The organism is Aeromonas sp. R7-2 (assembly GCF_040908105.1).
Lineage (GTDB): Bacteria > Pseudomonadota > Gammaproteobacteria > Enterobacterales > Aeromonadaceae > Aeromonas > Aeromonas caviae.
The window spans coordinates 1-57671 of record NZ_JBFODC010000021.1 but is presented as its reverse complement, the minus strand read 5'-3'; the positions used below and the strand labels follow the sequence as shown (position 1 = coordinate 57671).

The following is a 57671-nucleotide window of genomic DNA, read 5'->3' as shown; positions in this document are numbered from 1 at the left end:
TACCATGGTTCATCTTCTTGTCCGCCGTGTGCGCGCCCTGGCCGGGCGGGCGGCCACCCTGGTGGCCGGACTCTGCGAGTATCAGCAGCGCATCTGGGTGGTCAGCATCGTCAAGGAGTCCTACACAGATACCTTCGTGGTCAACGAAGGGGGCTTCGAGGAGCCCTTGCAATGGATGCGCCGCAAGGGCTACAGCGCCGAGATGCTGGCCAGGGTGGAGGCCATGGCCCGATCCCAGGTGCTCCAGCTCGAGTGCGCCGGGCAGCATCACCGTCTGATGCGGGTGAAATAGGGGCGAAGCCGCCCCCGAATGGCCTGGGCGGCACCGCCGCCCGGGCATTGACCACATATCCTGCCGCCCTCTTCGTGTCAGACGGGGCAAATGGGTCGCCAGTTATGATTTTTCCGTGGTTCTCTCCGGCTTCAGACCGCCGGAGTAGACGCAAATCGCGGAGTTGTAGCTGTTGAAGGTGACCGCGTAGTTGAAATCGCAGAAATAGGCTGGGTGCTTGGTGGCGACAATGTCCCCCGCCTTGCATTTGTCCTGCATCCCCTCCACCAGGGTGTCGTTGTTTGACCCGAGACAGGCCTTGCCGGTGGTCTTGTCACCGCCGCAGGCCATCAGAAGGGCGCAGACCGAGAGACTCATCAACCATTTCGCTGTGTTGTGCATGTGTGTTCCCAAGAGATCGGAGAGATGGCGGGGAAGGGCGTGAGCGCGGCGCTGCCCGATGAAGGCGGCCAGCGGGCACGCTGCCGCCCCTGACTGTCGCTGCCACCGTGCGCCCTGCCCCTTGCCGTGAAAAAGGGGCCAACAGGCTCCTGCGCCCTATATTACGGACCCGAGGCGGTCTGCGTCACCCCTTGTCGTTGCAAGTGGCGAACATTAAACGGGTTTCGTGCGCTGGCTCAAAGGCGGGCCGGGGCCATGGCGGCCCCGGCGGGGGAAAAGGTCAGGGGGAGGGGAAGTATTTGTGCTGGAGCTGCTGGAAGTCGCTGCTGGCCAGCACCTGGGTCAGGCCGAGCTGGAACTCCCTGACCAGGGCATCGTCCACCGGGTGGCTGAAGGCGAAGCAGTACTGCTCGGAGCTCAACATCCAGCGCACCTCGAACTGGGCAGGATCCAGCTGCTGGGTCTTGATGAGATCCAGCAGGGTGGACTTGTTGCTGGAGACCAGATCGACCCGGCCCGAGGTGAGCATGCGCAGGGCCTGGGAGAGGCGGTTGGCGGTCATGATCTTCTGCTCGTCGAAGCCAGCGTTGAGCAGCAGTTGCTCCCCCACGTCGGATCGCACGGCGCCTATGGTGTAGCGCTGGGCCTCTTCCAGACGGGTCAAGGTCAGGGGGCGACTGGCGAGCCCCATCAGCACTATCTCGGCATAGCCGATGGGGCAGGCCCACTTGAACAGGGGATTGCGCGCCTCGGTGCGGGCGGTGGAGAAGAGCACCACATTGGGTTTCTGGGTCAGCAGGTAGTAGCCCCTGGCCCAGGGCAGGATGCTGACGGGCTGGACAGGGGTGCCGGTCTTTTGCCACACCAGGTGCAGCAGGTCGATGGCAAAGCCGGTCGGGGCGCCATCCTCCCCGGTGAAGTTGTAGGGTTTGTACTCTTCGGTGAGGTAGTGCAGGCTGGCGAGCGCCGGGCTGGCCTGGGTCGCGGGAGTGCCCCAGACCATGGCCGCGAGGGCGGCGCAAGCGACCAGTCTGCGAAGGGGGACTGCAATGTCTATGTTCATCCTGACCGTCCTGCTGCCGAGTGCCCAGTTTCAAGTGTTGCCAAGTCACGGCGTTTCGCCACCCGGCGAATACGTTATCCGTCGGGGGTTGTCATCATTTCGCCACTCTCAACCGGATCGGCGCCCTCTTTTTATTACCAGGCCGGGCGGGTGTGACCCAGGGGGGTGAACGCCTCATCCCTCAGCCCCACCAGCAGGGTGCTGCCATCCTCTTGCAGACGAAACTCGCCGTAGCGGGCCGACTCATACTGATCTCCCGTGCCCTCTTCGAAGAAGAAGGCGTCAGGCCCGATAAACCACTGGCCGTCGCGCTGGCGCACCTTGAGCAGACGCTCCCCCGGGCCCGGGGCCTCGGGCTTGCCCCCTTCCACCCAGTGCACCACCTGATGTTCATCCAGGCGAACGACCAGGGTGTGGGGGCCGGCGGCGGCCTGGCGGCCCGCCAGCTGGCGGGCGAGGGCGTAGTTCAGGCGCATGTAGTCCCCCTGCATCAGGGAGCGGGGGTCGACCGGTGCCAGCTCGATCAGCACCACCTCCCCCTGGCTCATGGCGTGCTCGAAGCGCCAGACGGTGGCGTTGATGCCGGCGAGCAGGGCAAGACCGGTCAGCAAAAAGGCGAGGCGTCTCATGAGGGGCTCCCGTTGTGAAGGTGCTTGAGCCACTGACGGGTACCGAGCAGCAGGGCCCCCGAGGCGAGCAGCAGCCAGGACTTAGTCATCAGGGTCAGCCCCAGATCGTAGTAATAGAGGGAGCCAAAGCCGAGCAGCAGGAGGCCTGCCAGGGTCATCAGGGCCAGGCTGCCGGCGTAGAAGCCGAGCACCAGCACCAGGGCGCCAGCCCCCATGCCGGGAATGATGGCGCTGATCACCACCAGCGGCAGCCCGTAGCGCAGCGGCAGCCTGAGGCGAACCATGACCGCGAGCAGCAGGGCGGCGCAGAGCAGGGGATTGAGCCAGAGGGGCAGGCGGGAGCTGCCGAGCTCATTGAGCACGCTGGTGCCTCCCTCCCACAGGGGGTGGTGCAGCCGTCCCAGCACCAGCAGGGAGAGTGCCAGCCCCAGGGTGAGGGATTCATAGAGCAGATGGCGGGCGGGATCGCGCTCCGCCTGCAGCCAGCACAGGGCGACGGCGCCCATCACCAGCGGCAGGGCCAGCAGGTGCAGGCCGAGGCAGGCGAGGGCGAGGGTGAGCAGGATGGCGGCGGCGAAGCTGTGGAACAGCCTGATCAGCCAGTGCTCGAACAGGGCGGCCACCCCGAGGGAGAAGGCGGTCAGACCGAACCAGAGCCACGCGACGTTCAGATCCAGCCTGTCCAGCAGGCCGTAGAGCAGCCAGGCATCTGCCGCCAGCGCCAGCGCCAGCACGAACTGATCCCAGAGATCGCTGCGGGTCGCCATGCGGTTGAGACCGAGGGCGGCGGCCATCAGCACCATCCCCATGGTGAGGGCGTTGTTGGGGTCGCGGGTCAGCTGCTCGAAGGCCATGAAGAGGAAGAAGAGCAGGAAGAGGGCGGCTATCCAGCCCACCATGCCGAGCAGAAAACGGCCCGACCAGTGGGGCTGTTCATCCCGGGGAGCATCCCCTTCCACAAGTTGGGCAGCACGCAGGCGCTCCCAGGGGGTGAGATCAGACATGCTGCCTCCGTTGTTGTTGCAGCCAGCGGCTGGCCATCACCGACAGGCCGATGGCGATGAGGGCCAGCAGCAAAAAGCCGTTCATGTCCGGTTCCATCCACTTGCCAAGGGCCGCGAGGATGACGGCGATGAGGCTCAGGCACCCCATGGCGAGCCCGGCGATGAACCTGTGGTGCCAGCGCAGGTAGGCGGCGCCGAGCCAGGCGAGCCAGGCAGGCCAGACCCAGGGAGAGGCTGCATCGAACAGGGCCAGCAGGGTGAGCAGGGTGATGCCGAGCCCCGCAGCCAGCCCCGCGAGCCAGGAGGGCATCAGGGCGTAGCGGGCGGGCACCAGGATGAGCAGACCCCAGAGGGCGGCGTTGAGCAGGGTCAGGCACCAGCCGAGGGCCTCCTCGTTGAAGGAGAAGAAGAGATCGAGAAGGCCGAGCCGCCAGTAGAGCACCAGGGCGAGCTGACCGAGCAGCCAGGCCAGGGTCCAGAGCAGCGGGCTTCTGCCAAAGGCCGCCAGCGGCAGCAGCATCAAGGCCCAGGTGGCGAAGAGCTGCCAGGGGTCGGCGCCGGTCTGGTAGGTCTGGCCCACCAGGGCGAGCAGGGCGCCGAGGTTGAGGGCCAGGGCGAGCAGCAGGGCCTGGCGCGGGGTGTCACTCATGGGTTTGCGCCAGAGCACCAGGAGCATGGCGAGCAACGGCAGCTCCAGCAGTGCGAGACGTGAGAGGCGCCCCAGGGCCTGCCAGTTGAAGGCGACGAAGAAGACGAGGCCGGCGCCAAGGCAGAGGCAGCCGAGCCAGAGCAGCAGCCTGTCGAACAGCCACTGCCAGCGGGCAGGGCCGGGGGGCAGATCGCACAGGGCCAGGGCGGCAGGCAGCGAGGCCCGTGGCAGGCGGCCGCGCCTGACCCAGTCGAGCAGGGTCTGTCTTGAGGTGAGGTGCATGGGGGCTCCTGAAGCCGTGATGCCTGAAAGATAAGGCATTATGGCACGGCGCCGCGTCTCGGGGCAGGGGCGCCGTTGGCGCTGCGACACAGGTCGCGGCACGGGGCCATGTCTTTGCACTAAAAAGGCCCCCGCCGTGAGGAGGGGGCCTGAAGGACGTCCGGGGCGGCGGTGGCGATCAGTGCTCACGCTGATCCCCCGTCGGCTTCTATGGAGGTCAGGCGAAGATCAGGGTGGAGATGCCAAGCCCCGCAAAGAGGATGGCGCAGGCAATGCGGATCCCCTTGAGGGGGAGCTTGTCGGCCCCGAGCTTGCCGAGTAGCACCACGGGCACGTTGGCCAGCATCATGCCGAGGGTGGTACCGGTGATCACCTGGATCAGGGAGTCGTACTTGGCTGCCAGCAGCACGGTGGCTATCTGGGTCTTGTCACCGATCTCGGCGATGAAGAAGAGCACGAAGGTGGCCATGAAGGGGCCGTACTTGTCCAGGGAACTCTCTTCATCATCCATCTTGTCCGGCACCAGGATCCAGGCGGCCATGGCGATGAAGGCGCCAGCGACCAGCCAGGTCATCACCTTGGGATCCATCCAGCGACTGATGAATTCCCCTATCCAGGCGGCACCCGCGTGGTTGAGCAGGGTGGCAGCCAGCATGCCGGCGATGATGGGCCAGGGTTTGCGAAAACGACAGATGAGCAACAGGGCCAGCAGCTGTGTCTTGTCGCCGATCTCGGCGATGGCAACGCTGATGGTGGAGGTTAACAAGGCTTCCATAAAAATGACCGGGGGACGGAATTGTTATAAACCAAAGACAAGCCTGCGCCATCCGTCCCCGGTTTTGGCACTGGCCCGTCAAAGGTCTTGTCAAATCCGGCATTGCCCGGATCACCCTGACCATGGTGAGTTGGCACCAAGTATGTTGATCAGGATCGCGCACGAAACGGGTCCGTGGCGAGACTACTCCCCCTCGATGGGAGCGGGCATTCTAGGGAAAAACCCCCGGTGAGGCAAGGCGCGGGATGGGGAATTATCCCCCCACCAGCTTGACCTGAAAGCCGGCCTTCTCCAGTTCGGCCTTGATAAGGTCCCGTTTGTCCCCCTGGATCTCGATGATCCCCTCCTTGAGACCGCCGCCGGTACCGCACTTCTTCTTGAGCAGGGTGGCGAGGGCCTTCTGCTGGTCGACGGGAACGCCGTGGATGCTGATGACCCCGGCCCCCTTGCGTCCCTTGGTCTCGCGGCGGATGCGCACGACCCCGTCGGCGGGGAAGGGGGAGGCGTGCTGGGCGGGGGCGGATTCCTTGATCATGCCGCCGTCCGTGCTATAGACCAGGCGGCTGTTGTTGTCGTGACTCATGGCAATACTTTGTCGGTTAGCTAAGCGGAGTTTGATTTTACGCAAATAAATGTTGAGGGCACAGCTTATAATCCCCCCATTAAAAGCGAATTATTCTTGTTTAACTTCAGGAGCCCGTCATGGTACTCACAGAGCTGTCGCCGGGACAGAGCGCTCGCATCACGCACATGAACCACCTTGGCCGCGCCTTGCGGCGCAAGCTGATGGTGATGGGGCTGCTGCCCCAGACCGAGATCCTCTATCTGCGGGCCGCCCCCCTGGGGGACCCGCTCCAGATCCAGTGCCAGGGCATCTGCCTCTCCATGCAGCGGAGTCTGGCCCAGCAAATCGAGGTGGAGCCGGTATGAGCTACAACCTGGTCACAGTGGGCAATCCCAACAGCGGCAAGACCTCCCTGTTCAACGCCCTGACCGGCTCCCGCCAGCAGGTGGGGAACTGGAGCGGGGTCACCGTCGACAAGAAGATGGGGGCCTTTGCTGCCCGCGGGCAGGAATACACCCTGGTGGACCTGCCCGGCATCTATGCCCTGGCCAACCAGGAGGCGAGCCTGGACGAGCAGATCGCCAGTCGCTTCGTCCAGCGCCAGCAGCCGGATCTGCTGCTCAACGTCATCGATGCCGCCAACCTAGAGCGCTCCCTCTACCTCACCCTGCAACTGCGGGAGCTGGGGCTGCCCATGGTGGTGGTGCTCAACAAGATGGATCTGCTGCAAAAGCGGCGCATCACCATCGACGAGGCCTTGCTCGCCAAGGCGCTGGGGTGCCCCGTGGTGTCGCTCTCGGCCCACAATCGCCAGCAGGTAGCGGTCTTCAAAGAGGGGATCCACCAGTTTATCGGCCAGTCCCAGCCCGCCCTGATGCTCGACTACGGTCAGCCCCTCGAGGGGGACATCGCCGAGCTGGAGACCCTGCTTGCCCCCCATCATCTGCATCGCCGTGGCCGCGCCCTGCGCCTGCTGGAGGAAGACATCGCCATGCAGGAGACCCTGGCGGCGGGGCAGCAGGCGGCGGCCGACAACGTGGTGAGCCGCGCCCACCACGCCCAGGACATCGACCTGCAACTCGCTGATTTGCGCTACGGCCATATCCACCACTGGTGCCAGCAGGCGTGCCGTCATCAGGACAAGCTCACCGTCGCCCAGAGCGAACGGCTGGATAGGGTGCTGCTCAACCGCTGGGTGGGCATCCCCTTCTTCCTGCTGGTGATGTACCTGATGTTCATGTTCGCCATCAAGGTGGGCAGCGCCTTCATCGACTTTTTCGACATCCTCGGGGGGGCCCTGTTCGTGGACGGAGTGCACCACCTGCTGGGGCTGATGAGTGCCCCCGATTGGCTGGGAGCCGTGCTCGCGGACGGCGTGGGTGCCGGTTTGCAGACGGTGGCGACCTTCATCCCCGTGGTGGGCTGCCTCTTTCTCTTCCTCGCGGTGCTGGAGAGCTCCGGCTATCTGGCTCGTGCCGCCTTCGTGGTGGATGCCCTGATGCGTCGCCTCGGCCTGCCCGGCAAGGCCTTCGTCCCCATGCTGATGGGCTTTGGCTGCACCGTGCCCGCGGTGATGGCGACTCGCACCCTGGGGTCGGAGCGCGAGCGGCTGATGACCTCGGCCATGGCGCCCTTCATGTCCTGCGGCGCCCGTCTGCCGGTCTACGCCCTGTTCGCGGTGGCCTTCTTCCCCGAGTCGGGGCAGAACCTGGTGTTCGGTCTCTATCTGTTCGGCATCCTGGTGGCGGTGCTCACCGGCCTCTTCCTGCGCAGCACCCTGCTGCCGGGCAAGAGCGACTCCATGGTGATGGAGATGCCCGATTACGAGTGGCCCCGTCCGGTGGACGTGGGGCTGCGCACCTGGCAGAAACTCAAGGGCTTCATCTTCGGCGCGGGTAAGACCATCGTCCTGATGGTGGCGGTGCTGAGCGTGCTCAACTCCCTCGGCACCGACGGCAGCTTCGGCAACCAGGATCAGGAGAACTCGGTGCTGAGCAAGCTGAGCCAGTCCGTGACCCCGGTGCTGCATCCCATAGGCGTGCGGGACGACAACTGGCAGGCCACGGTGGGCATCCTCACCGGCATCTTTGCCAAGGAGGCGGTGGTCGCTACCCTCAACAGCCTCTACGCCGGCGGCGCCGGTGATGAGGAGGAGAGTGAATACTCCCTGCTGGGCAGCCTGAAAGCGGCGCTGGCCACCATTCCCGCCAACCTGGCGGACATCGACCCCGCCGATCCCATGGGGCTCAAGGTGGGGGATCTGGAGGACAAGCAGGCGGCCGCCGAGGCCCAGGAGGTGGACACCTCCACCTACGGCAACATGCAGACCCACTTCGACGGTGTGGCCGGGGCCTTTGCCTACCTGCTGTTCGTGCTGCTCTACATGCCCTGCGCCGCCGCCATGGGGGCTCTGGTGCGAGAGACCGGTCGTCAGTGGGCCCTGTTCACCGCCGCCTGGTGCAACTACGTCGCCTTCCTGTGCGCCACCCTCTTCTATCAACTGGCGACCTTCGCCGCCCACCCGGCGCAGAGCCTGGTCTGGAGCCTGAGCTATCTGTTCTCCCTGGTGCTGCTCTGGTGGCTGGGGCGTCGTCACGGCGACATCGTCGCCCGCAAGGTGGTGACCCTGTGAAGGGGCTCATGGTCAGGGGCGAGTGCGCCGAGAGGGAGGGTATTCTGTGATCCTGCGTGAACTGGGGGACTATCTGGCCCTTCACAAGAAGGTGAGCCGGCGGGCGCTGGCCCGCCACTTTCACACCTCCGAGGATGCGGTAGAGGCCATGCTCGGGGTCTGGATGCGCAAGGGGCGCGTCGCCAAGCGGGAGAGCCGCCTGTGTGGCGGCTCCTGCTGCGGCAAGCACGAAGAGGTGACGTTCGAGTGGTGCGAGCCCGGCCAGATAGGGCTGATCCAGAAGGGCTGATGCCTGCCCATATGCAAAAGGGAACCCGAGGGTTCCCTTTTTCGTGGCCGCCGGGCCCGTCTCAGAAGAGGTCGCCCTCGTCCTTGGTGGGCTCCAGGCTCCAGCCGCTCGCCGCCGCGCTGTTGCCAATCTGGCCCTTCTCCCGCCAGAGTTTGATCTTGAGGCGCAGGTTGTTCTGGGAGTCCGCGTTCTTCACCGCCTCCTCCTCGTCGATCACCCCCTCGACCACCAGATCGAACAGGGTGCTGTCGAAGGTCACCATGCCAAGGGCCCTGGATTTTTCCATGATCTCCTTGAGGCCGCCAAACTCGCCGCGCTTGATGAGATCGCGCACCGTGTGGGTTCCTAGCATTACCTCCACCGCCGCCCGGCGCCCGCCGTCCGTGGTCTTCACCAGCCGCTGGGAGACAAAGGCCTTGAGGTTGTTGCCAAGGTCGTTGAGCAGTTGGGGTCTGCGCTCTTCCGGGAAGAAGTTGATGATGCGATCCAGCGCCTGGTTGGCGTTGTTGGCGTGCAGGGTGGAGATGGCCAGATGCCCGGTTTCCGAGAAGGCGAGGGCATGCTCCATGGTCTCCCGATCGCGGATTTCACCGATGAGGATGACGTCCGGCGCCTGGCGCAGGGTGTTCTTCAGGGCCGCGTGGAAGCTGCGGGTATCCACCCCCACCTCCCGCTGGTTGATGATGCTCTTCTGGTGGCGATGGACGAACTCCACCGGATCCTCGATGGTGATGATGTGGCCGCCGCTGTTGCGGTTGCGATGATCGATGAGGGCCGCGAGCGATGTGGATTTGCCGGACCCCGTGCCGCCGACGAAGAGCACCAGACCCCGCTTCTCCATGATGGTGTCGAGGAGCACCGGAGGGAGTTTGAGATCCTCGAAGCGGGGGATCTCGGTCTTGATGTTGCGCGCCACCAGGGAGACTTCATTGCGCTGCTTGAAGATGTTGACCCGAAAACGGCCTATCTGGGGCAGGGAGATGGCGAGGTTCATCTCCAGCTCTTTCTCGAACTGCTGTTTCTGCTCGAGATCCATGATGTCGTAGGCGATGCGGGCCACCTCGCCCGGCCCCAGGGGCTCCTGGGTGAGGGGGCGCAAGGCGCCGTTGAACTTGGCGCAGGGGGGGGCGCCGGTGGAGAGATAGAGATCGGAACCGTCCTGTTTGGCCAGGATCTGCAGCATGTCTCTCAATTCCATGAGGGGCCTCGTCGCTCAAAGGGCTGGGGGATGATGAATGGCTTGAGTGTACAGCCTCAGGCGCCGGTCAGTTTTTCGCGGAACACAAAAAAGACCGCGCCCAGGATGCACAGACCCGCCCAGAGGTAGTCCCACTTCAGATCTTCTTTCAGATAGAAGATGGAGAAGGGAACGAACACGGTGAGGGTGATCACCTCCTGCAGGATCTTGAGCTGGCCGACGGAGAGCACGGTGTGGCCGATGCGGTTGGCGGGCACCTGCAACAGGTATTCGAACAGGGCTATCCCCCAGCTCACCAGGGCGGCGATGATCCAGGGTTTGTGATTCATGCTCTTGAGATGGGCGTACCAGGCAAACGTCATGAAGACGTTGCTGCAGATGAGCAGGCCGATACTGGTCATGATGGGGTTCATTAGGTTCTCCTTTTAAATCAATGCATTTTATCTCGACTCCATGGGTTTTCATAAGTGGTGCTTGAGGGTATTTTTAGCTCACAAGGATGTAACAAAAGAAGGCGAAAGCTGGATGGGCAAGACAAGCTGGGGTGCGCTTTGTCTGTTGTTTGCCTGCTGGGCGCAAGGTGCGCCGACCCTGACGGTGGCCACCGATGTCTGGCCGCCGTTTCGCATGCTGGCAGAGAACGACGACTTCCAGGGGCTGGATATCGACATTCTGCGCCAGTTGCAGGCACGCAGCGGCATTGTGCTCACCCTCAAACGGGTGCCCTGGGGACGGGCACTCAAACAGATGCAGACCGGTCAGGTGGATCTGATGATAGGGCTGGCTCACACCGAGGAGCGGGCCGCCTTCATCGACTACCTGCAGCCGTCCTATTACCAGTGCCGGCCTGCCTTCTATGGCAAGCCCGCCGCCGTGGCCGGCCTCAGGCGCTACGAGGATCTGCGGGGCCGCGAGATTGGCTATGTGCTCAACTCCGCCTACTTCCCCCCCTTCGATGGCGACGCCGGGCTCGACAAGCACGGGGTCCCCACCGAAGACCAGTTGCAGCGCATGGTGGAGCGGGGCCACCTGCCCCTGATGATAGGGACCGACTGCCAGGTGGATTACGCCCTGAGCCAGCACAACGACGCCGGCCTCGTCAAGGCGCCCTTCCAGCCCCCCAACCCGGTGGTGCTCTACCTCGGGATGAGCAAGCACTCACCCCACCACGAGCTGGGCCCCAAGCTGGCGCAGGCGTTGCAAGCCATGGTGGAGAGCGGCGAGATAGCGGCGCTGGCCAAGCCCTACCAGCCTTGACCTTGGGTGGTAACGCGCTGTTATCATGCAGCTTTCCTGCCTGCCCCCCGGCGGGCCTCGCTTCTTGGGGATCCCGTGTATCTCGCTCTCATCCGTCGCCAGCAGCGCTGGCAGCGCCGCTGGCTGCTCCTGCTGTCGCTGCTGACCCTGGCCCTGTTCCTGCTCTCCCTCGCCCTCGGGGAGTTCGTGCTGCTGCCCTGGCAGCCGCTGGGGGATCTGGAGCTGCGCATCCTGCTGGAGCTGCGCCTGCCGCGCGCCCTGCTGGCCCTGCTGGCGGGGGCCTCCCTTGCCTGCGGTGGTGCCGTGCTCCAGGTGATGCTGCACAACCCGGTGGCGGAACCCGGCCTGCTTGGCGTCTCGAGCGGCGCTGGGCTGGCCGCCATGGTGGCGATGGCGGTGGCCAAGGGGCTCGGGCTCTATCTGCCAGGTTGGGGGTTGTCGCTGGCGGCCTTTGGCGGCGCCCTGGTGGTGACCATGCTGCTCATCCGTCTCGCACGCCGGGCACGGCTCGGCCATGGGCGGCTGCTGCTGTTCGGGGTCGCCATCGGCATCCTTACCAATGCGGCCATGACCTGGCTGATGTATTTCGCCGACGACGGCTCCTTGCGGGAATTCATGTTCTGGATGATGGGCAGCCTCGCCTACGGCAGCCAGCAGCTTGCCTGGTGGTGGCTGGTGCTGCCCCTCACCCTCGGCTGGCTCTGCTGGCAGGGGCGGGCACTGCAACAACTGCTGCTGGGGGAGACCCAGGCCCGCCTTATGGGGTTGAACGTGGACAGCATGCGGGTACGCCTGGTGCTGGCGGTCTGCCTGCTGACCGGGGTGGCGGTCTCCCTGTGCGGCGTCATCGGTTTCGTCGGCCTGGTGGTGCCTCACCTGCTGCGCCTGTGCGGTGGCAGCGATCAGCGCTTCCTGCTGCCCGCCTCGGCGCTTGGGGGTGGCGCCCTGCTGCTCGGGGCCGATCTGGTGGCCCGCTCGGCGCTGCACGCCGGTGAGTTGCCCATCGGGGTCATCACCGCCTCGGTGGGCGCCCCGCTCTTTATCTATCTGCTGCTGAGGCAAGATGCCGATGTGTCCCGCTGATCCCGCCCCCTGGCGGCTGGAGGCCCGCGCCCTGGCCATCCCCCATCGCCTCGCTCCCCTGGATCTCACCTGGTCCGGCGGTCAGCTGGTGGCCCTGCTCGGCCCCAACGGCAGCGGCAAGTCCTCCCTGCTCGGGGCACTGGCGGGCCTGCTGCCCGCCGATGGCGCCGTCTTGCTGGGGGGAGAGGCCATCACGACCCTGAGCTGGCCCGAGCTTGCAACGCGGCGCGCCATGCTGCCCCAGCGCCAGCCCCAGCTGTTCCACATCCCGGTGTTCCAGGTGCTGAGCCTGGGGCTGGAGGAGGGGGGCCCCGATGCCCAGGCGCAGGCGGTGGCGGATGTGTGCGACGCCCTGGAACTGGCGCCTCTGCTGGCACGGGACTTCAGCCGATTGTCCGGGGGGGAGCAGCAGCGGGTGCTGATCGCCCGCACCCTGCTGCAACTGTGGCCAAGCCTCAATCCGACCGGGCGGGTGCTGCTGCTGGATGAACCCCTGGCGGGGCTGGATCTGCATCACCAGATGGCGCTGCTGCGGCTGCTCAAGCAACTGGCCGCGCAGGGATTGCTGGTGGTGGTGGCCATCCACGACATCAATCTGGCCATCGATTGGGCGGATCGCGTGCTCTGCCTGCAACAGGGCCGCGTGGTGGGGGAAGGGGACGTCGGGATCATCGACGAGGCGCTGCTGGAGCGGGTGTTCCAGATCCGCACCGATCGCATCGAGGCGGCCGGCCGCATCTGGTTTATGCCGAGTCTTTGAGGCGGTCTTCCCCCTCATCCCCAGCCCTTCTCCCATTCTTTTGAAACAAGTGGGAGAAGGGAGCCGTTCCGTCGACTACGGATACAGCATTGAAAACCTGCAGAGGCTGAGTGAAGCCAAGGGGGCGAGTGAATCACTGTGGAAATGAAAAGAGCCAGGCATCCGTGATGCCTGGCTCTTTGAATTGGTAGAGAGAGCGTTGAGCGGTTGCTCAGGCTTTCTGCTTGTCCAGCCGCACCTGGGCGGCTTCTGCCAGCATGGCCAGCAGGGTTTCGGTGTCACTCCACGACAGACAGGCATCGGTGATGCTCTGGCCGAAGGTGGCGGCACAGCCGTTCTCCACGTCCTGACGCCCTTCCACCAGGAAGCTCTCGGCCATGATGCCGGCGATGCCGGTGCGGCCGCGGCGCAGCTGATCGCAGATATCCTGGGCCACCAGCAGTTGGCGGCGATGATCCTTCATGCTGTTGCCGTGGCTGAAGTCCACCACCAGGCGCTCCGGCAGGCCCACCTGGGCCAGAGCCTCGCACGCCTCGTCGATGCTGGCGGTGTCGTAGTTGGGCCTGTGGCCGCCGCGCAGGATCACGTGGCCGTAGGGGTTGCCGGCGGTGCGGTAGATGGTCATCTTGCCGTCCTTGTCCGGGGAGTAGAAGATGTGGCTGTGACGGGCGGCGCGCACCGCATCGATGGCGATGCGGGTGTTGCCGTCGGTGCCGTTCTTGAACCCCACCGGGCAGGAGAGGGCGGAGGCCATCTCCCGGTGAACCTGGGACTCGGTGGTGCGCGCCCCGATGGCGCCCCAGGTGATGAGATCGCTGATGTACTGGCCGGTCACCATGTCGAGGAACTCGGTGGCGGTGGGCATGCCGGTCTCGTTGATGTCCACCAGCAGCTTGCGGGCCAGTTTCAGCCCTTCATTGACGTCGAAACTGCCGTCCAGGCGCGGATCATTGATGAGCCCCTTCCAGCCGACGATGGTGCGCGGCTTCTCGAAGTAGGTGCGCATCACGATGCACAGGCTCTCTTTGTACTCTTCACGCAGGGTGTTCAGACGCAGGGCGTATTCGTGGGCGGCGGCGGGATCGTGGATGGAGCAGGGGCCGACGATGACTAGCAGGCGCTGATCCTCACCGGACAGAATGGCTTCCACTTGGCGGCGGGCATCCAGCAGGTTCTGGGCGATGGTGTCGGTTAACGGGAAGGCGTGCGCCAGCTCGCTGGGGGTGATCAGGGCCTCCAGGCGACGGGTGCGCAATTCATCGGTGTGAATGGACATACGACTCAATTCTCGAGTGGATAAGGTGGGCGGGATGCCAAAATGCAAGGGAATAAAATAAAGCAAAAGTCACCCGATGGAAACCTTGGGCGGCTCTGATAGGATGTGAACCCAAAAGCCATTTCAAATGAGGTAGTTATCGTGGCAAAGCCAGGCGCGACCGGGATCACCCGCATCATCAACGCAACCGGTTACAGCATGAAAGGTCTCAAATCGGCCTGGATCAACGAGGCCGCCTTCCGTCAGGAGCTGCTGCTCATCCTGCTGCTGATGCCGCTGGCATTCTGGATAGGTGACTCCCTCAACGAGATCCTGCTGCTCGTCTGCATCAGCTGGCTGGTGGTGATCATCGAGGTGCTCAACTCCGCCGTGGAGGCGGTGGTGGATCGCATCGGCTCCGAGCATCACGAACTCTCGGGCCGCGCCAAGGATCTGGGCTCCGCCGCCGTCTTCATCGCTCTGGCCCTCAATGCCCTGGTGTGGGGCGCCCTGGTGGGCCGCAACCTGCTGGGCTGGTGGTAGGTTACGAGAGCAACCTTTCTCCTGACATAAAAAAGCCCGTCATCACGACGGGCTTTTTGCTGCGCAGATAAGGGCTTATCAGTGCAGGATCCGGGCACGGATGGTGCCATTGATTTCTTTGAGACGGGCCAAGGCCTTCTCGCTGTGCTCGGTTTCGACGTCGATGACCACGTAACCGATCTCGCTGCTGGTCTGCAGGTACTGACCGGCGATGTTGATCCCCTCGTCGGCGAAGATCTGGTTGATCTGGTTCATCACGCCGGGCTGGTTGCGGTGAATGTGCAGCAGGCGGCTGGAGCCCTTGTGGCCGGGCAGGGAGACTTCCGGGAAGTTGACCGCGGAGAGGGTGGAGCCGTTGTCGGAGTATTTGACCAGCTTGTTGGCCACTTCCAGACCGATGTTCTCCTGGGCTTCCTGGGTGGAGCCGCCGATGTGGGGGGTCAGGATCACGTTGTCCAGGCCGCGCAGCGGGGTGAGGAACTCCTCGTCGTTGGACTTGGGCTCCACCGGGAAGACGTCGATGGCGGCGCCGGAGAGGTGGCCGCTCTTGATGACGTCGGCCAGGGCGTCGATGTCCACCACGGTGCCGCGGGAGGCGTTGATGAAGATGGCGCCCGGTTTCATCATGCGAAGTTGCTCTGCACCGATGAGATCCTTGGTGGAGGCGGTTTCCGGTACGTGCAGGCTGATGACGTCAGACATGTTGAGCAGTTCCACCAGGTTCGGCACCTGGATGGCGTTGCCAAGGGAGAGCTTGTTCTCGATGTCGTAGTAATAGACCTTCATGCCGATCATCTCGGCGATGATGCCAAGCTGGGTGCCGATGTGGCCGTAGCCGATGATGCCGAGCTTCTTGCCGCGGGCTTCGACGCTGCGGTTGGCCAGCTTCTCCCAAACGCCGCGATGGCACTTGGCGTTCTTCTCGGGAATGCCGCGCAGCAGCAGCAGGATCTCCCCCAGTACCAGTTCGGCCACGGAGCGGGTGTTGGAGAAGGGGGCGTTGAAGACGGGGATGCCGCGCACGTGGGCGGCGTCGAGGGAGACCTGGTTGGTGCCGATGCAGAAGCAGCCGATGGCCACCAGCTTGGTGGCGGCATCCAGCACCTTGTCGGTGATCTGGGTGCGTGAACGCAGGCCCACGAAATGCACGTCACGAATGCGCTCGATCAACTCCTCTTCCGACAGGGACGTCTTCAGATATTCCACATTGGTGTAGCCGGCTGCCCGAAAGGTCTCCACCGTGTTGGGATGGACTCCCTCCAGCAGCAGTACCTTGATCTTATCCTTGTCCAGCGAAAACTTGGCTGTCATGACGTTCCCTCTATTGTTTTGAAAAATGCGTTCAGGCTTGCAGTGTGAAGAAAACCGTAAAGTAGCAAAAACGTTTGGGAGAGGGAATATTTGTGACGAAAGTCAAATTCTTTGAAGTTATCAACGATTGTTGCAGATGTGCTGCTACAACCCATTGAGGGATAACCAGAAACGGCGCCATGAGGCGCCGTTGTCCATTTGGGGCAGTCAGATTGACTGACCCGGGCGGGGGCTTGCCCGGAGGGAGAGGTCCGGGGAGCGGGCCTTAGTTGGTGATCACACCCTCGGGGGTGCCGATCAGCACAACGTCGGCGCCACGGTGGGCGAACAGGCCGTTGGTGACCACGCCCACGATGCTGTTGAGGCGGGTTTCCAGAGCCTTGGCATCGGTGATGACCATGCCCTTGACGTCCAGGATGATGTTGCCGTTGTCGGTCACCACCCCTTCACGCCACACCGGGTTGCCGCCAAGGGCGCGGATCTCGCGGGCCACGTATTCGCGGGCCATGGGGATCACTTCCACCGGCAGGGGGAAGGTGCCCAGCACGTCGACGGTCTTGGTGTTGTCGATGATGCAGATGAACTGGTCGGCCACGGCGGCGACGATCTTCTCGCGGGTCAGGGCGGCGCCGCCCCCCTTGATCATGTCGCGGCTGGCGTTGATCTCGTCGGCACCATCCACGTAGACGGAGAGGGCATCGATGTCGTTGAGGTCAAACACCGGGATGCCGAGACCCTTGAGGCGTTCGGTGGAGGCGATGGAGCTCGACACCGCGCCCTTGATCTGGTCTTTCATGGTCGCCAGTGCGTCGATGAAGTGATTGACGGTAGAGCCGGTGCCCACCCCGACGATGGTGCCGGGTACCACGTATTTGAGCGCAGCCCAACCGGCCGCCTTCTTCATTTCATCTTGAGTCATGATGGATCCTTATGGAAAAAGCGGGCGCATTATATCCAAGCATCCCCCCCAGAGCGACCATGGTGCTCACGTTCCGGCGCAAAAATCCCCAAGATGTAAATCGTTTGCCTGTTTATTGAACCGAAGGGGGCGCCCCCGCCTGATCAGGCAAAGTGCCAGCTGCGGCTGGGGGTGATGATCTGGGGGAGCGGCACGTCCCACTGCTCCCGGGGGACGGCATCCACCTGCTGGCAGTCGTGGGCGAGCCCCAGGGGTCTTGGGCCGAGCTGGTGCTCGTGCCAGCAGGCGAGGGTGCGATCGTAGTAGCCGCCCCCCATGCCGAGGCGGTTGCCAGCCTCATCGAAGGCCACCAGCGGGGTGCAGATGATGTCCAGCATGCTGTGGGGCAGCACCTGCTGCACGTCGAGCTCGGGCTCGGCGATGCCGTAGCGGTTGCGGGTCATGGGGGTGGTGGCGGTGTAGCGCAAGAAGAGCAGGTGACCCGGGGTGAAGGGGTGTAGCACCGGCAGGTAGACCTCCTTTTGCAGGGCCCACAGCCAGTGGATGGCGGGCAGGGGATCGAGCTCCCCGTCGTTGGCCAGATAGAGGGCGATGCGCCTGGCCGCGAGGATGCCGGGGTGTTCCTGGAAGCGTTCGACCAGCTGTTGGGCCGCCGCCTGCTGCTCGGCCTGGCTCAGGCTTTTTCTGCGCTGGCGAATGAGCTGGCGCAGGTTCTGGCGTTCGGGTTGGGTATCCGGCATGGGGACTCCTGGGCAAAGGTGGGCTGGCGCTACCTTAGCAAGGGGCCGACGGGATGAAAAGCCGATGGCGGGGCCGCCAGCCGGGCGGCCCCTGAGGTCGGGTGTCAGGAACGGTGGGGGGCGGGAGCCACTGCGCCCATCTGGTGCTTGAGGAAGACGGCCACGATGGCGGCCAGTGCCAGCGCCATGGGGTAGAAGCTCATGCTCACGACCAGGATCGGCGAGAGGGCGAAGATGGAACCCAGCAGCAGCGCCTGGGCGCCCCAGGGGATCAGCCCCTGTACCACGCAGGAGAAGATGTCCAGCATGGAGGCGGCGCGGCGCGGGGTGACACCGTGATGATCCGCCAGATCCCTGGCCACCTTGCTCGCGACTATGATGGCGACAGTGTTGTTGGCGGTGCACAGGTTGGTGAGGCTCACCACGCCGGCGATGCCGAGCTCGGCCGCCTTTTCGTTCTGCTCGCCATCGTGGTGGCGGGTGAAGCGGGCAATCAGGGCGGCGATGCGCTCACTTATCCATGCGAGCCCCCCTTGGCGTTCCATCAGGGCACCCAGACCGCCGATGAGCATGGAGAGCAGGAAGATCTCCTGCATGCTGGTAAAGCCCTGATAGATGTCCTTGCTGAACTGGCCGAGAGAGTAGCTGCCAAGCAGCCCCACGCCACCGGCCGCCAGGATGCCGAGCCCCAGTACCATGAAGACGTTCATGCCAGAGAGGGCAAGCACCAGGATCAGCAGATAGGGGGCGACCTTGAGCAAGTCCGCCCCGGCGGTGGGGGCCGGCGCTTCACCGGTGGAGCCCAGCACCAGATAGAGCAGGATCACCAGCACGGCGGCGGGGGCGGCAATCTTGATGTTCTCGCGAAACTTGTCCTTCATCTCGCAGCCCTGGCTGCGGGTGGCGGCGATGGTGGTGTCTGAGATGATGGAGAGGTTGTCCCCGAACATGGCGCCGGAGAGGATGGTCCCCGCCATCAGCATCGGATCGATGCCGGCGGCCTGGGCGACGCCCAGCGCCACCGGTGCCACGGCGCCGATGGTGCCCATGGAGGTACCCATGGCGGTGGCAATGAAGGCAGAGATGAGGAAGAGCCCCGGCAGCAGGCACCAGCCCGGAATGAGGGAGAGGCCGAGGGCGACCGTGGCATCCACCCCGCCGGTGGCCTTGGCCACGGTGGCGAAGGCGCCCGCCAGCAAATAGATGAGGCACATGGCCATGATGTTGCTCTCGCCCACCCCCTTGAAGAAGGTCTCGAGGTTCTTGTTGAACCCCTCGCGTCCCATCAGCAGGGCCAGCATGACGGCGGGCAGGGCGGCAACGGGGGCGGGGAGCTGGTAGAAGGCGAACTCGACCCCCTGCAGGGTCAGCCAGGTACCGGTACCGATGAAGAGGGCAAGAAAGACCAGAAGGGGCAGCAGGGCTCTGGCACGGGGTTGGGTCTGGATCATGTGTTCCTCGAAACTTGAACAATGACCTCCTGTCGTTGCCTGTGGCGCCTCCAAGGCGGGCACAGGGCGGGCATCCTGCCACCATGGGGGGCCAACAGTAGTGAGTCGGCCCGCCCGGGTCAAGATAGCCGTCCAGATGGATAGGGCTTTTTACTTCGTGATTCTGACTTGTCTGGTAATTCCGTTATTTATTCTGTTTTTAATGAATTTATCGTTTAAATGTCGGGGTGGTTTGGCGGGCCAGATCGGGCTTTTCAAAGGGGACGCGGGCTGGTAAAACGGTCTCTTTCCATAATAAAGAGATGAGAGGGTGGAGATGGACAATCCGATCCGTGTGGCCGTGATGGGCTGTAATGGTCGTATGGGCAAGGTGCTGCTGGAGGCTATCGCCAACGCCGAGGGCGTGGTGGTGGGAGCGGCGCTGGAACGACCGGGCTCTGCCGTGATAGGTCTGGATGCGGGTGAACTCAACGGCCTGGGGCGCCTTGGCGTCATCATCAGCGACAGTCTGGAGAAGGTGAAGGACGAGTTCGATCTCATCATCGACTTCACCCGCCCCGAGGTGACCCTGGCGAACCTCGCCTTTGCACTGGCGCATGGCAAGCAGATGGTGATCGGCACCACCGGCTTTGACGAGGCGGGCAAGGCGGCCCTGCACGAGGCGGGCAAGCAGATCGGCATCGTCTTCGCCTCCAACTACTCGGTCGGGGTCAACCTGGTGTTCAAGCTGCTGGAGCAGGCGGCCAGGGTGATGGGGGAGTACACCGACATCGAGATCATCGAGGGGCACCACAGACACAAGGTGGATGCTCCGTCCGGCACTGCGCTCTCCATGGGGGAAGTGGTGGCGAAAACCCTGGGCCGGGATCTCAAAGAGTGCGCCGTCTATGGCCGTGAGGGGATCACCGGTGAACGGGATCGCAACACCATCGGCTTTGCCACCATCCGCGCCGGAGATCTGGTGGGGGAGCACACCGTCATGTTCGCCGACATCGGCGAGCGGGTCGAGATCAGCCACAAGGCTTCCAGCCGTCTGACCTTCGCCAACGGTGCAGTGCGGGCGGGCAAGTGGCTCGGCCAGCAAGGGGCCGGTCTCTATGACATGCAGGATGTGCTCGGTCTGAAATAAACCGTCTTCAGGGGGAGTGCAGACTCCCGTACTGGTTGCCAAACCCCGGTCCGCCGGGGTTTTTTGTCACTTTTTTGTAGAAATGAGCCTTAATCATCACTTTTTGAGTGAACCTCGCTAAATCCTGCCATTCTTACAAGCCTGCCACCCTCTTACGACAAAAATGTCATCAAGGGGTAACGGGTTTGGGTCTCAATATTCCCCTGCGGGGGGCATTTCGCCTTGATGTGAAATAGACTAAAAATGCAATCCAAGAAAAACGTTTTCCATTCTTGGCGTTCACTTTTCTGGCTTCAAATGGTGTTTTTGCTGTTGTGTTGTTTATTTTTTAATTTTCTATCTTGCTGTTTATTAAGTGGTAAATTTGGTTTTTTGTACGTTGCGTGGCATCGGGCGCCGCTTTGTGGTCTGTGTTTGGCTTTTCTTTTTGAAGAGGGGGTTGCAAAGCGAGTGAGTGCATAGATAATGGGTAATGTTGCTTGTTTATTGAATTTAGATGCATTTCAAACGAGAAAAGACGTTGAAATGAGATCGTTTTTAAGTAGAATGCGCCCAATTTGCCAGAAATCTGCCGGGTTCGAGTCCTGTCAAAGACCGGAACCGAGCCCGCAACACCCAGGTAAATTGCTGAATTTAAAGCTAAATAACTGGAGGTTGTCTTGAATCACACTGCATTGCTAGTGCTGGAAGATGGAACTGTGTTCAAAGGCGTGTCGATAGGCGCCGAGGGATGTTCCGTTGGTGAAGTGGTTTTCAACACGTCGATGACGGGTTATCAGGAAATCCTCACAGATCCCTCCTATTCCCGTCAGATCGTTACCCTCACTTACCCCCATATAGGCAACACCGGCACCAACAGCGAAGATGAAGAGTCCAGTCAGGTCCATGCTCAGGGCCTCATCATCCGGGACCTTCCGATACTGGCCTCCAACTTCCGCAATCAGCAATCCCTCTCCGATTACCTCAAGTCCCACAACATCGTTGGCATCGCCGACATCGACACCCGCAAGCTGACCCGCATCCTGCGTGAAAAAGGCGCCCAGGCCGGTTGCATCCTGGCCGGCAAGCAGCTCGATGAAGCCCATGCCCTCGAACAGGCCCGCGCCTTCCCCGGTTTGAAGGGGATGGACCTGGCCAAGGAAGTGACCGTGAGCGAATCCTACAGCTGGACTGAAGGCAGCTGGCAGCTCGGCAAGGGTCACGTCACCCCGGCGGCCGATGAGCTGAAATACCACGTGGTGGCCTACGACTTCGGCGTGAAGCGCAACATCCTGCGCATGCTGGTGGACCGTGGCTGCCGCCTGACCGTGGTGCCGGCCAAGACCCCGGCCGCCGAGGTACTGGCGATGAACCCGGATGGCATCTTCCTCTCCAACGGCCCCGGCGACCCCGAGCCGTGCGACTACGCCATCGAAGCTATCAAGGCTTTCCTTGATACCAGCACCCCTGTGTTCGGTATCTGCCTGGGCCACCAGTTGCTGGGCCTGGCCTCCGGCGCCAAGACCATCAAGATGAAGTTCGGCCACCACGGTGCCAATCACCCGGTGAAGAGTCTGGACGACAACACCGTGATGATCACCGCCCAGAACCACGGCTTTGCGGTGGACGAGCAGACCCTGCCCGAGTGCCTGCGTGCCACCCACGTCTCCCTGTTCGATGGGTCGCTCCAGGGCATCCATCGCACCGACCGTCCGGCCTTCAGCTTCCAGGGTCACCCCGAAGCGAGCCCGGGCCCGCACGATTGTGCCGGTCTGTTCGACCACTTTATTGAATTGATTAAGCAGTATCGCGCCTAAGAGGATAAAGAGAGCCATGCCAAAACGTAACGACCTACAGAGCATCCTGATCCTCGGCGCCGGCCCCATCGTCATCGGCCAGGCCTGCGAATTCGACTACTCCGGCGCCCAGGCGTGCAAGGCCCTGAAAGAAGAGGGCTACCGCGTCATCCTGGTGAACTCCAACCCGGCCACCATCATGACCGACCCGGAGATGGCCGACGCCACCTACATCGAGCCCATCACCTGGGAAGTGGTGCGCGAGATCATCAAGAAAGAGCGCCCGGACGCCATCCTGCCCACCATGGGTGGTCAGACTGCGCTGAACTGCGCCCTGGCGCTGGAGCAGCATGGCGTGCTCAAGGAGTTCGGTGTCGAGATGATCGGCGCCACCGCCGACGCCATCGACAAGGCCGAGGATCGCTCCCGCTTTGACAAGGCGATGCGCAGCATTGGCCTGGAGTGCCCGCGCGCCGGCATCGCCCACAACATGGAAGAGGCCTGGGGCGTGCAGCAGATGGTCGGCTTCCCCTGCATCATCCGTCCTTCCTTTACCATGGGTGGCTCGGGCGGCGGCATCGCCTACAACACCGAAGAGTTCGTGGAGATCTGCGAGCGCGGTCTGGATCTCTCCCCGACCAAGGAGCTGCTCATCGACGAGTCGCTCATCGGCTGGAAAGAGTACGAGATGGAAGTGGTGCGGGATCGCAACGACAACTGCATCATCGTCTGCGCCATCGAGAACTTCGACCCCATGGGCATCCACACCGGTGACTCCATCACGGTCGCGCCAGCCCAGACGCTGACCGACAAGGAGTACCAGATCATGCGCAACGCCTCCATGGCGGTGCTGCGCGAGATCGGCGTCGAGACCGGCGGTTCCAACGTCCAGTTCGGCATCAACCCCAAAGACGGCCGCATGGTCATCATCGAGATGAACCCGCGGGTGTCGCGCTCCTCTGCGCTGGCCTCCAAGGCGACCGGCTTCCCCATCGCCAAGATCGCCGCCAAGCTCGCCATCGGTTACACCCTGGACGAGCTGATGAACGACATCACCGGTGGTCGCACTCCGGCCTCCTTCGAGCCGGCCATCGACTACGTGGTCACCAAGGTACCGCGCTTCAACTTCGAGAAGTTTGCCGGCGCCAACGACCGTCTGACCACCCAGATGAAGTCCGTGGGTGAAGTGATGGCCATCGGCCGCAACTTCCAGGAGTCCCTGCACAAGGCCCTGCGTGGTCTCGAGACCGGCAAGACCGGCTTCGACCCCATGGTTGACCTGAACGCCCCCGACTCCCTGACCCGCATCCGTCACGAGCTGCAGGATGCCGGTGCCGAGCGCATCTTCTACATCGCCGACGCCTTCCGCGCCGGCCTCTCCATGGACGGCGTGTTCAAGCTGACCAAGATTGACCCCTGGTTCCTGGTGCAGATTGAAGAGCTGGTCAAGCTCGAAGAGCAGGTGAAAGAGCGCGGCATGGCCGGTCTTGACGCCGACTTCCTGCGCGCCCTCAAGCGCAAAGGCTTTGCCGACGCCCGTCTGGCCAAGATCCTCGGCGTGGCCGAAGGTGAAGTGCGTAAATTGCGTGCCCGCCACAACATCTTCCCGGTCTACAAGCGGGTCGATACCTGCGCGGCCGAGTTCGCCACCAACACCGCCTACATGTACTCCAGCTATGACGAGGAGTGCGAGGCCAACCCCACCAACCGCGACAAGATCATGGTCATCGGTGGCGGCCCGAACCGTATCGGTCAGGGCATCGAGTTCGACTACTGCTGCGTACACGCGGCGCTGGCCCTGCGCGAAGACGGTTACGAGACCATCATGGTCAACTGCAACCCGGAAACCGTCTCCACCGACTACGACACTTCCGACCGTCTCTACTTCGAGCCAGTCACCCTGGAAGACGTGCTGGAAATCGTGCGGGTCGAGCAGCCCAAGGGCGTCATCGTCCAGTACGGCGGCCAGACTCCGCTGAAACTGGCGCGGGCATTGGAAGCCAACGGCGTGCCGGTCATCGGGACCAGCCCGGATGCCATCGACCGCGCGGAAGATCGCGAGCGCTTCCAGTCCGCCGTCGAGCGCCTGGGGCTCAAGCAGCCGGAAAACGGCACCGTCACCGCCCTGGAGCAGGCCGTGCAACTGGCCACGCGCATCACCTACCCGCTGGTGGTTCGTCCCTCCTACGTGCTGGGTGGCCGCGCCATGGAAATCGTCTATGACGAGCAGGACCTGCGCCGCTACTTCGCCGAGGCAGTGAGCGTCTCCAACGAGTCTCCGGTGCTGCTGGACCGCTTCCTGGACGACGCCACCGAGGTGGACGTGGACGCCATCTGCGACGGTGTTGACGTGGTCATCGGCGGCATCATGGAGCACATCGAACAGGCCGGTATCCACTCCGGTGACTCCGCCTGCTCCCTGCCGCCCTACACCCTGTCCAAGGCCATCCAGGACGAGATGCGCGAGCAGGTACGCAAGCTGGCGCTGGAACTCGGCGTGGTCGGTCTGATGAACGTGCAGTTCGCGGTGAAAGACAACGAGATTTACCTCATCGAGGTGAACCCCCGTGCCGCCCGTACCGTGCCGTTTGTCTCCAAGGCCACCGGTGCCCCGCTGGCGAAGATCGCCGCCCGCGTCATGGCCGGTCAGAGCCTGAAAGAACAGGGCTTCACCACCGAGATCATCCCGCCCTACTACTCGGTGAAGGAAGTGGTACTGCCGTTCGCCAAGTTCCCGGGTGTGGACCCGCTGCTGGGGCCGGAAATGCGCTCCACCGGTGAAGTCATGGGAGTGGGCAGCAGCTTCGCCGAGGCCTATGCCAAGGCGCAGCTGGGTGCCGGTCACCAGGTACCGAGCGAAGGTCGCGCCCTCTTGTCCGTGCGTCACGGCGACAAGGAGCGGGTGGTGAACCTGGCCGCCAAGCTGCTGGAACTGGGCTATGACCTCGACGCCACCCACGGCACCGCCGTGACCTTGGGCGAGGCGAGCATCAACCCGCGTCTGGTCAACAAGGTGCACGAGGGGCGTCCGCACATTCTGGATCGCATCAAGAATGGCGAGTACACCTACATCGTCAACACCGCCGAGGGTCGTCAGGCCATCGAGGACTCCAAGCAGCTGCGCCGTGGCGCCCTGCAGCACAAGGTGGCCTACACCACCACGCTGCACGCGGCCTTCGCCACCTGCATGGCCATCAGTGTCGATGCCACCGCCAATGTGAATTCGGTGCAGGAGCTGCACGAGAAGGTGAACAACCGCTAAGAGCTCCGGCAGCACGCTGCCCGCTCGATGCACGCAAACCCCGCCAGCAATGGCGGGGTTTTTTATTGCCTGCGCCCTGCCACTTCCGGGGAAACGCCTTCAAGGAAGATGGGTGAGATGGCGGATAATGCATCATGGGTGGTGATACTCACCCCATGAATGAACTTTCACTGCATCAATATTGCTGAATTGGCATGATGGGGTGCAATCTTCGCAATCTCTCGCCCCCACAACCTCCCTATACTGGGTGCTCATACAAACAAGGTCGTCTGCGCCGACACACCAAAAGGTGGCGTGCGAGAGGATCAGCGCCCGCAGCCCGATCCGGCTGCCGTGGCCGGCCCCGGTGACCGACGGGGGCCGCAGGAAAACCGGTCGCGGGGTTACCGCCGCGCGACTCGTCAGGGACGGTGTTACCGCACCAACCCGCTTCCCCTCCTTGCCCCACCCGCCTGTCGGCCCGGTCGTCCGGCGCCTCGCCCATCCGTCAAGGGAATCTGAATATGAGCTTCGATCATCGCAAATACCGCCGTGCCCCCGTGATCAACCTGGCGGATCGCCAGTGGCCCAACCGGGTACTGGAGCGGGCACCGCTCTGGTGCGCCGTGGACCTGCGCGATGGCAACCAGGCGCTGGTCGAGCCCATGACGGTGGCCCAGAAGCTGCAAATGTGGGCGCTGATGACCCACATCGGTTTCAAGCACATCGAGGTGGGCTTCCCGGCGGCCTCCCAGCCCGACTTCGATTTTGTGCGCGAACTCATCGAGCGCAACCTCATCCCCGATGACGTCACCATCCAGGTGCTGGTGCAGGCACGCGAAGATCTGATCGCCCGCACCTTCGAGGCGCTCAAGGGGGCGAAGCGGGCCATCGTTCACGTCTACAACTCGGTCAACCCGACCCAGCGCAACTATGTGTTCAACTCAGGCAAGGACGGGGTCAAGGCCATCGCCGTGCAGGGGGCGCGCTGGGTGCGGGAGTATGCGGCCCGCAATCCGGGCACCGAGTGGAGTTTCCAGTATTCTCCGGAGAGCTTCAGCAGCACCGAGGTGGAGTTCGCCGTCGAGGTGTGTGACGCCGTCATCGACGAGTGGCGCGCCGCTGCCCGCCCGATGATCCTGAACCTCCCCGCCACGGTGGAGGTGAGCACCCCCAACGTGTTTGCGGATCAGGTGGAGTGGTTCTGCCGCAATTTGAAGGCGCGATCCGAGGTGAGCATCTCCATCCACACCCACAACGACAGAGGCTGCGGGGTGGCCGCCGCCGAGCTGGCGGTGCTGGCGGGGGCGGATCGCATCGAGGGCACCCTGCTCGGCAACGGGGAGCGTACCGGCAACATGGACATCGTCACCATGGCCATGAACCTCTACAGCCAGGGGATTGACCCCGAGCTGGACCTGTCCGACATGGATGCCATCGTCGCCACCGTGGGGGCCTGCACCCAGATTGCCCTGCACCCGCGCCACCCCTATGCCGGCGAGCTGGTCTACACGGCGTTTTCCGGCAGCCACCAGGATGCCATCCGCAAGTCTCTCGCGGCAGAAAAACCGGATCACTACTGGGACGTGGCTTACCTGCCCATCGATCCTGCCGATCTCGGTCGCAGCTACGAGGCGGTGATCCGCATCAACAGCCAGTCCGGCAAGGGAGGGGTGACCTATCTGCTGGAGCGTGACCTCGGTCTGCAACTGCCGCGCTGGCTGCAAATCGACTTCAGCCGCCGGGTGCAGGCCGAGGCTGAGGCGAGCAGCAGCGAAATCAGCCCGGAGCAGATCCGTACCCTGTTCGAGCAGCACTATCTCGAGCCTGCCCACGGCTATCGCATCGGGCGCTTCCAGCTCGGTCATGACAGTCAGGAGAGCCTGCGCCTGGAGTTGCAGACCCCCCACGGCACCCTGCAACTGTGCGGTGAAGGGGAGGGCGCCATCACCGCCCTGGTCAACGGCTGGCAGCGTCAGACCGGCATGCACATCGATGTGCTGGATTACTCCGAGCATGCGCTCACCGCCGGCACCGAATCCCGCGCCGCCGCCTATGTGCTGCTGAGCGTCGAGGGCACCCGGATGTGTGGCGTCGCCGTCGGTCGCGACGTGGTCAACGCCTCCCTGCAGGCGGTGATCAACGGCGCCGCCCAGCATCAGGCCCTGCGCCAGAGCGCCTGAGGCGGCACTGCCCGTTTGCCGTGAGGGCGAGCAGGGAAGGGCCGCCCACCCCGATGTCACGGCAGATCGCGCCGTCCCCGTTGCAACAATCCCCTGACCCATATGGTGAGGGGATTGTTTTTTATGGAAAAATCGGCCCACAATATCAGTGATTTGCCACCAGGAATGCCGTCGGGGTTCGCTGGCGATGGCAGCCAACGGCTGCCATTCGGGATAGAAGACATGCGCGCTTGGAGCCCAAAACATGATGAAGACTCCCCTCAGGTTATCCGTTCACCCCGCCCGGTTCTTCTCGCTTCCTCCCTGCCGTCGTCTCGCGCTGGTGAGCCTGCCCTGTCTGCTGCTGCTGACGGGGATCCTGGCCGGGGTCAGCTTTGATCCCCTGGCAGAGCACAACCTCTATACCGTCGGGGCTCTGGCCGAAGCGCTCAACGTGCTGACCCTGCTGTTCATGTTCTGGGTGGTGCAGTGTGCCCAGATCACCTTGAGAACCTATCTCTCCCTCACCGGCGGGCTGACCCTCTGGCTCGTTTCCGGCGTCATCGATCTGATGGATGAGGCCTATTTCCAGCCCTGGTGGCTCTCCACGGTGGAAGACAGCCTGCGCACGATCGGCATGCTGGCCTCGGCCTGGGGTGTGCTGCTGATGGTGCAGCAGATGTATGGCACCCAGATGCGGCTCTCCTCTCTCGCCATGTCAGACGAGCTGACCGGGCTCTCCAATCGCCGCGCGTTTCGCGCCGTGCTGGAGGCGCACGGAGAGGAGGGGACGCCGCTCCTGCTGCTGGATCTCGATCACTTCAAGCTGATCAACGATCGCTATGGCCACGCGATTGGCGACAATGTACTGCGTGAATTCAGCACCCTGCTGCGCCAGCTCTGCCCATTGGATGGGGTGGTGGCACGCCTTGGGGGAGAGGAGTTTGCCATCTGGCTGCCCGGCATGACGGGTGACAAGGCCCGTGCGCTGGCGGAGCAGATAAGGTGCGCGACCGAAGAACTGGTCTCAGGTGACGGGGTAAGATTCACCGTGAGCCTTGCCCTGGGTATCAGCCAGAGCGGGGAGGGGGTGGATGCCCTGCTCCAGCGCACCGATCTCGCCCTCTATCAGGCCAAGCACCTGGGACGCAACCGGGTGGAGCTGGCGTGATGACGCCAGGGGATGCCGCAGCCAGCGGGCCAGCAGGTTCATCCGCCTTCATCTTGTCAGACTTGTTCCCTACAATGTCCGCCTCCATGCATTCGAGCCCTCTCATTCGCGATGAGGGGCAGGTCCCTCTCTTCAGGAAGCCTTCATGATCCCCTCTCACTCCTTGTTTGATGCCCATTGGCGCTGGCTGTCACTGCTTTCCCTTGCCCTGCTGTCGGGTTGTGCCAGCGAGCCTCCCGCCCCGACCAGCCCGGCGACGCCGGCGGGGCGCCCCATTCCCAAGGCGATGCAGCCGCAAAAACCGGCCGACATGAAGAGCCGTATCGTGCGCTTCCTGCCGCGCAACGTGGTGGACAAGCCGGGCTGGGCCAATGACGTGGTGACGGCGCTCACCACTCAGGGGCTGACGGTGAGCGATCACAACGTCTGCAGCGTGCTAGCGGTGGCGGAGCAGGAGGCGACCTATCAGGCGGACCCCGTGGTGCCCAACCTCAACAAGATTGCCTGGAAGGAGATCAATGCCCGGGCCGGCAAGCTGCTCATCCCCGAGTTCATGGTGCGCACGGCCCTCTCCATCCAATCCCCCACTGGCAAGAGCTATGCCGAGCGCATCGACAAGCTTCGCACCGAGCGGGAGATGAGCGAGATCTTCGAAGACATGATAGGCAGCGTCCCCATGGGCAAGCAGCTCTTTGACAACCTCAACCCGGTGCGCACCGGCGGCCCCATGCAGGTGAGCGTCGCCTTTGCCGAAGCCAACGCCCGTGGCTACCCCTATCCCGTGAAGGAGTCCATTCGCCACGAGGTGTTCACTCGTCGGGGCGGCATCTGGTTTGGCACCAAACACATCTTCGGCTATCCCGCCGACTACCCGGATACCCTCTATCGCTTCGCCGACTTCAATGCGGGCTGGTACGCGAGCCGCAATGCGGCCTTCCAGGCGGCGGTAAGCCGGGTGAGTGGCAAGCCCCTGGCCTTGGACGGGGATCTCATCCGCTACGACTCGGATCTGCCCGGCAAGACCGAACTCGCGGTCCACAGCATCGCCAGCCGCGTCAACATGAGCAAGCAGGCCATTCACCAGAGCCTGAAGCTCGGGGACAGCAGCGACTTTGCCAAAAGCGATCTCTACCACAGGGTCTTCGCCCTGGCCGACAAACAGGCCGGGACACGGCAGCCCCGCGCCATGCTGCCCGGCATCCAGCTAAAGAGCCCCAAGATCACCCGCAACCTCACCACCGCCTGGTTTGCCAAGCGGGTGGATGACAGGGAGCAGGCCTGCGTACGGAAGATGGCGACAATTAAGTGATAAGGCGTTTGGTTAGTAAGAAATATAACAGCCGGTTGCCATGATTAATGACAACCGGCTGAAGTCATTAATAGGCTCTCCAGCGATACCCCTTGGCCTGCATACAATCGGTGATGACTTCGTTTTTTTCCTCATCAGAGATATTGTTCAGACGGATCTCATATTTGCATTGAGACAATGCAGTGAGAGAGTCATCGTGTGACACGCCCTCTTTTCTCCATGTTGGCTGCGGGTCAGATGCGCAGGATGTCAGCAATATACTCATGCTGGCGATCACCATTGTTACCGATATTTTTTTTATGCTCATTCATCAATTCCTTTGAATAGAGGTTATCTGGGTTTGTGATTATGGCCCCATGGTTGCCAGGTCTGTACCGCGGTTATTTTTCTAGCGTGTAATTTTGAATGATGTCATCCCCCTGCATTTTGGATATCCGCTGCATCCCCAAAACTGGGTGCCTTTATGCTCCCCTCGGCTGGCGGTACGCAATACCATAGGGTTGCCACATCGGGGGCATGCAGGACTCTGCTCCGTGGGAGCAGGCAGGATGCGAGAGGAGGCAGTCGTGTTGTCAGCCAGAAGGGTAGCAGAGGGCGATTTTTGTGAGGGCGCCAGGTGGCGCGCCTTTAGTTGTGCAACATGTTGTCTGTGGGTCTGCCAGTTGGGAGTCAATCGTGTTTGCTGGATGGTCTTGACCACCTGGATGATGTCGGCAGGGGTCAATACCTGTGTGGTCTTCCCCTTGATATATCGGATCAATCCACGGTTCATGACGTTGTCCGGCATTGGCGTCTTGAAAGTACAGTCGCCAATAAAGTAAATCACTGAGTGCAGTTGCTGATCCGCTAGGCCCAACAGGGCCTTCAGGGTCATGACGTGCAGATGATTTTGATGCAGCGGGTTTTGAAAACGATGCTTGCGGCGATATATCTGCTGAGTCCAGCTTTTATGGGCCGGATTGCCAAATATCCATCCTTTCATGTTTTTTGTTTCGATCACGAACAGGCCAAACCGCGAAACAATCACATGATCTATCTGGGTAGTGCCCTGAGAAATCGGCAGGGTCACATCCTTGAGCAGGCGATATTCCCGTTTGTCGAGAAAGAGCCCGAGGCAGAGATTGAGAAACCACTCCCCGACCATCCCTTTGAACCAGGGGCTTTTGACTATAGCGACCAGCAACAGCAAGGGGAGCACAAACCAGAGTTTGGTCAGCAAGAGTGCCAGCAGACTGGTCACATCCATCTCATTCCTCCTCGGCTGTCGAAGCCATATCCGGCGCTACTAGCCAGTCCTGTTGGCTGGCAATGAACATGGGGCCCACTGGTGCCAGATGGAGTTGAGTGGGCGACAAAGCATGACTGTAGTGAGTGGTGTGCAGGAACGAAGAACAATCTTTATCAACTGGGCGGTACATCACGCAATTTTGGCTCCAGAGGGGCATCCGCCATGGCGTACAGGCAGAGAAGGCCAATGGCGGGAGAGAGATTGAATGGAGACTAGAAACTCATCGCCAGTCCGATGGAGTAGCCGCTGGTACTGTTGCTGAACATATAGCGGGCCACCAGCCGGGTGCGGGTGATGAAGATGTCGTACTTGCTGCTGTCGAGTTCGAGGCCAAGTCCCAGGGAGTTGAGGCTGTTGAAACCGAGCAGCCCTCGTTGCTCTCCCAGGTACTCGGTTCTGGCGCCCTCCAGCACGTAGCGAAGGGGCCTGTCCAGCAGGGTCCAGTGCCACAGGGGGGCGCGGCGGCGCAGGTAAAGCCCGAGGTTTTCCGCATCGGCCTGACCGCTGACGCTCTCGGCGGTGCCGGTGAAGCTTTGCAGATGCTGGTAGGAGTAGCGCAGCTCGGCATCGATGTCCTGGGCGGCGGAGAAGAGTTCATAGTCCAGCATCAATGAGCCGCCGAGGCCATAGACATTGAGGGTGCCGCCGTCGAGGAAGTCCAGATTCTTGTCGCTCCTGTGCTTGAGCAGGGCGGCCCCGATGCGAAGGTCGCTGGCCACCGTGCCCAGGGTGACATTGGCGATGGGCCGCAGCACCAGATTGCCACCAAAGCGATCCCGGTGGACGCCGACATCCCAGCCGATGCCGCCGGTGGCGCTCAGGCTGTTCCATTTGGTGGGAATGGTGCGGGTCTCATTGCCATCGGTGAACACGAACTGGGGATCGTAGCGGCTGTAGCCCAGGGTGCCCTCCAGATAGAGGGGAACATCCTCGCTCAGGGTGGCGCCACCCCCGAGCTGGGTGATGGTGAGGGCGGAGGTGTCGTTGGTGCCGCTGCCGATATTCAGGTTGCTGGCGGTGATATCCGGCACCACGGCGTAGCTCATCAGGGAGACGACGGCGTTGGCGCGCTGTTGAACCAGGCTCTCGTCGCTGGCACGGGCCTTTGTCACAAGACCGGCAGAGACGCCGGCAATAACCGCCAGCAAGGAAAGTGTGTGAGAAGAGAGCTGTCTTGCCATACCTGGCTCCATGAGTACCCCGTCCATCGGGGCATGTTCACACTGTAACGGGTTTCATCTGGCTTGGCAGCCTGGCAAGGGCCGACCCGTCCTGTTTTGCGGCGTGCGCATTGGCCTGATGGGCCAAGCTGCCCTTGCTTTGGCGGGGGCAGGGGGCCGCGAGAAGGGCGAACCGCTGGACAGAAATCACAGACATTAATTTATTGTTCAGTTCCCCGGGTGTATAAGAGGCCTCCCATACGAACATTGGGGTGGTAGCAGGGATGGATTACCAGACGGGGCCTTCGGGTCATCATGACGAATGCGCATTACGTTGATGGGAGTCACACCAGATGCAGGACATGCTGCTTGCCATATGGCATCAGGATTTTGATCAGCTTATACAAATGCAGGCAATCGGTCTGCTCGTCACCTGTCTGGTGGTGATCCTCTTCCTTGAATCGAGCTTCGTCTTTCTGCCCCTGCCCGGTGACAGCCTGGTGCTGCTGGCGGGCGGTCTGGTGGGCATGGGGGTGCTGGGGCCCGAGGTGACCTTGCTCTATCTGCCGCTCGCGGCCGGGATAGGGAGCGTGCTCGCCTACTGGCAGGGGCAGGCACTGCATGGCACCCGTTTCATGGGCCATGTGGAGCGAATGATCCCGGAAGGGAGCCTGCCCAGGGCCTCCCGACTGCTGGATCGTTACGGTTTCTGGGCCATGTTCGTGTCCCGTTTCATCCCCTTCGTGAGAGTGTTGACCCCCATGTTGATGGGAGTCTCCCGCCTGCACCTGCTGCGGGTGGCCGTGGCGAGTTTTGCCAGCGCCTTCCTCTGGTCCCTGGTATTGAGCATGGTGGGCAAGATGGTGATGGCGACCCCGGTCTTTGCCCATCATCAGGAGCTGCTGACCAAGTGCCTGCTTGTCACCTCTTTCGGGTTGTTCGTCATCGCGGTGGCGGCCATCGGCATGCGGCTGCTCAAGCGTCCGAGCAAGCGGGTGCGCTGATCTCACTGCCCGGGCTGCGCCTGCTGCCGCGTCTGGCGGGCGCAGCTCCCGGAAAAATACAGGCCATTTGAGGCGGCATTCCTGTCGCCTATCTGTTACACTTCGCGCCCGCCATTTTCCGGCTCATCTTCTGATCTGATGTCAGACCCAGCCGTCCTTGGCTCCACGCCTCGCCGATGCCAGGCCACACGCCGGCCCAGGCCACCCACGCCAACTACAGCTCCGCTGGAACACAGGAACCCAACATGAGATTTGAATCGTTCGATTTTGCCCCCGAGATTTTGCGCGCCATCTCAGATTGCGGTTATCAGGAGATGACCCCTGTGCAGAGCCAGGCCATCCCGGCCATTCGCCGTGGCCGCGATGTGCTGGCCAGTGCCCAGACCGGTACCGGCAAGACAGCCGCCTTTGCGTTGCCCATCCTGCAACGCCTGGTAGACAACCCGGCGCCGGTGCAGCCTTCCAATGCCCGCGTGCTGATCCTGACCCCGACCCGCGAGCTGGCGGCCCAGGTGGCGAGCAATATCAACGATTTCGCCAAGTATCTTGATATCACTACCCTCACCATCGTGGGTGGCGGCAAACAGGATGTGCAGGCCAAGAAGCTCAAAGCGGGCGCACACATCATAGTGGCCACCCCTGGCCGTCTGCTCGAGCACCTCACCGCCTGCAACCTGAGCCTCTCCGGGGTCGAGACCCTGGTGCTGGACGAGGCGGATCGCATCCTCGACATGGGCTTTAGCGCCGATGTGCAGCAGATCCTGCAGGCGGTCAACAAGACCCGCCAGAACCTGCTCTTCTCCGCCACCTTCTCCGAGGCGGTGAAAAAGCTGGCCAACCTCATGCTGGACAAACCCCAGGTGGTGGCCGTCGACAAGCAGAACTCCACTGCCGACACCGTGAGCCACACCGTTTATCCGGTGGAACAGAAGCGCAAGCGCGAGCTGCTCTCCGAGCTTATCGGCAAGCAGAACTGGCAGCAGGTGCTGGTGTTTGCCAGCACCCGCGAGAGCTGCGATGAACTGGTGGAGGAGCTCAACCTCGACGGCATCAAGTCTGCCGTGGTGCACGGTGACAAGGCCCAGGGGAGCCGTCGCCGCGCCTTGCGTGAATTCACCGAAGGCAAGCTGCGGGTGCTGGTGGCCACCGAGGTGGCCGCCCGCGGCCTGGACATTCCGAGCCTGGAATACGTGGTCAACTATGATCTGCCGTTCCTCGCGGAAGATTACGTGCACCGTATCGGCCGAACCGGTCGCGCTGGCAAGAGCGGCATGGCCATCTCCTTCGTCAGTCGCGAGGAGGAGCGCACCCTGCTGGAGATCGAAGCCCTCATCGGCCAGAAGATCCGCCGCATCATGGTGCCGGGTTACGAGGTGAGCAGCCGTGACGACCTCATCAAGCAGTTGCAGGAGCGCCGCCGCTTCGGCAAACGCCCGCAGCGTGAAGACAATGCCGCCGCCCAGGCCATGGCCGAGGCGAAACTGCAAGGTCAGCGCCTCAAGCGTCTGGCGGCGGCCAAGAAGCCCCGTCAGCCGAAATAAGGCAACGTCGCACCCTCCCGGTCGGGGAGGGGCGTTTACTTTCCAAAGGCGCCACTGGCGCCTTTGTGCTGTCGATGACGCGGCCCCTTGGCCGCCCCGTTTCAGAGGATCCGAGATGACCCTTCCTGCTTACAATCAGGCCCTGCTCGAGATGGCCCGCCAGAGCCTGGCGGAGCTGGAGCGCACCGCCGCCCAGAAAATGAGCAAGCGCACCCCCGCCCAGGAGAGCCACTTTCTCTGTACCTGGATGGCGGATTCTCTCAAGGAGAAACGCTTCTCCCGGCTGGTGATGGAGGATCTCAAGACCTGGGTGCAACTGGGGCGGACGCTGGGGGCGGGGGCCGATCTCAAGGGGCTGCTTGAGCGGGTGCAGCGCCAGTATGAGCGTGCCATGCATGAGCCGGTACAGCTGGGGGCGCGCCTGGCCGATCTGCTTTTGGCGCTGGAGGGGGCGGGCTGGCTGGTGTTCACCGACAGCGAACTGAACACCCGGCAGCGGCTGCTGAGCCAGGGGCAATCCAGCCTGATCATCTCGGCCAGCGAGTATCAGGGCCATATCGAGGGGGGTGAGCTGGTCAAGCCCCTCACCCTCTATGTGCGCGGGGACGAGCAGGTACTGGCCGAGGCGGCATTTGCCCGGGGCCTGCTGCTGAGCCAGGGCAACAAGAAAACCACCCTGGTCAAGCACCACAAGGCCTATCGGCTGATGCCGGGCAACGCGCAGCCGGCCCTGGCGCTGCTGTCCTCCTGATCCCGCCTTCTCATCCCGTCACCCGGCCCTGCGCCGGGTTTTTTTATGGCAAATGCACCCCACGGGGTTGCCTGCACGCTCGGGCCGGGCGGGCAATCTTTGTCGTAGCCAAGGGACTCCCCCTCTGATGGGGGGCGTCCCCCATATGGAGGGATGGTGGGGTGGTGCTTCTGCTCTAGGGTGGATGGGCCCCAAAGAGGGCCTTAAAGGAAGCAGACCGCCTGACAAGGCGACACTCAATGAATGAGGAAACATGATGAAAGCGACTCCAATTGCCCTGTTGCTGGCCGGCGTGCTGGCGTCCCCGCTCTGCGCCGCCGGACTCGATGCCCGGCTCACCCTGGTGGAGGGCAGCACAGACGATGTGCGCGTCAACCTGACCCTGACCAACACCGGGGAGAAGCCGGTTCGTCTGCTCAAATGGCAACTGCCAGGCAGCGAGGATGCTCCCCTGTTCCAGGTGGAGCGTGACGGCCAGCCGGTGGATTATGAAGGGGCCCTGATCAAGCGGGCCGCACCGAGTGACAAGGACTACCAACTGCTCAAGGCAGGCCAGAGCCTGACAGTGCAGGCGGAGGTCTCCGGTCTCTACGACATGAGTGCCCAGGGCCAGTACAGCATCCGTTACCTGCTGCCGACCTTGGCGCAGGAGGGGAAAGCGGCCAAGGCCAAACAGGCCCAGGCGAGCGAGTCCAATGCCGTGACCCTCTGGGTGGACGGGGTGAGCGACGATCGGGTGCTGGCCAAGGCGGCGGTGGCCGAGCCCCAGGCGGTGAGCGCCTCGGTCAGCTTCAGCGGCCGTTGCACCAACACCCAGAAGAGCGACATCCTGGCGGCGCTCGATGCTGCGAGTGGCATCGCCAACAACTCCAGCAGCTACCTCGCGGTGGACAAGCCGAATGGACAGCGCTACCGCAGCTGGTTTGGCGCCTATGACGCCACCCGCTGGAACCAGGCCGAGACCAACTTCAGCAAGATCAAGGATGCCATCGACAACAAGCCGCTCACCTTCGACTGCGGTTGCAAGCAGAGCTACTTTGCCTATGTCTATCCGGACCAGCCCTACAAGGTCTATCTGTGCAAGAGCTTCTGGACAGCGCCGGTCACCGGGACCGATTCCCGCGCCGGCACCATTGTCCACGAGCTGAGCCACTTCAACGTGGTGGCGGGCACCGACGATCTGGGATACGGTCAGGCCAATGCGCGCAATCTGGCGAGCACGGATCCCCAGAAGGCCCTGAACAATGCCGACAACCATGAATATTTCGCCGAGAATACCCCGAGCGAAAATTGAGTTGCAAACAGGGGCCGAATGGCCCCTTTTTTGACGGAGGCACCATGATGACACTCTTGCTCACCACCTTGGCACTGGCGCCCTTGCAGTGCGAGCTGTCGGTCAGCGCAGAGAGCGGGGTGAACGAACCCCTGCCCCTGGTGATGACCCTGACCAACCGGGGGGAGACGCCCCTCGAGGTATTGACCTGGTTCACCCCCTTCGAGGGGTGGTTTGCCGATGCCATCGACCTGACCCGCGATGGGCAGCCGCTGGACTATCGAGGGCCGCTTGCCAAGCGAGGTACCCCCGGGGACGGCGACTTCCTGCACCTGGGGGCGGGGGAGCAGAGCCAGGCCGATGCGGACCTGGCGCAGGCCTACGATCTGTCCCAACCGGGCCGCTACCGGCTCAGCTATCGTGCCCAGCCCCTGACGCTGACCAAGGGCGTGGCGCCCAGCTGCCCCGCCATCGACTTTACCCGGGTGGCCCCCTAGGCGATCTGCTGCTTGCCCTTGGTATCCAGCAGCCCGACGGCGCGGGGGGCCACCGCCAGACCGCGTGACGATTGGCTTTCCCGCCAGCAGCAGTGCACCAGCGTGGTCACATGGTCATCCAGGGTATCGTCTTTATCCGGATGGCACAGGCGGGGCAGGATCCGGCGTTTGCGACCTCGCTGGTACCGGTGGGTAAGTGGGGGGCGGAGCGAGGGGCGGGTCAACTTCGTCGAGATCCATCGGCGCTACCCGGCGACCGGGCCTTGGAATGTCGACATCGTCCGCCTGCTGGAGCAGGGCGGGAGGTGGTGACCGAAGGGGTGATCACCGACGGTGACGTCAAGGCGCGCGCCATCCCGCCATTACCTTCCACGTGGTGCGTGGCAATCCCATTTGTCATCAGACTGAATTTTGGCCCGATTGATACGTTATGTCGTGATTGGGCAACTGCCATCCCGCGGGAGCTGCAACCCGCCTGATATGGTTTCCGCTGGCTGAGTGCCGCCAGCGGGGCAATTCCTCGGCCAGTCCGGCCATTATTTATTCGTTATCCATTATTTCGCTAAATATCCTCGTATTTCATGGTTGGGTCATGCCATGAGCCACGTTATGTTTCATCCATACCGCCAGCAAGCACTATGAAGGTTATCTCTGCCGATAATTAATTTAAATTAAACATGATAACTGGCTGGTTTTATTTTGTGGTGGTTGGCAAACGCTCTGGATGTTCATAAATATAACGAGGTGAATAATGAAAAAACGGCACTCCCTGTTTTTAATGGCGGCACTTCCGCTGGCACTCATGACATCGGTACAGGCACAGTCAAGCCTGGCCGAGATCCAGCGGGCCGGAGTGATCAAGATCGGCACCGAAGGGACCTATCCTCCCTTCACCTACCACGACAAGAGCGGCAAGCTGGTGGGCTTTGACGTGGAGATCGGCGAGCTGATTGCAAGCGGTCTGGGCGTGAAGCCGCAGTTCGTCGAGGGCAAGTGGGACGGGCTCATCGCCGGGGTGGACGCCAAGCGCTACGACCTGGTGCTCAACGAAGTGGCCATCACCCCTGAACGGCTGAAAAAATATGATTTTTCAGACCCCTACATCACCTCCAAGGCGGTGATTGTGGTGCACAGCGACAACCAAAGCATCAAGAGTTTTGCCGATCTGAAGGGCAAGAAATCCTCCCAGTCCCTGACCAGCAACTTCGCCCAGCTGGCGACAGCATCGGGCGCCGAGGTGGTGGCCACTGAGGGATTCAACCAGTCACTTGAACTGGTGCTGACCGGGCGGGTGGATGCCACCATCAACGACAGCCTCTCTTTCCTCGACTTCAAGAAACAGAAGCCGGACGCCAAATTGAAGGTGGCGGCCAGCGAGGCCAAGGGGGATCAATCTGCCGCCCTGCTCGCCAAGGGGCAACCCGAGTTGCTGGCTGCCATCAATCAGGCGCTGCGCAATGCCAAGCAGGATGGGGCATATCAGAAAATATCGCAGAAATATTTCGGCACCGACGTCTCGCAATAATATCGCGGCAACATAATAACAACTGAGGATATTAACGTGCCGGCCTGGTTGCAGTTAATGATCGACTCTTTTTGGCCCCTGCTCAGTGCGGGGCTTATTTTTACCGTGCCACTCACTCTGATTACCTTCGTGCTGGGAATCGTGCTCGGCTTGTCGGTGGCGCTGGCCAGATTATATGGTCCGGCCCCGCTGGTGATGCTGGTCCGCTTCTATGTCTGGCTTATTCGGGGCACGCCGCTGCTGGTGCAGCTGTTTCTGATCTTTTACGGTCTGCCGAGCGCCGGCATCGTGCTGGACGCCTTCACCGCCGCCGTCATCGGTTTCACCCTCAACATCGGTGCCTACAGCTCGGAGATCATTCGTGCCACCCTGGCGGCCATCCCCAAGGGGCAGTGGGAGGCAGCCTACTCCATCGGCATGAACTGGCCCCAGGTCATGTGGCGGGTGATCCTGCCGCAGGCGGCGCGCATCGCGGTGCCACCGCTCTCCAACACCTTCATTTCCCTGGTCAAAGACACGTCGCTGGCGGCGGCGGTGACCGTGCCCGAGCTGTTTCAGGCGGCCCAGCGCCTCGCCTCCGTCACCTATGAGCCGCTCATCCTCTATATCGAGACGGCCCTCATCTACCTGATGTTCAGCTCGGTGCTCTCCACCCTGCAAGACAGGCTGGAGCAGCGACTGGCTCACAAAGAGACCCGGGAGGTTGCCCTATGATCCGCTTGAGTGGCATCGAGAAACAGTTTGCGGGGCAGCGCGTGTTGAAAGGGGTGGGGCTGGCGATGGCCGCGGGCAGCGTCACCGCCCTGATCGGTCCCTCCGGCAGCGGCAAGAGTACCTTGCTGCGCTGCGTGAACCTGCTGGAGCGACCCGATGCAGGCCAGCTGGTGCTGGGGGGCAGCGAGCTCGACTTTACCCGGCATCTGTCACGGCAAAGCGTGCTGGCCCTGCGCCAGCAGACCGGTATGGTGTTCCAGAATTTTCAGCTGTTCCCGCACATGACGGTGCTGGAGAACGTGATGGAAGGGTTGGTGACCGTGTTGAAGTGGCCCAGGGAGAGGGCAGTGGCGCGCGCCCTGCAACTGCTCGACAAGGTGGGGCTCAGGCACAAGGCCGAGGCGGTGCCTGCCACCCTCTCCGGCGGTCAGCAGCAGCGGGTCGCCATTGCCCGGGCGCTGGCGCCATCCCCCAAGGTGCTGCTCTGTGACGAGCCCACCTCGGCACTGGATCCCGAGCTTGCCCAGGAGGTGGTGGCCGTGCTGCGCCAGCTGGCCAGTGAGGGGACCACCATGCTGATCGCCACCCATGACTTGCGCCTGGCGGCCCAGATTGCGCAGCAGGTGATCTTCCTGGAGGCCGGGGAGGTGGTGGAGGCGGGCAGTGCGCGCCAGATGTTCACCACCCCCAAGCGGGCGCGTACCTTCGAATACATCTCCACCCTCACCGAACGGCTGCCGGAGAGCTGGAGCATCTAGCCGGTTCTGGCGGATTGAGAGCGAGATAAAAAACAGCCCCGCACGAGCGGGGCTGTTTGCATGGCTGCTTGGTTATGGCGGCAGATCACACGGCCAGGTAGTCCATGATCCCTTCGGCCGCCTTGCGACCCTCATAAATGGCGGTCACCACCAGATCCGAGCCGCGCACCGCGTCACCACCGGCGAACACCTTGGGGTTGCTGGTCTGGAAGGCGTACTCGGCCTTCTCGGGCGCCTTGATGCGATCCCGGCCGTCGAGCTCGACGCCGTGCTCTGCCATCCAGGGCTGGGGGTTGGGCTGGAAGCCGAACGCCATCACCACCGCATCGGCGGGCAGCACCTGCTCGGAGCCTTCAATGACCACAGGATTGCGGCGGCCATTGGCATCGGGGGCGCCGAGCTCGGTGCTCACCACCTTGATGCCGCAGGTGCGGCCGTGGGCGTCCAGCTCCACGCCGATGGGCTGGAGGTTGAACATGAATTCCACCCCTTCCTCCTGGGCGTTTTTCACCTCCCGCTTGGAGCCTGGCATGTTCTCGGCATCCCGGCGGTAGGCACAGATCACCCGATCGGCCCCCTGGCGGATGGCGGTGCGCACGCAGTCCATGGCGGTGTCGCCGCCCCCCAGCACCACTACCTGCTTGCCGGCGAAGTCGATGTAATCGGCTTGCGCCTTCTCAAAGCCCAGCAGCCGGTTGGCGTTGGAGATGAGGTAGGGCAGGGCGTCGTAGACCCCCGGCGCCTCTTCGTTGGCAAAGCCGCCCTTCATGTACTTGTAGGTGCCGACCCCGAGGAAGACCGCATCGAACTCGCCGAGCAGATCGGCGAAGGTGACGTCACGGCCCACTTCGGTCTCGAGACGAAACTCCACTCCCATCCCCTCGAAGATCTCGCGGCGGCGCTGCATCACCTCTTTCTCCAGCTTGAAGGAGGGGATACCGAAGGTGAGCAGACCACCTATCTCCGGGTACTTGTCGAACACCACAGGGGTGACGCCATTGCGTGCCAGCACGTCGGCACAGGCAAGGCCCGCTGGGCCCGCGCCAATGACGGCGACCCGCTTGTCGGTCTTGACCACCTTGGAGAGATCCGGGCGCCAGCCCATCTCGAACGCCTTGTCGGTGATGTATTTTTCGATGTTGCCGATGGTCACGGCGCCGAATCTGTCGTTGAGGGTGCAGGCACCCTCACACAGTCTGTCTTGCGGGCAAACGCGGCCACATACCTCCGGCAGGCTGTTGGTCTGGTGGGAGAGCTCCACCGCCTCCAGAATGCGTCCCTCGTTGGCCAGCTTCAGCCAGTTGGGGATGTAGTTGTGTACCGGGCACTTCCACTCGCAATAGGGGTTGCCGCAGTCGAGGCAGCGATCCGCCTGCATGCCGACCTGGGCCTGGTTGAAGGGCTCGTAGATCTCCACGAACTGGATCTTGCGGATCTTGAGCGGCTTCTTGGGCGGGTCGACCCGCTGGACATCGATAAACTGGAATACGTTCTGGCTCATAGGGTTCCCTCCTTATTGCGCCTGGATTCTGAGTTCTGCACTGGAACGGCTGGTGTGGCCAAGCAGCGATTTGACGTCGCTGGACTTGGGTTTGATCAGCCTGAACTTGGGCACATAGGAGTCGAAGTTGGCCAGGATCTCCTCGGCACGCGAGCTGCCTGTCTCGTTGAGGTGCGCCGTGATGATACCGCGCAGGTGCTCCTGGTGGATGGCCAGATCCGCCACCTCCAGCAGTTCGACCAGCTCGGGGTTGGTGCGCTTGGCAAAGTTGCCGCACTCGTCGAGCACGTAGGCGAAACCGCCTGTCATGCCCGCCGCGAAGTTGACACCGGTCTTGCCGAGCACGGTGACGATGCCGCCTGTCATGTATTCACAGCCGTTGTCGCCAATCCCCTCGACCACCGCCAAGGCCCCTGAGTTGCGCACCGCGAACCGCTCGCCGGCGGTCCCTGCGGCATAGAGCTTGCCGCCGGTGGCGCCATAGAGGCAGGTGTTGCCGATGATGGCCGCCTCGTGGGATTTGAACGCCACGCCGACGTGGGGTTTGATCACCAGCTTGCCGCCGGTCATCCCCTTGCCCACGTAGTCGTTGGCATCCCCGGTGAGGATCATCTCAAGGCCACCGGCGTTCCAGACGCCGAAGCTCTGGCCGGCGGTGCCGTTGAAGTGCACCTTGACCGGATCGGCCGCCATGCCCTGGTTGCCGTGGCGTTTGACGATTTCGCCGGACAGACGCGCACCCACGGAGCGGTCGGTGTTGCGGATGTCGTAGCGGAACTCGCCGCCACTCATGTTTTCCACCGCATCCAGCAGGTCTTCCACCATCTTGAGGTTCAAGGGCCCCTTGTCGAAGGTGGGGTTGTGCTGCTGGCTGAACAGACTGGAGCCTGCCGGTGCAACCGGGGCCGCCAGGATGCCGGACAAGTCCAGCTTGGCCTGACGGGCGGTGAGGCCGGGCAGGGCTTCCAGCAGGTCGGTACGACCGATGAGGTCGGTGAGCTGGGTGACGCCCAGCTCGGCCATCAGCTCGCGCGTCTCCTCGGCGATGAACTTGAAGTAGTTCATCACCATCTCCGGCAGGCCGGTGAAGTGTTCGCGGCGCAGCTTCTCATCCTGGGTGGCGACGCCGGTGGCGCAGTTGTTCAGGTGGCAGATACGCAGGTATTTGCAACCGAGCGCCACCATGGGGCCGGTACCGAAGCCAAAGCTCTCAGCGCCGAGGATGGCCGCCTTGATGATGTCGAGACCGGTCTTGAGGCCGCCATCCACCTGCAGGCGCACCTTGTGGCGCAGGCCATTGGCCACCAGCGCCTGCTGGGTTTCGGCCAGGCCCAGCTCCCAGGGGGAGCCGGCGTATTTGACCGAGGTGAGCGGGCTTGCGCCGGTGCCGCCGTCGTAGCCAGAGACGGTGATGAAGTCCGCATAGGCCTTGGCCACGCCACAGGCGATGGTGCCGACGCCGGGCTCGGACACCAGTTTCACCGACACCAGGCAGTTCGGGTTGATCTGCTTGATGTCGAAGATGAGCTGGGCCAGATCCTCGATGGAGTAGATGTCGTGGTGCGGCGGCGGGGAGATAAGGGTCACGCCGGGCACGGAGTAGCGCAGCTGGGCGATTTGCGCGGTGACCTTGTCACCGGGCAGCTGGCCCCCTTCGCCGGGCTTGGCGCCCTGGGCGACTTTTATCTGCACCACGTCCGCGTTCATCAGGTAGTGCGGGGTGACGCCAAAGCGACCGGAAGCCACCTGTTTGATGCGAGAGTTCTTCTCGGTACCAAAACGCTTGGGATCTTCACCGCCTTCGCCGGAGTTGCTCTGACCGCCGAGGCGGTTCATGGCGATGGCCAGGGCCTCGTGGGCTTCAGGGCCGAGGGCGCCGATGGACATGGCCGCGGAGTCGAAGCGGGGGAACAGCCTGGCGGCTGGCTCCACCTGATCCAGCGCAACCGGGGTGGTGCCCTGTTTGAGCGACAGCAGATCCCGCAAGGTGGCGACCGGCCGCTCGTTCACGAGACGGGCATACTCTTTGTAATCGGCATAGTTGCCGGAGCGCACCGCCACTTGCAGGGTCTGCACCACGTCCGGGTTGTAGGTGTGGTACTCGCCACCGTGGACGAATTTCAGGAGGCCGCCCTGGGTCAGCGGCTTGCGGCCGAGCCAGGCCAGACGGGACAGATTGATCTGATCCTGCTGGATGTCGGCAAAGTCGGCACCCTGGATGCGGCTCGATACGCCGCGGAAGCAGAGTTCGACCACGGCCCTGGAGAGGCCGACGGCTTCGAACAGCTGGGAGCAGCGGTAGCTTGCCACCGTGCTGATGCCCATCTTGGACATCACCTTGTAGAGGCCCTTGTTGATGCCGTTGCGGTAGTTGAGCATGGCCTGGCGCAGGCTCATCTTGAGCACGCCCTCTTCTACCTGCTTGGCGAGGGTCTCGTAGGCGAGATAGGGGTAGATGGCGGTGGCGCCAAAGCCCAGCAGCACGGCGAAGTGGTGCGGGTCGCGCACGCTCGCGGTCTCCACCAGGATATTGGCGTCGCAGCGCAGGTTGTTGTCCACCAGGGTACGCTGCACCGCACCCACCGCCATGGCGGCCGGGATGGGCAGGGTATCCGGGCTGATGTCCCGGTCTGACAGTACCAGCAGCACGGCGCCGCTGCGGGCCGCTTCAGCTGCCTCGTGGCAGAGACGCTCAAGGGCAGCCTGCAGCCCCTCTTCGGGCAGGTAGTTGAGGCTCAGCACCGCATGGCGGTAGTGCTCCCCCTCCAGGGCCAGCAATTGATGGAAGTCGGAGTAGAGCAGGATCGGCGACTGGAACAGCACCCGGTGGGCGTGGCCGAAGGTCTCGTTGAACACGTTCTGTTCGCGGCCGATACAGGTGGCCAGGGACATGACGTGATTTTCCCGCAGGGGATCGATGGGCGGGTTGGTCACCTGGGCGAACATCTGGCGGAAGTAGTCGTACAGGGTTCGCTGGCTGGAGGAGAGCACCGCCATCGGGGTGTCATCCCCCATGGAGCCCACCGCCTCCTGGCCATTCTCGCCGAGCACGCGGATCACCTGATCCAGCTCTTCAAAGGAGTAGCCGAACAGCTTCTGGTAAGTCTTGAGCCGGTCATCCGGGAATTCCCGCGATCCCGTGCTGGCATCGTCCATCTGCTCGAAGGGCACCAGGCGCTTGCAGTGCTTGTCCATCCACTGCTTGTAGGTGTGACGGCTCTTGAGATCGTCATCAATTTCGAAGCTGGTCCAGATCTTGCCGTTGCTGGTATCGACCACGAACAGCTCCCCTGGGCCGACACGGCCCTTCTCCAGCACTTCGTCCGGGGTGTAGTCCCAGGTGCCCACTTCGGAGGCCAGCGTGATGAACTTGTCCTTGGTGATGACGTAACGTGCCGGACGCAGACCGTTTCTGTCGAGTGCGCAGGTGGCGTAGCGACCGTCGGTCATGACGATGCCGGCCGGGCCGTCCCAGGGCTCCATGTGCATGGAGTTGAAGTCGTAGAAGGCGCGCAGGTCGTCATCCATGTTCGGGTGCTTCTGCCACGCAGGCGGGATCAGCAGGCGCATGGCACGGAACAGGTCCATGCCGCCGGCCAGGAAGAGATCCAGCATGTTGTCGAGGCTGGAGGAGTCCGATCCCGTGGTGTTGACGAAGGGGGCGGCCTCTTGCAGATCCGGGATCAGCGGGGTGGCGAACTTGTAGCTGCGCGCCTTGGCCCACTGGCGGTTGCCGGCAATGGTGTTGATCTCGCCGTTGTGGGCGAGGTAGCGGAACGGCTGCGCCAGCGGCCAGCGCGGGCTGGTGTTGGTGGAGAAACGCTGGTGGAACACGCAGATGGCGGCCTGCATGCGGATGTCGGCCAGATCCAGATAGAAGCGCGGCAAATCCACCGGCATGCACAGTCCCTTGTAGACGGTGACCAGGTTGGAAAGGCTGACCACGTAGAAGTAGTCGTCGCTGATACGCTTCTCGATGCGGCGGCGCACGATATAGAGGCGGCGCTCGAGATCCTTGTCGACCCAGCCCGGGGGCGCGTTGACAAAGACCTGTTCAATGCTTGGCAGGGACGCCTTGGCGATGGAGCCGAGTACGTTGGTATCAATGGGCACCTTGCGCCAGCCGACCAGACTCAGGGTCTCTCTTTCCAGCTCCTCGTCGATGATGTCGCGAGTGGCCTGGGCCAGGATGGGATCGGGGTTGAGGAACAGCATGCCGACCGCGTAGTTGCGGCCCAGGTGCCATCCCTTCTCTTCGGCGACCGCTCTAAAGAAGCTGTCGGGTTTTTGCAGCAACAGGCCGCAGCCGTCGCCGGTCTTGCCATCGGCGGAGATACCGCCGCGGTGCTGCATGCGAGCCAAGGCTGACATCGCGAGACGGACAAGCTTGTGGCTGGCTTCCCCTTCCATGTGGGCCAACAGGCCGAAGCCACAGTTATCCCTCTCCAGCTTTGGATCATATAGTGACATTGCATTTCTCCCTTGCTCGGCCTTCCATCGCACTGTCATCAACAGACTGCATAAATTGCGATTGGCTCTTGTGGTTCCGTCCGCCTGAGGTGGCGAATCTCCAAACTAATGGGATTTTCGGGCAAGGTCAATTGGACATCCCGCTTGTTTGCAATGTTACATCGCCATAACAAAATGTGGGTTTTTGAGACTCAATCAGCATTTTTGTGTATTTATAACTGCTTTTTATTTATTTGTTGGATTTATATTCTGGTTATGGACGGTTTAGTGGTTGACTGCATGGTGGCGGGAAACTGTAGTAATTTTACAAAGTCATCTCTGGTGTGCTTGGCGGGGATCACATTTCAGGATCCTGCGTCTTGCATTTGTCCATAAGCAGACTAAACAGGATTTTTTCAGTAGTTACAGCCGGTTATGGGCGAGAGGTTATGACACTTTTCTCCAGGTTGCAGGAGTGACAGGTTGTCAAAAGTGACCGTGAATGCCGACTGTTGGGTATTTATCACATCTAACGTGAATATTTATATGATTTTTGGGTAGAGAGCGGGATTGATCCAGCGCAGCCTGCCCGCCGGGCTGCGTCGCTAGAATGACACCTCATTTCGGAGGTGTCATGCAGTTACACGAACTCATCAATACATTTGGCCAGGATCTCAAGCAGCGCCACGGCCAGAAGATCCACAAGCTCTCCATCCACGGGGCCTTTACCTGCCCCAACCGGGACGGCACCCTGGGCCGGGGTGGCTGCACTTTCTGCAATGTCTCCTCCTTTGCCGACGAGTCGGCCCAGCAACTCTCCGTGGTGCAGCAACTGCTGGCACGCCGGGACGAGGTGACCCGGGCCAGGCGTTATCTGGCCTACTTTCAGGCCTATACCAGTACTTATGCCGAAGTGGAGTACCTTCAGCGCATGTATGAAGAAGCCTTGTCGGTGAGCGACATGGTGGGGCTCTGCGTCGGAACTCGCCCTGATTGTGTACCCGATGCGGTGCTGGATCTGCTGGCAGGTTATCAGGCCAGAGGTTACGAGGTGTGGCTGGAGCTGGGGCTGCAGAGCGCCAACGACAAGACGTTGCAACGGATCAACCGCGGCCATGGCTATGGCGCCTATGAAGACGCGGTACGCCGGGCCCACGCAAGGGGCATCAAGGTCTGTGCCCATCTGATTGTCGGTTTGCCCGGCGAGGTGCCGATGGACAGTCTCGATACCCTGCATCGCATCGTGGCGACCGGGGTCGAGGGGATCAAGCTGCACCCGCTCCATGTGGTGGAAGGGAGCACCCTTGGCAAGGCGTGGCAGGCGGGGCGGCTGGAGGTGCTGTCGCTGGCGCAATATGTGGAGGCGGCGGTGGCCATGATCCAGCACACGCCCCCCGAGGTGGTCTATCACAGGGTCTCGGCGTCGGCGCGCCGCCCGACCCTGCTGGCCCCCACCTGGTGCGAGAATCGCTGGAGCGCCATGACCGCCATTGCCGCGGCGCTGGCACGCTCAGGCCCTCAGGGACACTGCCTGGGACGCCCTTTTTCTCTCCCTTCCACAGGCGAGTGCCAACTCTAATTTCGTCAAAAAAACAGTGGGTTATTAGATGAAATTCAGTCTTTGGAGTATAGTTTCGTTCAAGTCACCTTGATAAGATGGTTGGCTTGAAAAAAGATATAGTTATCAATAACTCTTTGCAGTTTGTATACCGGGCGGGCTTTCTTCGTACCGGGTGGCATATTTCTTGGCAACATCAGGTGCCCGGCATGTCCCCTCCGTTTCCGGCATGAAAATCTGTGAGGGAGGCGAGACATGCAGTGTCCCGGCTCTGTGCGCTAATCGGGTTGTGGGTCTGGGTGGCGAGGTCTGTTCTGTTTTTCCGGATCGCCGCCGGGCTTTTGGATATTCGGCCCCGAGACAACCTTCTGAATCATGTTTGATGGGATGCTATGCAAGCAGAAACCAGCCATATAGATGAACTGTTGGAGTGCCTGGTCTTTTTGACCCGCTTTTACGGGGTGCCCAACAGTCAGGATGCTCTCACCACCGGCTTGCCACTGGTCTCCGGGCGTCTCAGCACGGCGCTCTTCAGTCGTGCCGCCGAGCGGGGCGGTCTCTCTGCCCGCGAAGTGATCCAGCCCCTTGAACAGATCTCTTCCCTGCTGCTGCCCTGCGTCTTGCAGACGCGCAATGGCGGCGCCTGCATCTTGCTTGAATGGAATGAAGAACGGACCCAGGCGAGGGTCATCTTTCCCCAGGCCGGAGACGCGGCCCAATGGGTCAGTCTTGCCCAGCTTGGTGACGAGTACAATGGTCGTCTGTTCTACGTCAAGCGGCAGTTCAAGTTTGATGAGCGCTCGCCCAAAGTGCTGGAGACCCGTGATGGTCACTGGTTCTGGAGCACCTTGTTCGAGTCCCGTGGTATCTATCGGGATGTGCTGGTGGCCTCGATCCTCATCAACCTGTTTGCCATCGCCAGCCCCCTGTTCACCATGAACGTCTATGACAAGATTGTGCCCAACCTGGCATTCGACTCCCTCTGGGTGCTGGCGGTTGGAGCCATGGTGGTGTTCACCTTCGACTTCGTGATGCGCCAGCTGCGCAGCTACTTCATCGATATTGCAGGCAAGAAATCCGACGTGCTGTTGTCGGCCAAAATCTTTGCCAAGGTGATGGGCATGAAGATGGAGTCCAGGCCTGCGTCGACCGGTGCCTTTGCCAAGCACTTGCAGGAGTTTGAATCGGTGCGCGAGTTTTTCACGTCGGCCACCGTCTCCACCCTGATCGATCTGCCGTTTGCCATCTTCTTCCTCTTCATCATCTGGATTTTCGCCGGTGTCATGGTGGTGGTGCCCATCATCGCCATCCTGATCCTAGTGGCCTACAGCTTCTACATTCAGGCACCGCTGAAGCAATCCATCGAGGAGGGCTCCCGGCTCGCCTCCCAGAAGAACGCCAATCTGATCGAAAGCATCTCGGGCCTTGAGACCGTGAAGATTTTCGGGGCCGAGAGCATGTTCCAGCACCGCTGGGAGCAGGCGGTGTCCCACATCTCGACCTGGGGCGTGCAAACCCGGCGCATCACCAACTCCATGTCTTCTCTGGCGAGCTACATCCAGCAGGTGGTGACAGTGGGACTGGTGATCGTCGGTGTTTACCAGATCTCGGAAGGGTTGGTGACCATGGGGGGCATGATAGCGGCCGTGATGCTGTCGAGCCGGGCCATCGCCCCCATGGTGCAGCTGTCGGTGCTCTCCACCCGCTACAACCAGGCCAAGTCGGCGCTCGAGATCCTGGAGAAGATCATGATGACGCCGGGTGAGCAGGAGGAGGGCAGGCAGTACATCCACCATCCGGTCATCCAGGGGCGCATCGAGTTTGAAAATGTCTCCTTCAAGTATCCGGGCATGGAGAGCAGTACCCTGCACAACATCAACCTGCGCATCGAGCCGGGTGAGAAGGTGGCCATCATCGGGCGGATCGGTGCGGGTAAAACCACGCTGGAGAAATTGCTGATGGGCCTCTATCGCCCGACTGACGGCTTGGTGCGTCTGGACGGCTTTGAGCTGGACCAACTGCCGCCGACCATCATTCGCCGCAACATCGGCTGTGTGCCGCAAGATGTGACCCTCTTCTTTGGTTCCGTGCGGGACAACATCATGCTGGGTAATCCCCTGGTGGACGATGCCCGTGTCTTGCGCGCCGCCAAGCGGGCCGGGGTCACCAACTTTACCAACCGGGATCCCAACGGTCTCGACAGACAGATAGGTGAAGGGGGACGTCAGCTCTCCGGTGGCCAGCGTCAGTCCATCCTGCTGGCTCGCGCCTTGCTCAACGATCCCCCCATTCTGGTGATGGACGAGCCGACCTCCAACATGGACAACCAGTCAGAGATGCACGTGAAGCAGGAGCTGGCACGGCTCGGCCCCGAAACCACCCTTATCCTCATCACTCACAAGACCTCCATGCTGGATGTCGCTTCCCGGGTCATCGTCGTGGAGCAGGGGAAGATAGTGGCGGACGGTCCCAAAGAGGTGGTGTTGCAGCAATTGAAGGAAGGCAAGGTGCGGGTGCAGGAGACGGCGAATGGCTAACCACTGGTTCAAGAAAACGCCCTCAGATACGGTCTTGCCTGCACCCGAGCATCTCGAGTACGTGGATGACGGCGCCGCCGCCGTGCTGCTGACGACACCCACCCGTGCCAGAGTCCTGCTGTGGGCCTGCTTCCTGTTTTTTGTCAGCGCCATCGTCTGGGCCGCCTGGGCAGAGCTGGATGAAGTGACAGTCGGCCAGGGCAAGGTGATACCGTCGCGCCAGTTGCAGGTGATCCAGAACCTAGAAGGGGGGATCGTCAAGGAGATCTTCGTCAAGGAGGGGGACATCGTCGAGAAGGGACAGCCACTGCTGCGCATCGACGATACCCGCTTCAAGTCGGATTTTCGCGAACGGGAGCAGGAGCTGGTCACCCTCAAGGGGGATATCGCCCGCCTGCGCGCCGAAATTCGCAGCGTGGTGGTCAAGAACGAGCCCAATCTGGGCTGGCGTGAACAGGTAGCTATCGACAAACAGGCCATCGAGTTCCCCGAAGGGTACGAGAATGTGTTTGCCGAATATGCCGCCCGTGAAAGATCGGTGCAGGAGGCGCGGTTAAACAACCTCAAGAACCAGCTCTACATTCTGGGACAGCAGATCGAGCAGAAAGAGCAGGAGACCATAGAGCTCAATGCCAAGATCCGGACCGTGGGCCGCAGCGTTGATCTGGCTCGTCAGGAGCTGAACATCAGCCGTCCTCTCGCAAAAGAGGGTATAGTTCCTCAAGTGGAGCTAATTAAACTGGAGCGGCAGGTCAACGAAATGCAAGGGGAGCTGGAGGCGAACCGCCTGCTGGTGCCCAAGCTCAACTCGGTACTGCGGGAGACCATCTCGAAGCGAAATGATATCGCCCTGAAATTCCGGGCGGACTCCCAGACCGAGCTGAACGAACGTCAAGGCAAGTTGAGCCAGTTGTCGGAGGGTCAGGTCGGCCTCAGGGACAGAGTCGATCGTACCAGTGTGATCGCGCCTCTCAAGGGGACCATCAAGAAGCTCAAGATTAATACGCTGGGTGGGGTCGTTCAGCCGGGCATGGACCTGATGGAGATAGTGCCGCTGGAAGACACCCTGCTGGTTGAAGCCAAGGTGTCGCCCAAGGACATCGCGTTCCTCAGACCCGGACTGGAGGCCGTGGTCAAGATAACTGCCTATGATTTCACTATTTATGGAGGTTTACATGGCAAGGTTGAACAGATAAGTGCCGACTCAATCCAGGATGAGGAGGGCAATTCCTTCTATCTGGTGCGAGTACGAACCGAGAAGAGTTATCTGGGCGATGAGCTTAACGCACTTCCCATCATCCCCGGTATGTTAGCCAGTGCAGATATTATTACTGGTAAAAAAAGTGTCCTAGACTACTTGCTGAAACCCATCTTGAGGGCTAAGCAGTCGGCACTGAGAGAACGATAAGCCAACAATCTAAAAACAACATGACTGGAGATACCATGAAGAAGACGATTGTTGCCATGCTGGTTAGTGGCACCATACTGTTCCCGGGCCTGAGCCAGGCACAGACGCTGGAACAGTCAGTGGCGCAGTCACTGGCTACCCATCCGAAAATCAAGGAAGCTTTTGATCTCTATCAGGCACGACTGTATCAGCATGATGGAGCCAAGGGCGGCTATTACCCCACCATTGATCTGCGTGGTGGCGTCGGTTACGAGAAGACTGACAGTCCCTCGACCCGTGCCGCAGGTCCCAATTCACAGACGATCGATGACTCCATGACGCGCAAGGAGGCCGGGATCAGCCTTCGCCAGATGCTGTTTGACGGCTTTGATGTCAGCAGCAACGTGGCACGGACCGATGCCGCCGCCCAGGCCCAGCGCCTGGCGATGATCTCCGAGGCGGAGAACACGGCCCTGCGCGTGGCCGAGGTCTATCTCAACATGCTGCGTCAGCAGGAGATCCTGGAGCTGTCCAAGCAGAACCTTGAAACCCACGAGCAGATCCGCAGTGACATCCAGAAACGGACCGACTCCGGTCTTGGGTCGACCGCTGACCAGACCCAGATCGACGGTCGTGTGGCTCGGGCTTACTCCAATCAGGCGGCGGCGGAGAACAACTATCGGGATGCCGAGAGCGAGTTCATCCGTGTCGTCAATGAAGTGCCCAAGGATCTCGTTCAGCCAGTACCGAACACCCAACTCCTGCCCGCAACACTGGAAGATGCGCTGAAGACGGCAACAGAGGTTCACCCGACCCTGCTGTCATCCCTGCAGGACATCGAAGAGGCGAAGTACCAGCATGAAGGCTCCAAGTCAGGGTTCTACCCGAACGTAGCCTTTGAAGTGGATCAGAACTGGAACGAGGACATCGATGCGGTCAAAGGCCGTAACGACGATCTCACCGCCATGGTCCGGATGCGTTACAACCTGTTCCGCGGTGGGTCCGATCTGGCAGAAAGCAAGGCAACCTCTGCGCTCTATTCCCAGGCCAAAGACATTCACATGAATGCCTTCCGTCAGGTGGAAGAGGGGACCCGCCTCGCCTGGAACGCCAAAGAGTCGCTGGCCAAGCAAAAAGTCTTCCTCAAAGAGCACGTGGACGCCAGCTATGACACCGTACAGGCGTACAAGAAGCAATTCGGCCTGGGCCAACGGACCTTGCTGGACGTGCTGAACACGGAGAACGAACTGTTCGAGGCTCGCCGCAGCTACATCACGGCCGAGTACGACTCCCTGTTGGCGGATTATCGTATCCTCAATGCCACCGGTGGTCTGCTCAATGCCCTGAATGTGCAGCAACCGGCTGAATGGCAGGCCAACAACAACTGATGGCCCTGCCACTGATGTCATATCAGGCAAGGGGAATGGCTGCAGCGTGCTGCAGTCATTCTTTTATGCGTCCGGCGGTCAGGGGATGATGGCGGCGTCATGACACAGAAAGAAGTGGCATCGACAGGCTGGAGCCGACGTGATGTGTATCGAGCCCTCGCAGGTGCACGTGCGCCCTGGCGGGTTCGCCTGCTATGGCTGGCCCTGCTGGCGATCCCCCTGCTGCTCAGCGCCAGCCAGCCTCTCTCACCGGAGGATATGAAACTGGTCAAGCGCGCGGAGGAGACCTATGGCCCCAGGGCCGGCAAACGGATCACCAGCTGGCGCACTTTGGCAATGCAGAACAAGGCGGCGGGGCTGACGGATCGGCAGAAGCTGGAGAAGGTGAACCAGTTCTTCAACCAGATGCGTTTCATCGATGACATCAAGTTGTGGCACAAGAAGGATTATTGGGCGACACCGCTGGAATTTCTGGGCGCAGCGGGGGGAGATTGTGAAGACTTCAGCATTTCCAAGTATTTTACCTTGCTGGAACTTGGCATCCCTGATGAAAAAATGCGAATGGTATATGTCAAGGCATTGGATTATAACCAGTTTCATATGGTCGTTGCCTACTATGAGACGCCTGCGGCAGTACCCCTGATTCTGGACAATCTTGTCGGCTCAATTCGCCCGGCGACCCAACGGGCGGATTTGTTGCCAATTTACAGTTTTAACGGTAGTCACTTGTGGCTGATGAAAGCGCGTGGTCAAGGGGAACTGGCCGGGCAATCATCCCGCTTGGGATTATGGACGGACTTACGCAATCGCATGACATCGGGGCGATTGGCTCGGCCTGCGGTCAATTTGGATGATTAACCTATGACGCTCTACAGACAACTATTGGCAACCATGCTGCTGCTGTTCGGATTGCTGTTTGCCGCCACCTATTGGGTGCAATTCAATTCGACCCGCAACTACCTGGCGCAGCAGCAGGAGACCACCGTCATCAATACGTCCACCGCACTGGGTCTGGCGCTGACCCCCTATCTGGAGAACGGCGACAAGGTCAGTGCCGAATCCGTGATCAAGGCGGTGTTCGACGGGGGTTACTACAAGCTGGTCCGTCTCGATCTGCTGGCCTCCAAGGATGTCATCGAGCTGGAGAACAGCAGCCATATCGAAGGGGTCCCACAGTGGTTCATTGGGCTGGAGCTGTTCCCTGAAGTGGCCAATGAATCGATTTTGACGTCGGGTTGGCTGCAACTGGGCAAGCTGAAGGTCGTCGGCCACCCTGGACAAGCCTACTACGAGCTTTGGAAAGGAATGAGCGAACTGGCCACCTGGTTCCTGGTCGGCTTTCTCGTCACCACTCTCTTGCTGATGCGGGCGCTCAATTATCTGCTCAAACCGCTCAAGCTGATTTGCGATCAGGCGGTTGAAATCGAGCTGCACCATTTCGGCCACGCCATTCCCGAGCCCAAGACCCGCGAGCTGCGGCAAGTGGTACAGGCCATCAATACCCTTTCCAGCAAGCTTGCCGTGCAGTTCAAAGAGCAGGCCGACGAGGCCGAGAATCTGCGAGCCCGCGTCTATGTGGATGCCGTCTCCGGGCTTGGCAACCGCTCTTACTTCGTCGGGCAGGTCAATGCCTGGATTGCGGAGGCCGGGCAGGGCGGGGTCATGCTGGTGGCCGTCGACATGCTGGACGATCTCTATCGGGAAGAGGGCTTTGCTGCAAGGGACAACATGGTCAAATCCATTGCACAGGTGCTCAGGGAACTGCTGGATGGCTGGGATGGCGCGGCGCTGGCCCGGATCTCGGCGACGGAGTATGCCTTGCTCTGCCCCACCGATGATCTGTCTCAGCTCAAGGAGCTGGCGGAGCTCATCAACAGCCGTATCGCCGATCTGGTTGTCAATCCCATGGGAGAAAGCGGAGCGCTGTCCGTCGTCGGCATCGCTGGCCGTGATGGCAATGACGATCTCTCGGCCCTGCTGACGAAGGCGGATAACGCCCTTGGCAAAGCGCGCAATGAGCGGCGCGGTGCCGTCGTGATGGAAGGCGGCAATGAGCAGGGACTGATGGGACGCCTTGCCTGGCGAGACCTGGTGCAGGATGCCATTGCCAGACATCTCTGGCGCTTCAAGGCACAGCCTGCATGCCGCTTCGATGATGGTACCCGCCTGCATGCCGAGTTGTTCGCGGCCATCTCGCGAGATGGAACGGATTACTTCGCAGGGCAGTTCTTGCCTGCGATCGAGCAGTTCAAGATGGGGGCCGAGTTTGACAAGGCGGTGCTTGAAGCCTGCGTCCCCTTGTTCAAGCAGCAACCGGAATTGGTGTTGGCAGTCAATATCACGGCGGGTTCTCTCTGTTCGGATGAGTTCCTGACATGGCTCAGAGGCTATCTGTCGCTGAACGTGGAGCTGAAGGAGCGACTGCTGTTCGAGATCCCGGAAGTGGCCATCATGAAACACAAAGAGTATGTGACTCATCTGGTTGAGCTGTTGCGAGAGCACGGCTTCTTGTGGGGGGTCGATCACTATGGCCGGCACTTCCAGTCCCTCGGCTATCTGGAAGAGCTGACCCCCGCCTATGTCAAGGTAGACCACGGGTATACCAGCCAGGTCATGGAACCAGGCGCCGATACCTCCTTCCTGGCGGCTGTCTGTCGGGCTGCCCACAACGCGGGTGTCACGACCATCGCCACCCGGGTGGAAGATCAACGGCAGGTTGAATTGTTGTCCAGTTTGCATATCGATGGTTATCAGGGGTTCGTTCACCCTGCATTTCCACTGGCATAAGTGGTACAACTCGATAGAAAGGGGCCCATTAAGGGCCCTTTTTTATATCTGTTTAGAATATGTACATCATTTTTACGCGACAAACAGGTAATATCACTAAAACTCATGCTGTTACTTAATTGATTTTTATATGTAAAAAATATTCGTTCGATTCGCTGCATCGGATGAAGCCAAAGAGACTCAACCCTGTACATTTTTGCAACGGAAGCAGGACGGGGGCGTATCTAGAGTGTAGGCATCAAGATCTGTCACCCTGGAGCAATGGATATGCGCACCCAAATCATCGACAAAACCGTGGTCGTCTCTTCCGTAGAAGGCAACGTTCAGATCCTGCTTGCCGATGGCAGCAGTCGCCCTCTCCAGCCTGGCGAGATCCTGCAGCCTGGCGCCAGACTCAATATCGCTGATGATGCCAAATTGATGCTGGCTCCCTACGATGACAAACCTGCAGCGGACAATGGTGTCCCGGCAGGGGCAGAGATGCCTCCAGAGGGGCAACCTTCCTCATCGGTTGCCAATCATCAGCAAGGCTCGCCTGAAGTGTCGCCAGAAATTGCGGCGTTGCAACAATCCATCCTGCAAGGGGTTGACCCGACCAAGAACTTCGAAGCCTCTGCTGCCGGTGGGGCACCTGCCGCCGGTGGTGGTGGCGGTATCGGCGGAGTCGCTGGGGCCAGTGGCAATGGTGGTTTTGTTGTCATAGATCGCATCGGAGATGCGACCATAGCCGAGGCCGGATTCGATACCGGCTATGACACGTTGATCGATCAGAATGTGCTGCAGGAAGACGATCTTCTGCCCGAGAATCAGCTCGATGATCAGGATGAGTCTGTTGTCACCCAGGAAGATCAGGCCATCAGTGGCAATGTGCTCGACAACAGCAACAATCCGGATGGTCCCCTTGATTCGTCTGTCATTTCCTATAGCTGGGGCAACAATCAGGGAATTGCTGCTGGCGTTGAGAGCACGCTGGATGGGATTGGTACGCTGATCATCAATGCCGACGGCTCCTATACCTTTACCCCCGCGCTGAACTACACAGGCCCTGTACCTGCGGTCAATTACACCGTAACGGATGGGGATGATACCAACGACTCCACTATGACCATCACCATCACCCCTGTAGATGAGCCTGTCTCGCTGAATGGATTGCAGGTCGAGGGTGGTGAGCTTGTCCTTGATGAAGCCGCGTTGCCGGATGGCTCAGCCCCCGATGGCGCAGCCCTGACCAAGAGCAGTACCTTTACATTCAATGCGGCAGATGGAGTGCAAAGCCTGACGCTGGGAGGTGTGACGCTGATCAGCAATGGCCAGGTCTTGACCACCTTCCCCCAGGGGATCCCCAGTCCTTTGGGAAATCAACTGCTGGTGACCGGCGTCAGCTACAACCCGGTGACAGGGGTTGGCAGCGTGACCTACAGCTACACCCTGAACGATAACGAAACACATAACAAACCTGCAAATGATGGGGCTCTGACGGAGAGCTTCAACGTCGTGTTGACGGACCTTGATGGCGACACGACCAGTGCAGGGCTGGATGTCGTGGTGCTGGATGACGTGCCGACGGCGGTGAGCGACGTTAACCTGACGGCGGCGAGCGAGAACAACCTGGTCCTCAATGGCAACGTCATCACCAACGACGTGCAGGGGGCGGATGGCGCGGCAGTGACCGCGGGCACCCTGAGCGG

48 protein-coding genes and 1 pseudogene are annotated in these 57671 nt (G+C 61.6%); 30 read left to right on the top strand and 19 right to left on the bottom strand.

What is annotated here, in order from left to right; all coding sequences use genetic code 11:
- The first annotated feature begins 4 nt into the window (after positions 1-4).
- Positions 5-292: a hypothetical protein gene (locus tag AB5Y47_RS07380; protein ID WP_010675212.1), complete on the top strand. Its 288-nt coding sequence runs from the start codon at positions 5-7 to the stop codon at positions 290-292.
- 102 nt (positions 293-394) lie between these two features.
- Here AB5Y47_RS07380 and AB5Y47_RS07375 read toward each other — a convergent pair whose 3' ends face one another.
- The 7 genes from AB5Y47_RS07375 to AB5Y47_RS07345 form a co-directional block, all read right to left on the bottom strand.
- Positions 395-673, bottom strand: coding sequence for a hypothetical protein (locus AB5Y47_RS07375; protein WP_029314742.1), 279 nt, complete (start codon positions 671-673; stop codon positions 395-397).
- Between the two features lie 280 nt (positions 674-953).
- Positions 954-1676 (bottom strand): ABC transporter substrate-binding protein, encoded by a 723-nt coding sequence (locus AB5Y47_RS07370; RefSeq protein WP_029314741.1) that lies wholly within the window; start codon positions 1674-1676, stop codon positions 954-956.
- Between the two features lie 194 nt (positions 1677-1870).
- The gene (locus AB5Y47_RS07365) at positions 1871-2365 is read right to left on the bottom strand and encodes a GDYXXLXY domain-containing protein (RefSeq protein ID WP_010675209.1); all 495 of its coding nucleotides are present in this window, start codon (positions 2363-2365) and stop codon (positions 1871-1873) included.
- Positions 2362-3369 (bottom strand): DUF4401 domain-containing protein, encoded by a 1008-nt coding sequence (locus AB5Y47_RS07360; RefSeq protein WP_042014995.1) that lies wholly within the window; start codon positions 3367-3369, stop codon positions 2362-2364. The genes AB5Y47_RS07365 and AB5Y47_RS07360 overlap by 4 nt, the downstream gene beginning before the upstream one ends.
- The gene (locus AB5Y47_RS07355; RefSeq protein WP_368220070.1) at positions 3362-4300 is read right to left on the bottom strand and encodes a DUF2157 domain-containing protein; all 939 of its coding nucleotides are present in this window, start codon (positions 4298-4300) and stop codon (positions 3362-3364) included. Before AB5Y47_RS07355 ends, AB5Y47_RS07360 begins: the two co-directional genes overlap by 8 nt.
- Positions 4301-4517: 217 nt before the next feature.
- Positions 4518-5075, bottom strand: coding sequence for a TMEM165/GDT1 family protein (locus tag AB5Y47_RS07350; RefSeq protein WP_010675206.1), 558 nt, complete (start codon positions 5073-5075; stop codon positions 4518-4520).
- Between the two features lie 253 nt (positions 5076-5328).
- Positions 5329-5658: a translation initiation factor gene (locus tag AB5Y47_RS07345; RefSeq protein WP_010675205.1), complete on the bottom strand. Its 330-nt coding sequence runs from the start codon at positions 5656-5658 to the stop codon at positions 5329-5331.
- Between the two features lie 119 nt (positions 5659-5777).
- On the opposite strand from AB5Y47_RS07345, the gene AB5Y47_RS07340 reads away from it, so the two are divergent.
- Genes AB5Y47_RS07340 through AB5Y47_RS07330 form a run of 3 tightly spaced genes read left to right on the top strand, consistent with a single transcriptional unit; the run spans position 5778 to position 8561 of the window.
- Entirely contained in the window at positions 5778-6005 is a 228-nt protein-coding gene (locus tag AB5Y47_RS07340) for a FeoA family protein (RefSeq protein ID WP_010675204.1), read from the top strand.
- A complete protein-coding gene (gene feoB, locus AB5Y47_RS07335) occupies positions 6002-8272 on the top strand; it encodes a Fe(2+) transporter permease subunit FeoB (RefSeq protein ID WP_368220069.1) in 2271 nt (756 codons plus the stop codon). The genes AB5Y47_RS07340 and feoB overlap by 4 nt, the downstream gene beginning before the upstream one ends.
- Positions 8273-8318: 46 nt before the next feature.
- On the top strand, positions 8319-8561 hold the full coding sequence (locus AB5Y47_RS07330) for a FeoC-like transcriptional regulator (RefSeq protein WP_010675202.1): 243 nt from the start codon (positions 8319-8321) through the stop codon (positions 8559-8561).
- A 61-nt stretch (positions 8562-8622) separates the two neighbouring features.
- Here the strand turns inward: AB5Y47_RS07330 and tapW are convergent, their stop codons facing one another.
- Positions 8623-9759: a type IVa pilus ATPase TapW gene (gene tapW, locus AB5Y47_RS07325; protein ID WP_029314740.1), complete on the bottom strand. Its 1137-nt coding sequence runs from the start codon at positions 9757-9759 to the stop codon at positions 8623-8625.
- 56 nt (positions 9760-9815) lie between these two features.
- On the bottom strand, positions 9816-10172 hold the full coding sequence (locus tag AB5Y47_RS07320) for a DMT family protein (protein ID WP_010675200.1): 357 nt from the start codon (positions 10170-10172) through the stop codon (positions 9816-9818).
- A gap of 112 nt (positions 10173-10284) precedes the next feature.
- On the opposite strand from AB5Y47_RS07320, the gene AB5Y47_RS07315 reads away from it, so the two are divergent.
- From AB5Y47_RS07315 to AB5Y47_RS07305, 3 genes are all read left to right on the top strand, one after another.
- Positions 10285-11016, top strand: coding sequence for an ABC transporter substrate-binding protein (locus AB5Y47_RS07315; RefSeq protein WP_010675199.1), 732 nt, complete (start codon positions 10285-10287; stop codon positions 11014-11016).
- Between the two features lie 75 nt (positions 11017-11091).
- Positions 11092-12099: a vitamin B12 ABC transporter permease BtuC gene (btuC, locus tag AB5Y47_RS07310; protein WP_010675198.1), complete on the top strand. Its 1008-nt coding sequence runs from the start codon at positions 11092-11094 to the stop codon at positions 12097-12099.
- The gene (locus AB5Y47_RS07305) at positions 12086-12859 is read left to right on the top strand and encodes an ATP-binding cassette domain-containing protein (RefSeq protein ID WP_010675197.1); all 774 of its coding nucleotides are present in this window, start codon (positions 12086-12088) and stop codon (positions 12857-12859) included. Before btuC ends, AB5Y47_RS07305 begins: the two co-directional genes overlap by 14 nt.
- Before the next feature lie 211 nt (positions 12860-13070).
- Here the strand turns inward: AB5Y47_RS07305 and AB5Y47_RS07300 are convergent, their stop codons facing one another.
- Entirely contained in the window at positions 13071-14135 is a 1065-nt protein-coding gene (locus AB5Y47_RS07300) for a 3-deoxy-7-phosphoheptulonate synthase (RefSeq protein ID WP_010675196.1), read from the bottom strand.
- A 141-nt stretch (positions 14136-14276) separates the two neighbouring features.
- Here AB5Y47_RS07300 and AB5Y47_RS07295 point away from each other — a divergent pair, with 141 nt between their 5' ends.
- Positions 14277-14657, top strand: a complete 381-nt coding sequence (locus AB5Y47_RS07295) for a diacylglycerol kinase (RefSeq protein WP_010675195.1) — start codon at positions 14277-14279, stop codon at positions 14655-14657.
- A gap of 78 nt (positions 14658-14735) precedes the next feature.
- On the opposite strand, the gene serA is transcribed toward AB5Y47_RS07295, so the two are convergent.
- The 4 genes from serA to AB5Y47_RS07275 form a co-directional block, all read right to left on the bottom strand.
- Entirely contained in the window at positions 14736-15968 is a 1233-nt protein-coding gene (gene serA, locus AB5Y47_RS07290) for a phosphoglycerate dehydrogenase (protein ID WP_010675194.1), read from the bottom strand.
- A 265-nt stretch (positions 15969-16233) separates the two neighbouring features.
- On the bottom strand, positions 16234-16887 hold the full coding sequence (gene rpiA / locus AB5Y47_RS07285; RefSeq protein WP_010675193.1) for a ribose-5-phosphate isomerase RpiA: 654 nt from the start codon (positions 16885-16887) through the stop codon (positions 16234-16236).
- A gap of 143 nt (positions 16888-17030) precedes the next feature.
- Positions 17031-17627 carry a 5-formyltetrahydrofolate cyclo-ligase gene (locus AB5Y47_RS07280; RefSeq protein ID WP_010675192.1) on the bottom strand — a complete coding sequence of 199 codons (597 nt, stop codon included), beginning with the start codon at positions 17625-17627 and terminating at the stop codon, positions 17031-17033.
- A 104-nt stretch (positions 17628-17731) separates the two neighbouring features.
- A complete protein-coding gene (locus tag AB5Y47_RS07275; RefSeq protein ID WP_010675191.1) occupies positions 17732-19078 on the bottom strand; it encodes a Na+/H+ antiporter NhaC family protein in 1347 nt (448 codons plus the stop codon).
- A 316-nt stretch (positions 19079-19394) separates the two neighbouring features.
- Between AB5Y47_RS07275 and dapB the strand changes: the two genes are divergently transcribed.
- The 6 genes from dapB (at position 19395) to AB5Y47_RS07245 (ending at position 29865) form a co-directional block, all read left to right on the top strand.
- Positions 19395-20207, top strand: coding sequence for a 4-hydroxy-tetrahydrodipicolinate reductase (dapB, locus tag AB5Y47_RS07270; RefSeq protein ID WP_010675190.1), 813 nt, complete (start codon positions 19395-19397; stop codon positions 20205-20207).
- Positions 20208-20866: 659 nt separating this feature from the next.
- Positions 20867-22003 (top strand): glutamine-hydrolyzing carbamoyl-phosphate synthase small subunit, encoded by a 1137-nt coding sequence (gene carA, locus AB5Y47_RS07265; RefSeq protein ID WP_010675189.1) that lies wholly within the window; start codon positions 20867-20869, stop codon positions 22001-22003.
- Positions 22004-22019: 16 nt separating this feature from the next.
- Positions 22020-25244: a carbamoyl-phosphate synthase large subunit gene (gene carB / locus AB5Y47_RS07260; RefSeq protein ID WP_010675188.1), complete on the top strand. Its 3225-nt coding sequence runs from the start codon at positions 22020-22022 to the stop codon at positions 25242-25244.
- Positions 25245-25747: 503 nt separating this feature from the next.
- On the top strand, positions 25748-27406 hold the full coding sequence (gene leuA / locus AB5Y47_RS07255) for a 2-isopropylmalate synthase (RefSeq protein ID WP_180911019.1): 1659 nt from the start codon (positions 25748-25750) through the stop codon (positions 27404-27406).
- A gap of 244 nt (positions 27407-27650) precedes the next feature.
- Positions 27651-28556: a GGDEF domain-containing protein gene (locus AB5Y47_RS07250; RefSeq protein ID WP_010675186.1), complete on the top strand. Its 906-nt coding sequence runs from the start codon at positions 27651-27653 to the stop codon at positions 28554-28556.
- A 145-nt stretch (positions 28557-28701) separates the two neighbouring features.
- Positions 28702-29865, top strand: coding sequence for a DUF1615 domain-containing protein (locus AB5Y47_RS07245; protein ID WP_368220068.1), 1164 nt, complete (start codon positions 28702-28704; stop codon positions 29863-29865).
- 67 nt (positions 29866-29932) lie between these two features.
- On the opposite strand, the gene AB5Y47_RS07240 is transcribed toward AB5Y47_RS07245, so the two are convergent.
- From AB5Y47_RS07240 to AB5Y47_RS07230, 3 genes are all read right to left on the bottom strand, one after another.
- Positions 29933-30172 (bottom strand): hypothetical protein, encoded by a 240-nt coding sequence (locus AB5Y47_RS07240; protein ID WP_368220067.1) that lies wholly within the window; start codon positions 30170-30172, stop codon positions 29933-29935.
- A gap of 81 nt (positions 30173-30253) precedes the next feature.
- Complete coding sequence (locus AB5Y47_RS07235) at positions 30254-31111, bottom strand: NERD domain-containing protein (protein ID WP_368220066.1); 858 nt, start codon at positions 31109-31111, stop codon at positions 30254-30256.
- Positions 31112-31365: 254 nt separating this feature from the next.
- The gene (locus tag AB5Y47_RS07230; protein ID WP_368220065.1) at positions 31366-32334 is read right to left on the bottom strand and encodes a hypothetical protein; all 969 of its coding nucleotides are present in this window, start codon (positions 32332-32334) and stop codon (positions 31366-31368) included.
- Between the two features lie 332 nt (positions 32335-32666).
- Between AB5Y47_RS07230 and AB5Y47_RS07225 the strand changes: the two genes are divergently transcribed.
- The 9 genes and pseudogenes from AB5Y47_RS07225 to AB5Y47_RS07185 all read left to right on the top strand — a co-directional run bounded on the left by AB5Y47_RS07225 (position 32667) and on the right by AB5Y47_RS07185 (position 40376).
- The gene (locus tag AB5Y47_RS07225) at positions 32667-33317 is read left to right on the top strand and encodes a DedA family protein (RefSeq protein WP_010675180.1); all 651 of its coding nucleotides are present in this window, start codon (positions 32667-32669) and stop codon (positions 33315-33317) included.
- A gap of 245 nt (positions 33318-33562) precedes the next feature.
- Entirely contained in the window at positions 33563-34858 is a 1296-nt protein-coding gene (locus AB5Y47_RS07220; protein WP_010675179.1) for a DEAD/DEAH box helicase, read from the top strand.
- Between the two features lie 115 nt (positions 34859-34973).
- Complete coding sequence (locus AB5Y47_RS07215; protein ID WP_010675178.1) at positions 34974-35609, top strand: DUF2913 family protein; 636 nt, start codon at positions 34974-34976, stop codon at positions 35607-35609.
- Positions 35610-35862: 253 nt separating this feature from the next.
- Positions 35863-36903 carry a M35 family metallo-endopeptidase gene (locus AB5Y47_RS07210; protein WP_368220064.1) on the top strand — a complete coding sequence of 347 codons (1041 nt, stop codon included), beginning with the start codon at positions 35863-35865 and terminating at the stop codon, positions 36901-36903.
- Positions 36904-36947: 44 nt separating this feature from the next.
- A complete protein-coding gene (locus tag AB5Y47_RS07205) occupies positions 36948-37379 on the top strand; it encodes a hypothetical protein (RefSeq protein ID WP_041213092.1) in 432 nt (143 codons plus the stop codon).
- Between the two features lie 195 nt (positions 37380-37574).
- Positions 37575-37800: pseudogene (locus tag AB5Y47_RS07200) on the top strand (nuclear transport factor 2 family protein); the annotation flags it as partial.
- A gap of 330 nt (positions 37801-38130) precedes the next feature.
- The gene (locus AB5Y47_RS07195; RefSeq protein WP_368220063.1) at positions 38131-38904 is read left to right on the top strand and encodes an amino acid ABC transporter substrate-binding protein; all 774 of its coding nucleotides are present in this window, start codon (positions 38131-38133) and stop codon (positions 38902-38904) included.
- A gap of 57 nt (positions 38905-38961) precedes the next feature.
- Complete coding sequence (locus AB5Y47_RS07190; protein ID WP_174217478.1) at positions 38962-39618, top strand: amino acid ABC transporter permease; 657 nt, start codon at positions 38962-38964, stop codon at positions 39616-39618.
- Complete coding sequence (locus tag AB5Y47_RS07185) at positions 39615-40376, top strand: amino acid ABC transporter ATP-binding protein (RefSeq protein WP_010675170.1); 762 nt, start codon at positions 39615-39617, stop codon at positions 40374-40376. Before AB5Y47_RS07190 ends, AB5Y47_RS07185 begins: the two co-directional genes overlap by 4 nt.
- 85 nt (positions 40377-40461) lie before the next feature.
- Here the strand turns inward: AB5Y47_RS07185 and AB5Y47_RS07180 are convergent, their stop codons facing one another.
- Entirely contained in the window at positions 40462-41877 is a 1416-nt protein-coding gene (locus AB5Y47_RS07180) for an FAD-dependent oxidoreductase (RefSeq protein WP_041214964.1), read from the bottom strand.
- Between the two features lie 12 nt (positions 41878-41889).
- A complete protein-coding gene (gltB, locus tag AB5Y47_RS07175; protein WP_010675168.1) occupies positions 41890-46347 on the bottom strand; it encodes a glutamate synthase large subunit in 4458 nt (1485 codons plus the stop codon).
- A gap of 613 nt (positions 46348-46960) precedes the next feature.
- On the opposite strand from gltB, the gene AB5Y47_RS07170 reads away from it, so the two are divergent.
- The 7 genes from AB5Y47_RS07170 to AB5Y47_RS07140 all read left to right on the top strand — a co-directional run.
- On the top strand, positions 46961-47905 hold the full coding sequence (locus AB5Y47_RS07170; RefSeq protein ID WP_010675167.1) for a TIGR01212 family radical SAM protein: 945 nt from the start codon (positions 46961-46963) through the stop codon (positions 47903-47905).
- 371 nt (positions 47906-48276) lie between these two features.
- Positions 48277-50421: a type I secretion system permease/ATPase gene (locus tag AB5Y47_RS07165; RefSeq protein WP_039040368.1), complete on the top strand. Its 2145-nt coding sequence runs from the start codon at positions 48277-48279 to the stop codon at positions 50419-50421.
- Positions 50414-51829, top strand: coding sequence for an HlyD family type I secretion periplasmic adaptor subunit (locus AB5Y47_RS07160; protein WP_010675165.1), 1416 nt, complete (start codon positions 50414-50416; stop codon positions 51827-51829). The genes AB5Y47_RS07165 and AB5Y47_RS07160 overlap by 8 nt, the downstream gene beginning before the upstream one ends.
- Positions 51830-51864: 35 nt before the next feature.
- Positions 51865-53196 carry a TolC family outer membrane protein gene (locus tag AB5Y47_RS07155; protein WP_010675164.1) on the top strand — a complete coding sequence of 444 codons (1332 nt, stop codon included), beginning with the start codon at positions 51865-51867 and terminating at the stop codon, positions 53194-53196.
- A 99-nt stretch (positions 53197-53295) separates the two neighbouring features.
- Positions 53296-54054: a transglutaminase-like cysteine peptidase gene (locus tag AB5Y47_RS07150; protein ID WP_368220062.1), complete on the top strand. Its 759-nt coding sequence runs from the start codon at positions 53296-53298 to the stop codon at positions 54052-54054.
- 3 nt (positions 54055-54057) lie between these two features.
- Positions 54058-55983, top strand: coding sequence for an EAL domain-containing protein (locus tag AB5Y47_RS07145; RefSeq protein WP_290436266.1), 1926 nt, complete (start codon positions 54058-54060; stop codon positions 55981-55983).
- Positions 55984-56250: 267 nt separating this feature from the next.
- Positions 56251-57671: retention module-containing protein (locus tag AB5Y47_RS07140; protein WP_324036716.1), on the top strand; the 1421-nt coding region annotated here is incomplete at its 3' end.

Excerpts from the sequence above, each read along its gene's own strand:
- AB5Y47_RS07160 (WP_010675165.1), top strand. The coding sequence starts at position 50,414 with ATGGCTAACCACTGGTTCAAGAAAACGCCCTCAGATACGGTCTTGCCT.
- AB5Y47_RS07380 (WP_010675212.1), top strand. The coding sequence starts at position 5 with ATGGTTCATCTTCTTGTCCGCCGTGTGCGCGCCCTGGCCGGGCGGGCG.
- AB5Y47_RS07225 (WP_010675180.1), top strand. The coding sequence starts at position 32,667 with ATGCAGGACATGCTGCTTGCCATATGGCATCAGGATTTTGATCAGCTT.
- AB5Y47_RS07355 (WP_368220070.1), bottom strand. The coding sequence starts at position 4,300 with ATGCACCTCACCTCAAGACAGACCCTGCTCGACTGGGTCAGGCGCGGC.
- carB (WP_010675188.1), top strand. The coding sequence starts at position 22,020 with ATGCCAAAACGTAACGACCTACAGAGCATCCTGATCCTCGGCGCCGGC.
- AB5Y47_RS07195 (WP_368220063.1), top strand. The coding sequence starts at position 38,131 with ATGAAAAAACGGCACTCCCTGTTTTTAATGGCGGCACTTCCGCTGGCA.
- AB5Y47_RS07375 (WP_029314742.1), bottom strand. The coding sequence starts at position 673 with ATGCACAACACAGCGAAATGGTTGATGAGTCTCTCGGTCTGCGCCCTT.
- rpiA (WP_010675193.1), bottom strand. The coding sequence starts at position 16,887 with ATGACTCAAGATGAAATGAAGAAGGCGGCCGGTTGGGCTGCGCTCAAA.
- AB5Y47_RS07210 (WP_368220064.1), top strand. The coding sequence starts at position 35,863 with ATGATGAAAGCGACTCCAATTGCCCTGTTGCTGGCCGGCGTGCTGGCG.
- AB5Y47_RS07345 (WP_010675205.1), bottom strand. The coding sequence starts at position 5,658 with ATGAGTCACGACAACAACAGCCGCCTGGTCTATAGCACGGACGGCGGC.
- tapW (WP_029314740.1), bottom strand. The coding sequence starts at position 9,759 with ATGGAATTGAGAGACATGCTGCAGATCCTGGCCAAACAGGACGGTTCC.
- leuA (WP_180911019.1), top strand. The coding sequence starts at position 25,748 with ATGAGCTTCGATCATCGCAAATACCGCCGTGCCCCCGTGATCAACCTG.
- dapB (WP_010675190.1), top strand. The coding sequence starts at position 19,395 with ATGGACAATCCGATCCGTGTGGCCGTGATGGGCTGTAATGGTCGTATG.
- AB5Y47_RS07150 (WP_368220062.1), top strand. The coding sequence starts at position 53,296 with ATGACACAGAAAGAAGTGGCATCGACAGGCTGGAGCCGACGTGATGTG.
- AB5Y47_RS07190 (WP_174217478.1), top strand. The coding sequence starts at position 38,962 with ATGATCGACTCTTTTTGGCCCCTGCTCAGTGCGGGGCTTATTTTTACC.
- AB5Y47_RS07185 (WP_010675170.1), top strand. The coding sequence starts at position 39,615 with ATGATCCGCTTGAGTGGCATCGAGAAACAGTTTGCGGGGCAGCGCGTG.
- AB5Y47_RS07365 (WP_010675209.1), bottom strand. The coding sequence starts at position 2,365 with ATGAGACGCCTCGCCTTTTTGCTGACCGGTCTTGCCCTGCTCGCCGGC.
- gltB (WP_010675168.1), bottom strand. The coding sequence starts at position 46,347 with ATGTCACTATATGATCCAAAGCTGGAGAGGGATAACTGTGGCTTCGGC.
- AB5Y47_RS07235 (WP_368220066.1), bottom strand. The coding sequence starts at position 31,111 with ATGGATGTGACCAGTCTGCTGGCACTCTTGCTGACCAAACTCTGGTTT.
- AB5Y47_RS07315 (WP_010675199.1), top strand. The coding sequence starts at position 10,285 with ATGGGCAAGACAAGCTGGGGTGCGCTTTGTCTGTTGTTTGCCTGCTGG.
- AB5Y47_RS07360 (WP_042014995.1), bottom strand. The coding sequence starts at position 3,369 with ATGTCTGATCTCACCCCCTGGGAGCGCCTGCGTGCTGCCCAACTTGTG.
- AB5Y47_RS07300 (WP_010675196.1), bottom strand. The coding sequence starts at position 14,135 with ATGTCCATTCACACCGATGAATTGCGCACCCGTCGCCTGGAGGCCCTG.
- AB5Y47_RS07240 (WP_368220067.1), bottom strand. The coding sequence starts at position 30,172 with ATGAGCATAAAAAAAATATCGGTAACAATGGTGATCGCCAGCATGAGT.
- AB5Y47_RS07350 (WP_010675206.1), bottom strand. The coding sequence starts at position 5,075 with ATGGAAGCCTTGTTAACCTCCACCATCAGCGTTGCCATCGCCGAGATC.
- AB5Y47_RS07180 (WP_041214964.1), bottom strand. The coding sequence starts at position 41,877 with ATGAGCCAGAACGTATTCCAGTTTATCGATGTCCAGCGGGTCGACCCG.
- AB5Y47_RS07205 (WP_041213092.1), top strand. The coding sequence starts at position 36,948 with ATGATGACACTCTTGCTCACCACCTTGGCACTGGCGCCCTTGCAGTGC.
- AB5Y47_RS07230 (WP_368220065.1), bottom strand. The coding sequence starts at position 32,334 with ATGGCAAGACAGCTCTCTTCTCACACACTTTCCTTGCTGGCGGTTATT.
- AB5Y47_RS07340 (WP_010675204.1), top strand. The coding sequence starts at position 5,778 with ATGGTACTCACAGAGCTGTCGCCGGGACAGAGCGCTCGCATCACGCAC.
- feoB (WP_368220069.1), top strand. The coding sequence starts at position 6,002 with ATGAGCTACAACCTGGTCACAGTGGGCAATCCCAACAGCGGCAAGACC.
- AB5Y47_RS07145 (WP_290436266.1), top strand. The coding sequence starts at position 54,058 with ATGACGCTCTACAGACAACTATTGGCAACCATGCTGCTGCTGTTCGGA.
- AB5Y47_RS07280 (WP_010675192.1), bottom strand. The coding sequence starts at position 17,627 with ATGCCGGATACCCAACCCGAACGCCAGAACCTGCGCCAGCTCATTCGC.
- AB5Y47_RS07165 (WP_039040368.1), top strand. The coding sequence starts at position 48,277 with ATGCAAGCAGAAACCAGCCATATAGATGAACTGTTGGAGTGCCTGGTC.
- AB5Y47_RS07220 (WP_010675179.1), top strand. The coding sequence starts at position 33,563 with ATGAGATTTGAATCGTTCGATTTTGCCCCCGAGATTTTGCGCGCCATC.
- AB5Y47_RS07250 (WP_010675186.1), top strand. The coding sequence starts at position 27,651 with ATGATGAAGACTCCCCTCAGGTTATCCGTTCACCCCGCCCGGTTCTTC.
- AB5Y47_RS07155 (WP_010675164.1), top strand. The coding sequence starts at position 51,865 with ATGAAGAAGACGATTGTTGCCATGCTGGTTAGTGGCACCATACTGTTC.
- AB5Y47_RS07305 (WP_010675197.1), top strand. The coding sequence starts at position 12,086 with ATGTGTCCCGCTGATCCCGCCCCCTGGCGGCTGGAGGCCCGCGCCCTG.
- serA (WP_010675194.1), bottom strand. The coding sequence starts at position 15,968 with ATGACAGCCAAGTTTTCGCTGGACAAGGATAAGATCAAGGTACTGCTG.
- AB5Y47_RS07320 (WP_010675200.1), bottom strand. The coding sequence starts at position 10,172 with ATGAACCCCATCATGACCAGTATCGGCCTGCTCATCTGCAGCAACGTC.
- AB5Y47_RS07215 (WP_010675178.1), top strand. The coding sequence starts at position 34,974 with ATGACCCTTCCTGCTTACAATCAGGCCCTGCTCGAGATGGCCCGCCAG.
- AB5Y47_RS07275 (WP_010675191.1), bottom strand. The coding sequence starts at position 19,078 with ATGATCCAGACCCAACCCCGTGCCAGAGCCCTGCTGCCCCTTCTGGTC.
- AB5Y47_RS07370 (WP_029314741.1), bottom strand. The coding sequence starts at position 1,676 with ATGGTCTGGGGCACTCCCGCGACCCAGGCCAGCCCGGCGCTCGCCAGC.
- AB5Y47_RS07245 (WP_368220068.1), top strand. The coding sequence starts at position 28,702 with ATGATCCCCTCTCACTCCTTGTTTGATGCCCATTGGCGCTGGCTGTCA.
- AB5Y47_RS07170 (WP_010675167.1), top strand. The coding sequence starts at position 46,961 with ATGCAGTTACACGAACTCATCAATACATTTGGCCAGGATCTCAAGCAG.